Source organism: Enterobacter sp. PL1 (genome assembly GCF_945957325.1).
GTDB classification, from domain to species: Bacteria; Pseudomonadota; Gammaproteobacteria; order Enterobacterales; family Enterobacteriaceae; genus Enterobacter; species Enterobacter roggenkampii.
The window spans coordinates 57,672-114,570 of record NZ_CAMFKT010000016.1 but is presented as its reverse complement, the minus strand read 5'-3'; the positions used below and the strand labels follow the sequence as shown (position 1 = coordinate 114,570).

Annotated in this window: 52 protein-coding genes and 3 tRNA genes (2 of these 55 only partly in view); 16 read left to right on the top strand and 39 right to left on the bottom strand. The window is 56.9% G+C overall.

The annotated features are described in order from the left end of the window. On the top strand, positions 1-216 hold the 3' portion of the coding sequence (locus N6P30_RS15725) for a DUF4440 domain-containing protein (protein ID WP_021241912.1). The gene continues 165 nt to the left of window position 1, outside the view; only the last 216 of its 381 coding nucleotides appear in the window; the start codon falls outside the window, past its left edge; it ends in the stop codon at positions 214-216. Positions 217-268: 52 nt separating this feature from the next. On the opposite strand, the gene rpoS is transcribed toward N6P30_RS15725, so the two are convergent. The 13 genes from rpoS to cysG form a co-directional block, all read right to left on the bottom strand. Next, a complete protein-coding gene (gene rpoS / locus N6P30_RS15720) occupies positions 269-1,261 on the bottom strand; it encodes an RNA polymerase sigma factor RpoS (protein WP_008499600.1) in 993 nt (330 codons plus the stop codon). Positions 1,262-1,320: 59 nt separating this feature from the next. Continuing rightward, a complete protein-coding gene (gene nlpD / locus N6P30_RS15715; protein ID WP_023294444.1) occupies positions 1,321-2,445 on the bottom strand; it encodes a murein hydrolase activator NlpD in 1,125 nt (374 codons plus the stop codon). A gap of 116 nt (positions 2,446-2,561) precedes the next feature. Next, positions 2,562-3,188 carry a protein-L-isoaspartate(D-aspartate) O-methyltransferase gene (locus tag N6P30_RS15710; RefSeq protein ID WP_008499604.1) on the bottom strand — a complete coding sequence of 209 codons (627 nt, stop codon included), beginning with the start codon at positions 3,186-3,188 and terminating at the stop codon, positions 2,562-2,564. Continuing rightward, positions 3,182-3,943 (bottom strand): 5'/3'-nucleotidase SurE, encoded by a 762-nt coding sequence (gene surE / locus N6P30_RS15705; protein WP_021241911.1) that lies wholly within the window; start codon positions 3,941-3,943, stop codon positions 3,182-3,184. The genes N6P30_RS15710 and surE overlap by 7 nt, the downstream gene beginning before the upstream one ends. Beyond that, entirely contained in the window at positions 3,924-4,973 is a 1,050-nt protein-coding gene (gene truD / locus N6P30_RS15700; protein ID WP_023294445.1) for a tRNA pseudouridine(13) synthase TruD, read from the bottom strand. The genes surE and truD overlap by 20 nt, the downstream gene beginning before the upstream one ends. Further along, entirely contained in the window at positions 4,970-5,449 is a 480-nt protein-coding gene (gene ispF / locus N6P30_RS15695) for a 2-C-methyl-D-erythritol 2,4-cyclodiphosphate synthase (protein WP_008499607.1), read from the bottom strand. The genes truD and ispF overlap by 4 nt, the downstream gene beginning before the upstream one ends. Beyond that, positions 5,449-6,159 (bottom strand): 2-C-methyl-D-erythritol 4-phosphate cytidylyltransferase, encoded by a 711-nt coding sequence (gene ispD, locus N6P30_RS15690; RefSeq protein ID WP_023294446.1) that lies wholly within the window; start codon positions 6,157-6,159, stop codon positions 5,449-5,451. Before ispD ends, ispF begins: the two co-directional genes overlap by 1 nt. A 19-nt stretch (positions 6,160-6,178) precedes the next feature. Next, entirely contained in the window at positions 6,179-6,490 is a 312-nt protein-coding gene (gene ftsB / locus N6P30_RS15685; protein ID WP_008499609.1) for a cell division protein FtsB, read from the bottom strand. 166 nt (positions 6,491-6,656) lie between these two features. After that, positions 6,657-6,983 (bottom strand): DUF3561 family protein, encoded by a 327-nt coding sequence (locus N6P30_RS15680; protein WP_008499610.1) that lies wholly within the window; start codon positions 6,981-6,983, stop codon positions 6,657-6,659. Between the two features lie 58 nt (positions 6,984-7,041). Then, positions 7,042-7,647: an adenylyl-sulfate kinase gene (gene cysC, locus N6P30_RS15675; RefSeq protein WP_021241908.1), complete on the bottom strand. Its 606-nt coding sequence runs from the start codon at positions 7,645-7,647 to the stop codon at positions 7,042-7,044. Next, positions 7,647-9,071 carry a sulfate adenylyltransferase subunit CysN gene (gene cysN, locus N6P30_RS15670; RefSeq protein WP_023294447.1) on the bottom strand — a complete coding sequence of 475 codons (1,425 nt, stop codon included), beginning with the start codon at positions 9,069-9,071 and terminating at the stop codon, positions 7,647-7,649. The genes cysC and cysN overlap by 1 nt, the downstream gene beginning before the upstream one ends. 9 nt (positions 9,072-9,080) lie before the next feature. Further along, entirely contained in the window at positions 9,081-9,989 is a 909-nt protein-coding gene (cysD, locus tag N6P30_RS15665; RefSeq protein WP_008499613.1) for a sulfate adenylyltransferase subunit CysD, read from the bottom strand. Positions 9,990-9,998: 9 nt separating this feature from the next. Next, entirely contained in the window at positions 9,999-11,357 is a 1,359-nt protein-coding gene (cysG, locus tag N6P30_RS15660) for a siroheme synthase CysG (protein WP_023294448.1), read from the bottom strand. A 237-nt stretch (positions 11,358-11,594) separates the two neighbouring features. On the opposite strand from cysG, the gene N6P30_RS15655 reads away from it, so the two are divergent. Then, the gene (locus tag N6P30_RS15655) at positions 11,595-12,638 is read left to right on the top strand and encodes an aminopeptidase (protein ID WP_008499615.1); all 1,044 of its coding nucleotides are present in this window, start codon (positions 11,595-11,597) and stop codon (positions 12,636-12,638) included. A gap of 98 nt (positions 12,639-12,736) precedes the next feature. On the opposite strand, the gene cysH is transcribed toward N6P30_RS15655, so the two are convergent. The 3 genes from cysH to cysJ are packed head-to-tail and all read right to left on the bottom strand — an operon-like array spanning position 12,737 to position 17,004. After that, positions 12,737-13,471, bottom strand: coding sequence for a phosphoadenosine phosphosulfate reductase (gene cysH / locus N6P30_RS15650; protein WP_008499616.1), 735 nt, complete (start codon positions 13,469-13,471; stop codon positions 12,737-12,739). 15 nt (positions 13,472-13,486) lie between these two features. Then, positions 13,487-15,199, bottom strand: a complete 1,713-nt coding sequence (gene cysI, locus N6P30_RS15645; RefSeq protein ID WP_008499617.1) for an assimilatory sulfite reductase (NADPH) hemoprotein subunit — start codon at positions 15,197-15,199, stop codon at positions 13,487-13,489. Continuing rightward, the gene (gene cysJ, locus N6P30_RS15640) at positions 15,199-17,004 is read right to left on the bottom strand and encodes an NADPH-dependent assimilatory sulfite reductase flavoprotein subunit (protein ID WP_023294449.1); all 1,806 of its coding nucleotides are present in this window, start codon (positions 17,002-17,004) and stop codon (positions 15,199-15,201) included. Before cysJ ends, cysI begins: the two co-directional genes overlap by 1 nt. A gap of 306 nt (positions 17,005-17,310) precedes the next feature. Between cysJ and queD the strand changes: the two genes are divergently transcribed. Continuing rightward, positions 17,311-17,673, top strand: a complete 363-nt coding sequence (gene queD / locus N6P30_RS15635; protein ID WP_023294450.1) for a 6-carboxytetrahydropterin synthase QueD — start codon at positions 17,311-17,313, stop codon at positions 17,671-17,673. A gap of 88 nt (positions 17,674-17,761) precedes the next feature. Here the strand turns inward: queD and queE are convergent, their stop codons facing one another. From queE to N6P30_RS15620, 3 genes are all read right to left on the bottom strand, one after another. Beyond that, positions 17,762-18,433 (bottom strand): 7-carboxy-7-deazaguanine synthase QueE, encoded by a 672-nt coding sequence (gene queE, locus N6P30_RS15630; protein ID WP_021241905.1) that lies wholly within the window; start codon positions 18,431-18,433, stop codon positions 17,762-17,764. A 72-nt stretch (positions 18,434-18,505) separates the two neighbouring features. After that, positions 18,506-19,195: an N-acetylmannosamine-6-phosphate 2-epimerase gene (locus N6P30_RS15625; RefSeq protein WP_023294451.1), complete on the bottom strand. Its 690-nt coding sequence runs from the start codon at positions 19,193-19,195 to the stop codon at positions 18,506-18,508. Then, positions 19,195-20,754: a PTS transporter subunit EIIC gene (locus tag N6P30_RS15620; RefSeq protein WP_023294452.1), complete on the bottom strand. Its 1,560-nt coding sequence runs from the start codon at positions 20,752-20,754 to the stop codon at positions 19,195-19,197. The genes N6P30_RS15625 and N6P30_RS15620 overlap by 1 nt, the downstream gene beginning before the upstream one ends. 165 nt (positions 20,755-20,919) lie before the next feature. Here N6P30_RS15620 and N6P30_RS15615 point away from each other — a divergent pair, with 165 nt between their 5' ends. After that, positions 20,920-21,744 (top strand): MurR/RpiR family transcriptional regulator, encoded by an 825-nt coding sequence (locus N6P30_RS15615; protein ID WP_008499624.1) that lies wholly within the window; start codon positions 20,920-20,922, stop codon positions 21,742-21,744. Positions 21,745-22,102: 358 nt separating this feature from the next. Beyond that, positions 22,103-23,212, top strand: coding sequence for an SDR family oxidoreductase (locus N6P30_RS15610; protein WP_023294453.1), 1,110 nt, complete (start codon positions 22,103-22,105; stop codon positions 23,210-23,212). Between the two features lie 53 nt (positions 23,213-23,265). On the opposite strand, the gene eno is transcribed toward N6P30_RS15610, so the two are convergent. The 5 genes from eno to rlmD all read right to left on the bottom strand — a co-directional run bounded on the left by eno (position 23,266) and on the right by rlmD (position 30,946). Beyond that, entirely contained in the window at positions 23,266-24,564 is a 1,299-nt protein-coding gene (gene eno, locus N6P30_RS15605; protein ID WP_003862715.1) for a phosphopyruvate hydratase, read from the bottom strand. 82 nt (positions 24,565-24,646) lie between these two features. Then, positions 24,647-26,284, bottom strand: coding sequence for a glutamine hydrolyzing CTP synthase (gene pyrG, locus N6P30_RS15600; RefSeq protein WP_008499626.1), 1,638 nt, complete (start codon positions 26,282-26,284; stop codon positions 24,647-24,649). A 223-nt stretch (positions 26,285-26,507) separates the two neighbouring features. Continuing rightward, on the bottom strand, positions 26,508-27,299 hold the full coding sequence (gene mazG / locus N6P30_RS15595) for a nucleoside triphosphate pyrophosphohydrolase (protein WP_008499627.1): 792 nt from the start codon (positions 27,297-27,299) through the stop codon (positions 26,508-26,510). Between the two features lie 65 nt (positions 27,300-27,364). Beyond that, positions 27,365-29,596, bottom strand: coding sequence for a GTP diphosphokinase (relA, locus tag N6P30_RS15590; RefSeq protein WP_008499628.1), 2,232 nt, complete (start codon positions 29,594-29,596; stop codon positions 27,365-27,367). A gap of 51 nt (positions 29,597-29,647) precedes the next feature. Continuing rightward, complete coding sequence (gene rlmD, locus N6P30_RS15585) at positions 29,648-30,946, bottom strand: 23S rRNA (uracil(1939)-C(5))-methyltransferase RlmD (RefSeq protein WP_023294454.1); 1,299 nt, start codon at positions 30,944-30,946, stop codon at positions 29,648-29,650. A gap of 57 nt (positions 30,947-31,003) precedes the next feature. Between rlmD and barA the strand changes: the two genes are divergently transcribed. Next, the gene (barA, locus tag N6P30_RS15580) at positions 31,004-33,763 is read left to right on the top strand and encodes a two-component sensor histidine kinase BarA (protein ID WP_058673269.1); all 2,760 of its coding nucleotides are present in this window, start codon (positions 31,004-31,006) and stop codon (positions 33,761-33,763) included. 89 nt (positions 33,764-33,852) lie between these two features. On the opposite strand, the gene N6P30_RS15575 is transcribed toward barA, so the two are convergent. The 8 genes from N6P30_RS15575 to syd all read right to left on the bottom strand — a co-directional run bounded on the left by N6P30_RS15575 (position 33,853) and on the right by syd (position 42,207). After that, complete coding sequence (locus tag N6P30_RS15575; protein WP_023294456.1) at positions 33,853-34,992, bottom strand: glycerate kinase; 1,140 nt, start codon at positions 34,990-34,992, stop codon at positions 33,853-33,855. A gap of 77 nt (positions 34,993-35,069) precedes the next feature. Beyond that, a complete protein-coding gene (gudD, locus tag N6P30_RS15570) occupies positions 35,070-36,407 on the bottom strand; it encodes a glucarate dehydratase (RefSeq protein WP_023294457.1) in 1,338 nt (445 codons plus the stop codon). Positions 36,408-36,422: 15 nt separating this feature from the next. Beyond that, on the bottom strand, positions 36,423-37,763 hold the full coding sequence (locus N6P30_RS15565) for an enolase C-terminal domain-like protein (protein WP_023294458.1): 1,341 nt from the start codon (positions 37,761-37,763) through the stop codon (positions 36,423-36,425). Continuing rightward, positions 37,763-39,118, bottom strand: a complete 1,356-nt coding sequence (gene gudP, locus N6P30_RS15560; protein ID WP_008499635.1) for a galactarate/glucarate/glycerate transporter GudP — start codon at positions 39,116-39,118, stop codon at positions 37,763-37,765. The genes N6P30_RS15565 and gudP overlap by 1 nt, the downstream gene beginning before the upstream one ends. Before the next feature lie 334 nt (positions 39,119-39,452). Continuing rightward, positions 39,453-39,902 (bottom strand): flavodoxin, encoded by a 450-nt coding sequence (locus N6P30_RS15555; protein WP_023294459.1) that lies wholly within the window; start codon positions 39,900-39,902, stop codon positions 39,453-39,455. A gap of 24 nt (positions 39,903-39,926) precedes the next feature. Continuing rightward, entirely contained in the window at positions 39,927-40,703 is a 777-nt protein-coding gene (truC, locus tag N6P30_RS15550) for a tRNA pseudouridine(65) synthase TruC (RefSeq protein WP_023294460.1), read from the bottom strand. Further along, on the bottom strand, positions 40,700-41,029 hold the full coding sequence (locus tag N6P30_RS15545; protein ID WP_023294461.1) for a YqcC family protein: 330 nt from the start codon (positions 41,027-41,029) through the stop codon (positions 40,700-40,702). The genes truC and N6P30_RS15545 overlap by 4 nt, the downstream gene beginning before the upstream one ends. A 632-nt stretch (positions 41,030-41,661) precedes the next feature. Further along, positions 41,662-42,207 carry a SecY-interacting protein gene (syd, locus tag N6P30_RS15540; protein WP_008499639.1) on the bottom strand — a complete coding sequence of 182 codons (546 nt, stop codon included), beginning with the start codon at positions 42,205-42,207 and terminating at the stop codon, positions 41,662-41,664. A gap of 69 nt (positions 42,208-42,276) precedes the next feature. On the opposite strand from syd, the gene queF reads away from it, so the two are divergent. From queF to xni, 5 genes are all read left to right on the top strand, one after another. Further along, positions 42,277-43,119, top strand: a complete 843-nt coding sequence (gene queF, locus N6P30_RS15535; protein ID WP_023294462.1) for an NADPH-dependent 7-cyano-7-deazaguanine reductase QueF — start codon at positions 42,277-42,279, stop codon at positions 43,117-43,119. 116 nt (positions 43,120-43,235) lie between these two features. Next, positions 43,236-44,600, top strand: coding sequence for a nucleotide 5'-monophosphate nucleosidase PpnN (ppnN, locus tag N6P30_RS15530; RefSeq protein WP_008499641.1), 1,365 nt, complete (start codon positions 43,236-43,238; stop codon positions 44,598-44,600). A gap of 515 nt (positions 44,601-45,115) precedes the next feature. Further along, on the top strand, positions 45,116-46,411 hold the full coding sequence (locus N6P30_RS15525; protein WP_008499642.1) for an HAAAP family serine/threonine permease: 1,296 nt from the start codon (positions 45,116-45,118) through the stop codon (positions 46,409-46,411). A 65-nt stretch (positions 46,412-46,476) separates the two neighbouring features. After that, positions 46,477-47,844 (top strand): L-serine ammonia-lyase II, encoded by a 1,368-nt coding sequence (gene sdaB / locus N6P30_RS15520; protein WP_023294463.1) that lies wholly within the window; start codon positions 46,477-46,479, stop codon positions 47,842-47,844. A gap of 112 nt (positions 47,845-47,956) precedes the next feature. Then, positions 47,957-48,712, top strand: coding sequence for a flap endonuclease Xni (gene xni / locus N6P30_RS15515; RefSeq protein WP_021241892.1), 756 nt, complete (start codon positions 47,957-47,959; stop codon positions 48,710-48,712). Positions 48,713-48,775: 63 nt separating this feature from the next. Here xni and rlmM read toward each other — a convergent pair whose 3' ends face one another. The 4 genes from rlmM to N6P30_RS15495 all read right to left on the bottom strand — a co-directional run bounded on the left by rlmM (position 48,776) and on the right by N6P30_RS15495 (position 51,798). Continuing rightward, positions 48,776-49,876: a 23S rRNA (cytidine(2498)-2'-O)-methyltransferase RlmM gene (gene rlmM / locus N6P30_RS15510; RefSeq protein WP_021241891.1), complete on the bottom strand. Its 1,101-nt coding sequence runs from the start codon at positions 49,874-49,876 to the stop codon at positions 48,776-48,778. Next, positions 49,869-50,264 carry a DUF423 domain-containing protein gene (locus tag N6P30_RS15505; protein WP_008499646.1) on the bottom strand — a complete coding sequence of 132 codons (396 nt, stop codon included), beginning with the start codon at positions 50,262-50,264 and terminating at the stop codon, positions 49,869-49,871. Before N6P30_RS15505 ends, rlmM begins: the two co-directional genes overlap by 8 nt. Before the next feature lie 39 nt (positions 50,265-50,303). Then, the gene (gene gcvA, locus N6P30_RS15500; protein ID WP_008499647.1) at positions 50,304-51,221 is read right to left on the bottom strand and encodes a glycine cleavage system transcriptional regulator GcvA; all 918 of its coding nucleotides are present in this window, start codon (positions 51,219-51,221) and stop codon (positions 50,304-50,306) included. Positions 51,222-51,570: 349 nt separating this feature from the next. Then, a complete protein-coding gene (locus N6P30_RS15495) occupies positions 51,571-51,798 on the bottom strand; it encodes a YgdI/YgdR family lipoprotein (RefSeq protein WP_008499648.1) in 228 nt (75 codons plus the stop codon). Positions 51,799-51,990: 192 nt separating this feature from the next. Between N6P30_RS15495 and csdA the strand changes: the two genes are divergently transcribed. Beyond that, the gene (gene csdA / locus N6P30_RS15490; RefSeq protein ID WP_023294464.1) at positions 51,991-53,196 is read left to right on the top strand and encodes a cysteine desulfurase CsdA; all 1,206 of its coding nucleotides are present in this window, start codon (positions 51,991-51,993) and stop codon (positions 53,194-53,196) included. Beyond that, positions 53,196-53,642, top strand: a complete 447-nt coding sequence (gene csdE, locus N6P30_RS15485; protein WP_023294465.1) for a cysteine desulfurase sulfur acceptor subunit CsdE — start codon at positions 53,196-53,198, stop codon at positions 53,640-53,642. Before csdA ends, csdE begins: the two co-directional genes overlap by 1 nt. Here csdE and tcdA read toward each other — a convergent pair. Continuing rightward, a complete protein-coding gene (gene tcdA / locus N6P30_RS15480; RefSeq protein WP_008499651.1) occupies positions 53,633-54,439 on the bottom strand; it encodes a tRNA cyclic N6-threonylcarbamoyladenosine(37) synthase TcdA in 807 nt (268 codons plus the stop codon). The two genes, csdE and tcdA, sit on opposite strands and share 10 nt — an antisense overlap. A gap of 75 nt (positions 54,440-54,514) precedes the next feature. Then, positions 54,515-55,612 carry a murein transglycosylase A gene (mltA, locus tag N6P30_RS15475; protein WP_021241890.1) on the bottom strand — a complete coding sequence of 366 codons (1,098 nt, stop codon included), beginning with the start codon at positions 55,610-55,612 and terminating at the stop codon, positions 54,515-54,517. A gap of 208 nt (positions 55,613-55,820) precedes the next feature. Here mltA and N6P30_RS15470 point away from each other — a divergent pair. The 3 genes from N6P30_RS15470 (at position 55,821) to N6P30_RS15460 (ending at position 56,139) form a co-directional block, all read left to right on the top strand. Next, positions 55,821-55,897: transfer RNA gene (locus N6P30_RS15470), tRNA-Met, on the top strand. A gap of 44 nt (positions 55,898-55,941) precedes the next feature. Next, positions 55,942-56,018, top strand: a tRNA-Met gene (locus tag N6P30_RS15465). Positions 56,019-56,062: 44 nt separating this feature from the next. Further along, positions 56,063-56,139 (top strand) — tRNA-Met (locus N6P30_RS15460). Positions 56,140-56,226: 87 nt separating this feature from the next. Here N6P30_RS15460 and amiC read toward each other — a convergent pair. Continuing rightward, a protein-coding gene (gene amiC, locus N6P30_RS15455; RefSeq protein WP_021242006.1) for an N-acetylmuramoyl-L-alanine amidase AmiC crosses the window boundary here: on the bottom strand, positions 56,227-56,899 show its 3' portion. It continues 581 nt past the right edge of the window; only the last 673 of its 1,254 coding nucleotides appear in the window; its start codon lies off the right edge, out of view; it ends in the stop codon at positions 56,227-56,229.

The window sequence follows — 56,899 nt, the reverse complement described above, 5'->3', positions numbered from 1 at the left end:
CTGGAAAAACAGCGCGGAAGCCGTCCCGGGCTGAAAATCGTCATTGACGAGTTAACCACGATCCAGAGCGGCGAACGGGGTGCAGTGCTTCACTACCGGGAGACGCAAACCCGGCCAGACCTGCCCGTTAACGTGCGCTGGTCAACCGCGGTGCTTAATCAGGAAGGTGACAAAATAACCTGGCGTCTGCTGCACGAGACGGCGACGCAGCCGTAACACAAAAGAAAAAGGCCCGTCTCACGACGGGCCTTTTTTGACGAAAGGTTGCTTATTCGCGGAACAGCGCTTCGATATTCAGACCTTGCCCCTGCAGGATTTCACGCAGGCGACGCAGACCTTCAACCTGAATCTGACGAACACGTTCACGGGTCAGGCCAATTTCGCGGCCGACGTCTTCCAGTGTCGCAGCTTCATACCCCAGTAAACCGAAACGACGCGCCAGCACTTCACGCTGTTTGGCGTTCAATTCGAACAGCCATTTGACGATGCTCTGTTTCATGTCATCGTCCTGCGTGGTGTCTTCCGGACCGTTATCTTTTTCATCGGCCAGGATGTCCAGCAGCGCTTTTTCGGAGTCGCCACCCAGCGGGGTGTCAACGGAGGTAATGCGCTCGTTGAGACGCAGCATACGGCTTACGTCATCAACCGGTTTATCGAGTTGTTCGGCAATTTCTTCTGCACTTGGCTCGTGGTCCAGCTTATGGGACAACTCGCGCGCGGTACGCAGATACACGTTCAACTCTTTGACGATGTGAATCGGCAGGCGAATCGTACGGGTCTGGTTCATAATAGCCCGTTCGATGGTCTGACGAATCCACCAGGTCGCGTAGGTTGAGAAACGGAACCCGCGTTCCGGGTCAAACTTCTCAACTGCGCGGATGAGACCTAAGTTGCCCTCTTCAATCAGATCCAGCAGAGCCAGACCACGATTGCCGTAACGGCGGGCAATTTTCACGACCAGTCGCAGGTTACTTTCAATCATGCGACGACGCGAGGCCACATCACCACGCAAAGCACGACGTGCGAAATAGACTTCTTCTTCGGCCGTTAGCAGTGGGGAGTAACCAATCTCCCCAAGGTAAAGCTGAGTCGCGTCCAGTACACGCTGTGTGGCGCCCTGCGATAACAGCTCTTCTTCAGCCAAATCGTTATCACTGGGTTCCTCTTCTACTAAGGCTTTTTCGTCAAAAGCCTCTACTCCGTTCTCATCAAATTCCGCGTCTTCATTTAAATCATGAACTTTCAGCGTATTCTGACTCATAAGGTGGCTCCTACCCGTGATCCCTGAACGAGACACCCTGGCTGGCATGCCCCGTCAAATTATCGCTGCGGCAAGTACTGCAGCGGGTTTACGGATTTCCCCTTGTAACGAATTTCAAAATGCAAGCGTGTAGAACTGGTTCCGGTGCTACCCATGGTAGCGATTTTTTGCCCCGCCTTAACTTCTTGTTGTTCCCGGACCAGCATTGTGTCGTTATGGGCGTAGGCACTCAGGTAATCATCGTTGTGTTTGATGATGATAAGATTACCGTAACCGCGCAGAGCGTTACCGGCATACACAACGCGTCCATCTGCGGTCGCGATGATAGCCTGTCCTTTACTCCCTGCGATATCGATCCCTTTATTTCCCCCTTCGGAGGAAGAGAAGTTCTCGATAACCTTGCCGTCAGTCGGCCAGCGCCATGCAGAAATCGGCGAACTGGAGGTCATACTGCTGGCAGTCGGTTCAGTAGAGCTAACCACAGGTGCCGTAACCGGTGCTGTGACAGCAGTCGCAGTCCCTTTATTATTCGGCAACATTTTGTTAGCAGTCTGATCACCTGAATCCTCAGAATACGTAATTACAGGTTGTGAAGCAACCACCGTGGTGGATTTTTGTGCAGGCTTAACGCTGTTATTTTGAGCCGTCACATCGGCCGCTGAAACCGTGTTGCCAGGCGTAAGCGGCGTACCCGTCGCGTTGCCCACCTGGAGCGTTTGCCCGACTTCCAGAGCATATGGGGCCTGGACGTTGTTGCGCTGCGCGAGGTCACGGAAATCGTTCCCGGTGATCCACGCAATGTAGAACAGCGTATCGCCGCGTTTCACGGCATAGGTGCTGCCACCGGTGTAGCTGCCTTTCGGAATGTTCCCATACTGGCGGTTATAGACTATGCGGCCGTTTTGGGTCTGAACAGGCTGTTCAACTGGCTGAACCTGCATTGGCTGTGTAACAGGATGTTGCACAGGCTGAATTTGTGGTGTTTGCTGCGGCGCAGCTGTCCCCATTTTAGGTGGCGGCGTGATTAACATTCCGCTGGACGTGTTACCGGAGCCGCTGTTTCCGCCGACGGAACTGACGGGCGCAGGGGCGTTGTTAGAACTTGTACAGCCTGCCAGCCAGAGCGAAACCAGTGATAATGCCGCAACACGGCTGATGGTGAATTTTGGGCTTCCCGCGCTCATTTATCCCCCAGGAATGTGTTAACTACCAGTGACTTAAAATTTACCGTGATGGCACGAATCTTTCGCGCCACACCATACGCTGAATTTGCCTTAATAACCCTGGATAATTCCGAGTCTCAGGCCAACTCCCCCTTCACCAGAGGCACAAAGCGCACGGCTTCCACGGTGTCGATAATAAACTCGCCGCCGCGCCGACGAACGCGCTTCAACAGCTGCTGCTCGTCCCCGACAGGCAAAACCAGAATGCCCCCCTCATCCAGCTGCGACAACAGGGCAGCTGGAATTTCAGGCGGGGCCGCCGTCACGATGATCGCGTCAAACGGGGCGCGAGCCTTCCAACCCTGCCATCCATCACCGTGTCGTGTCGAAACATTATGTAAATCAAGTTGTTTCAGGCGACGACGCGCCTGCCACTGTAAACCTTTAATCCGCTCAACGGAGCATACGTGATGAACGAGATGCGCCAGGATCGCGGTCTGATACCCCGACCCGGTGCCAATCTCCAGCACGCGGGAGTCGGGCGTCAGCTCCAGCAGCTCCGTCATGCGAGCCACCATGTAAGGCTGCGAAATCGTCTGGCCCTGCCCGATGGGCAGCGCCACGTTTTCCCACGCTTTGTGTTCAAACGCCTCGTCTACAAATTTCTCACGCGGAACCAGGGCGAGCGCTTCAAGCACGTGCTCGTCGCGGATCCCCTGCGCGCGTAGTTGTTCCAGAAGAGTTTGTACACGTTTGTTTACCATTGCGCGTTCACTCCTGCGCGATCCAGCCAGCCCGACACCACATCATGCGCGCTATACGCGGTTAAATCTACGTGCAGCGGGGTAACCGAAACATAGCCTTCCTCCACGGCGGCAAAGTCGGTATCCGGACCCGCATCGCACTTATCGCCGGGAGGGCCGATCCAGTAAAGCGTGTTGCCGCGCGGATCCTGCTGCGGGATCACCTGATCGGCAGGATGTCGACTCCCACAACGGGTGACGCGGATGCCTTTAATTTCATCGAGAGGAAGATCCGGCACGTTGATGTTGAGGATGCGTCCGGTACGCAACGGCTCGCGGCCGAGCGCCCGCAGGATCGAACAGGTCACCGCGGCGGCGGTGTCGTAGTGCGTGTAGCCGTTCAACGAGACCGCCAGCGCCGGGAATCCCAGATGGCGGCCTTCCATTGCGGCCGCCACGGTGCCGGAGTAAATCACGTCATCGCCGAGGTTAGGCCCGGCGTTAATGCCGGAGACGACGATATCCGGACGCGGCCGCATCAGCGCGTTCACGCCCAGAAAAACACAGTCGGTTGGCGTGCCCATCTGTACGGCAATATCGCCATTTTCAAAGGTAAAGGTGCGAAGCGACGACTCCAGCGTCAGCGAGTTAGACGCTCCACTGCGGTTACGATCGGGCGCCACAACCTGCACATCCGCAAACTCACGGAGGTGTTTCGCCAGGGTCTGAATGCCTGGCGCGTGGATCCCGTCATCGTTACTCAGCAATATTCGCATAATCACCCGAGGTGTTGATAAGTTCCCTGACAACACTGGTGGCAAAGCTGCCTGCCGGCAGCCAGAAGCGTAACTCGACGGTCACGTCATCCCACCAGTTCCAGCTTAACTGCTGCGGATAGAGCAGCATCGCGCGGCGTGCCGCGTCGACTTTTTCCCGCACCAGCAAGGACTGCAATTCTGGCGCATCCGCCACGGCTGACTGCTCGGCGGCCAGGGCCTCCCCCTGGGTTCCCCAGTCGCCCGTACCGGGCAACGCGGCGGTGATCAGCAGCCCTTTTGCGTCCACGCGCGACTGGACATCGGCCATCTCTTCGGCCGTTGCCACAAACCAGCTTCCGCGTCCCGCTAATTGTAGCGCATCGCCAACAACAACTTGATTCGCGTCCGGTTTTTTCAGCCTTTCGCTCACAATCTGATTAAACAACGCACTGCGGGCCGCCGACAACCAAAAACTGCGTTTATTCCTGTCACGCACCGGCGCGTCGCTTTGCGCCCAGCGCAGTGCGCCCTGCAGGTTGCTGCCGCCGATGCCAAAGCGCTGCGCGCCAAAGTAGTTCGGTACGCCGCGGTCGCTGATGGCATTCAGGCGTTTTTCAACGTCTTCACGGTCAGTCACGTCGCGCAGCACCAGCGTAAACGCGTTGCCTTTTAACGCGCCCAGACGCAGTTTGCGCTTGTGGCGGGCATATTCCAGTACCTTACAGCCCTCAAGCTCAAATTTGCTTAAATCAGGCATCGCATTGCCGGGAACGCGCGCGCAGAGCCACTGTTCCGTGACGGCGTGTTTATCTTTCTGCCCGGCAAAGCTCACCTCGCGGGCATGAATTTTGAGGAATTTTGCCAGCGCGTCGGCCACAAAGCGGGTATTGCAGCCATTTTTCAGAATACGCACCAGGATATGTTCGCCTTCGCCATCCGGCTCAAAGCCCAGATCCTCCACCACGAGGAAATCTTCAGGGCTGGCTTTCAGCACCCCGTTCCCCTGCGGCTTACCGTGCAGGTATGTCAGGTTGTCGAAGTCTGTCATTTGCTCGCCTTCACCAGCAGCGCCACGGCTTCACAGGCAATCCCTTCGCCGCGACCGGTAAAGCCCAGCTTCTCGGTCGTCGTCGCTTTCACGTTCACGTCGTCCATATGGCAGCCCAGATCTTCTGCAATAAATACGCGCATCTGCGGAATGTGCGGCAGCATTTTTGGGGCCTGAGCGATAATCGTCACGTCGACGTTGCCAAGGGTGTAGCCTTTCGCCTGGATGCGGCGCCACGCTTCGCGCAGCAGTTCACGGCTGTCCGCCCCTTTAAACGCCGGGTCGGTGTCCGGGAACAGCTTGCCGATATCACCCAGTGCGGCCGCGCCCAGCAGCGCGTCGGTCAGCGCATGCAGCGCCACGTCGCCATCAGAATGCGCCAGCAGCCCTTTTTCATAAGGAATGCGCACGCCGCCAATGATAATTGGGCCTTCGCCGCCAAAGGCGTGTACATCAAAACCGTGTCCAATTCGCATTATGCCTTCTCCTGATGGGTCAAACGGGTAAGATAAAATTCCGCGAGCTGTAAATCTTCCGGACGCGTCACTTTAATATTATCAGCACGTCCTTCAACAAGCTCAGGGTGGAAACCGCAGTACTCCAGCGCAGAGGCTTCGTCCGTGATGGTCGCACCTTCGTTAAGCGCGCGCGTTAAGCAGTCGTGGAGCAGTTCGCGGGGGAAAAATTGCGGCGTCAGCGCGTGCCAGAGATCGACGCGATCGACGGTGTGGGCGATAGCCCGTTTGCCCGGCTCGGCACGCTTCATGGTGTCGCGCACGGGAGCGGCCAGAATGCCGCCCACTTTGCTGGTTTCGCTCAATGCCAGCAGGCGAGCGAGATCGTCCTGATGCAGGCACGGACGGGCCGCGTCATGGACCAGCACCCACGGCGCATTACCGGCCGCCTGAATGCCTGCCAGCACGGAATCGGCGCGCTCGGCACCGCCATCGACAACGGTAATCTGTGGATGATTTGCCAGCGGGAGCTGCGCGAAGCGCGCATCGCCGGGGCTGATAGCGATGATCGCTCGCGTCACCCGCGGGTGCGCCAGCAGCGCCGCCACGGCGTGCTCGAGGATCGTTTTATCGCCAATAGAGAGGTATTGCTTGGGACATTCTGTCTGCATGCGCCGGCCAAAACCTGCGGCCGGCACCACGGCGCATACGTCCGAAAAAGTTACTGCCATGTCGTAATCCTGGGCCTGATTATCGATTGTTTTGTGCTGAGCCCTGATTGCGTTTAGACGCATCCGGAACCAGACGATAAAAGGTTTCGCCCGGCTTAGTCATACTGAGTTCATTGCGTGCGCGTTCCTCAATCGCCTCTTGCCCGCCATTGAGGTCATCAATTTCAGCGAAGAGTTGATCGTTTCGCGCCTTAAGTTTGGCGTTTGTTGCCTGCTGAGCTGCGACGTCATCGCTCACCCGGCTATAGTCGTGCAGTCCGTTCTTACCGAACCACAGCGAATATTGCAGCCAGATTAGCAAAGCCAGCAACAGCAGCGTTAGTTTACCCATCCTGCCCCCTGAAAAACGGCATCATCATCCCAAGACTTCCCCAGAGCACTACGCCGGGGTAACAGAGATGCCGCAACATCGCGGGCAAATGTACCACATTTTTTCCGCAGAATCGTCCTGCTCAATATCGTTACACAGTTGGTTACGGTTTGAATTATGGCTGAAGTTAGCCCATGAGCCACAAAAATAACAGACCAAACATCAGCACCACCGTCACAATCGTGACCACGGTACTGTACAGGAGCTTGCCGTTGAGCAGCGAGTGAAGCGCAATGCCGACGACAACCGCCACGGGCATCAGCGCCAGAAAGAAAGGCCAGGTGTAGAGAAAGAAGAACAGCGTGTTGCCGCCGTAGATAAGAAACGGGATACCCAGCGCCAGTAACCATGAGACGAAGCCAATGATGGCCCCAGGAAATGACCAGGTCGTTTCGTCGTCGGTCGCAAGCGGCTCCGACCCGGTGGTGGTGATGTAATGTTCACTGTTGCGCATAGCTAGTCCTGTGACCGTGACTCATCGTTCGGGAAGACAGCTCCCGAACGATACCGTCTCAGGATCTGATAATATCGTCCCGTCTGAGCAGGTCTAATAATTGGCTTACTAAATTTGTTACCAATTGTTGACCCTCCAGGTGAATTTCTGGCGATTCAGGCGCTTCGTAGACCGCGTCAATGCCGGTGAAGTTGCGCAGTTCTCCGGCACGCGCTTTTTTGTACAGCCCTTTCGGGTCGCGCGCTTCGCAAACCTCCAGCGGCGTATCCACAAACACTTCGATAAAGCGATCCTGACCGACCCGTTCGCGCACCATCTGGCGCTCGGCGCGGTGTGGAGAGATAAATGCGGTCAGCACCACCAGCCCGGCGTCGGCCATCAGGCTGGCGACCTCCCCGACCCGACGGATGTTCTCTTTGCGGTCGTCGTCGCTGAACCCTAAATCGCTGCACAGGCCATGGCGCACGTTGTCGCCATCCAGCAGGTACGTGCTTACGCCCTGCTGATGCAATGCCTCTTCCAGCGCGCCCGCCACCGTCGATTTACCCGAGCCGGACAGCCCGGTAAACCACAGCACAACTCCACGGTGACCGTGGAGCTGTTCGCGCTGGGCGACGGTGACCGGATGAGGATGCCAGACGACGTTCTCATCATGGGCAGCCATTACTTGCCTCCCAGCAGATCGCGCGCGCCCCAGTGCGGGAAGTGCTTACGCACCAGCGCGTTCAGCTCCAGCTCAAAGGCGCTGAATTCTGAAGCTGCGGACGCCTGTTCGTTTGGCTCACGGACCATCCCCGCGCCGACGGTGACGTTCGTCAGGCGGTCAATAAAGATAAGCCCGCCCGTCACCGGATTTTGCTGATACGGATCCAGCACCAGCGGTTCGTCAAAGGTCAGATCGACCAGACCAATACCGTTCAGCGGCAGCTCGGTGACCTCGCGCTGGGTCAGGTTGTTGATGTCCACCTGGAACTGAATACCGTCCACGCGGGCGCGGGTCTTCTTGCCGGCGATTTTGATGTCGTAGCTCTGGCCCGGCGTCAGCGGTTGCTCCGCCATCCACACCACATCCACGGAAGCCCCCTGCACGGCGGCCAGCGTTTCCCGGGCATCCACCAGAAGATCGCCCCGGCTGATATCAATCTCGTCTTTCAGCACCAGCGTAACCGCTTCACCGGCGCCTGCGTCCTGCAGGTCACCGTCGAAGGTGACGATGCGTGCGATGGTCGATTCCACGCCGGATGGCAGCACCTTGACGCGCTGACCCACCTTCACGGAGCCTGACGCGAGAGTGCCGGAGAAACCGCGGAAATCGAGGTTAGGCCGGTTCACATACTGCACCGGGAAGCGCATCGGCTGGGTGTCGACCACGCGCTGAATTTCAACCGTCTCCAGCACCTCCAGCAGCGTCGGGCCGCTGTACCACGGCATGTTCGCGCTCTGGGAGGCGACGTTATCCCCTTCCAGCGCCGAGAGCGGCACAAAGCGGATATCCAGGTTGCCCGGCAGCTGTTCGGCAAAGGTCAGATAGCTCTGGCGGATCTCCTCGAACTTCTCTTCGCTGAAGTTCACCAGATCCATCTTGTTGACCGCCACCACCAGGTGTTTGATCCCCAGCAGCGTGGAGATAAAGCTGTGGCGACGGGTCTGATCCAGCACGCCTTTACGGGCGTCGATCAGCAGGATCGCCAGGTCACAGGTCGATGCGCCGGTCGCCATGTTACGGGTGTACTGCTCGTGCCCCGGGGTGTCGGCAATAATAAATTTGCGCTTCTCGGTAGAGAAATAGCGGTAGGCCACGTCAATCGTGATGCCCTGCTCGCGCTCCGCCTGCAGGCCGTCAACCAGCAGCGCCAGATCCAGCTTTTCGCCCTGGGTACCGTGACGCTTACTGTCGTTATGCAGGGAGGAGAGCTGATCTTCATAAATCTGGCGCGTATCGTGCAGCAGGCGGCCAATCAGGGTACTTTTCCCGTCATCCACGCTGCCGCAGGTCAGAAAACGCAGCAGGCTTTTGTGTTGTTGCGCGTGCAGATACGCTTCCACGCCGCCTTCGTTGGCAATTTGTTGAGCAATAGTGGTATTCATGGCGGCTCCTTAGAAATAACCCTGACGTTTCTTCAGCTCCATGGAGCCTGCCTGGTCGCGGTCAATCACGCGCCCCTGTCGCTCGCTGGTGGTCGACACCAGCATCTCTTCGATGATCTCCGGCAGCGTCTGGGCGTTGGATTCCACCGCGCCGGTCAGCGGCCAGCAGCCGAGGGTGCGGAAACGCACCATCTGTTTTTTGATCACTTCACCCGGCTGCAGGTCGATGCGATCGTCGTCGATCATCATCAGCATGCCGTCACGCTCCAGCACCGGGCGCTCGGCGGCCAGGTACAGCGGAACGATCTCGATGTTTTCCAGATAGATGTACTGCCAGATATCCAGCTCGGTCCAGTTGGAGAGCGGGAAGACGCGGATGCTTTCGCCTTTGTTAATCTGGCCGTTGTAGTTGTGCCACAGCTCCGGGCGCTGGTTTTTGGGGTCCCAGCGGTGGAAGCGATCGCGGAAGGAGTAGATACGCTCTTTGGCGCGGGACTTCTCTTCGTCACGGCGCGCGCCGCCGAAGGCCGCGTCAAAACCGTATTTATTCAGCGCCTGCTTCAGCCCTTCGGTCTTCATGATATCGGTGTGTTTGGCGCTGCCGTGCACGAACGGGTTAATGCCCATCGCCACCCCTTCCGGGTTTTTATGCACCAGCAGCTCGCAGCCGTAGGCTTTCGCGGTACGATCGCGGAACTCGTACATCTCGCGGAATTTCCAGCCGGTGTCCACGTGCAGCAGCGGGAACGGCAGCGTGCCCGGATAAAACGCTTTACGCGCCAGATGCAGCATGACGCTGGAATCTTTGCCGATGGAGTACATCATCACCGGGTTAGAAAACTCGGCGGCCACTTCGCGGATAATATGGATACTTTCCGCTTCGAGCTGCCGCAGGTGTGTAAGACGTTTTTGGTCCATAACCGTTCCTTAAGCCAAATTTACAACAGAAGAACCAAAGCCTTCTGTATCGGTTGTGTGCTGAAACCAGGCGAGCGTGCTGTGCAGCTGCACCACTTCCCCCACCACGATCAGGGCAGGCATCGGGGCGTCTTTCGCCAGGGTTGCAAGGTCTTGAAGTGTGCCGACAGCAACATGCTGATCGACGCGCGTGCCGCGAGAAATGACGGCGACGGGGGTCGTCGCCTCGCGACCGTGCTGAATAAGCTGTTCGCTGATGTCCGCCGCCTTCATCGTGCCCATGTATATCGCCAGCGTCTGGCGGCTCTGGGCGAGATGCGACCAGTCGAACGGCGTGCTGTCCGCCTTGTAGTGGCCGGTCACAAAGGTGACGCTCTGGGCGTAATCGCGGTGGGTCAACGGGATACCGGCGTAGGCCGTTACCGCAGAAGCCGCCGTGATGCCGGGCACCACCTGGAACGGAACGCCCGCTTCGGCTGCCGCCTGCAGCTCTTCGCCGCCGCGACCGAAAATGAACGGATCGCCCCCCTTCAGGCGCACCACGGTTTTGCCCGCTTTCGCGGCGTCAATTAGCATCTGGTTGGTGTCGTGCTGCGGCACCGAGTGCTCACCCGCCCGTTTGCCGACGCAGATTTGCTCCGCGTCGCGACGGATCAGCTCGCGCACGCCGTCGGTGACCAGATGGTCGTAGAACACCACGTCCGCATCCTGCAGCACCTGCAGGCCGCGCAGCGTCAGGAGCCCGGCATCGCCCGGCCCCGCGCCCACCAGAATGATCTCCCCGCCCGTACTGCCGGGGCTATCCAGTTCGTCCTCGAGGATTTTCTGCGCCGCTGTCTCATTACCGGCATGCATCAGGCTGGCAAAGCGGCCGCGAAACACGCGTTCCCAGAAGCGACGGCGTTCCGTCACGCTGGTCAGGCGGGTTTTCAGATGGTTGCGCCAGTAGCTGGCTTTCTCCGCCATGCGCCCGAGGCTGGTCGGCAGCAGCGCTTCGATTTTTTCCCGCAGCACGCGCGCCAGCACCGGTGCGGTACCGCCGGAGGAGATCGCCACCAGCAGCGGCGAACGGTCAACGATCGACGGGAAAATAAACGAGCATAAAGGCTGGTCGTCCACCACGTTCACCAGGCGGTAACGGGCCTGAGCGGCGTCGGAGATCCGCTGGTTCAGTTCACGATCGTCGGTCGCCGCAATTACCAGCACGACGCTGTCGATTTGTGACTCGTCGAAATCCGCCTCTTCAACGACTTTCACCTGGGCCCCTGCGCGCTGCAGAAACGCGATTTTGCGATCGGCGATTTCACCCGTGCCAACCACCAGCACCGGTTTCTCTTTAATCGCAGCAAATAAGGGCAGATAGTCCACAGGCAACAACTCACTAACAACGAGGAATAGAGGGACTATAGGGGGCGGCTTAGACCGAATGAAATTACGAATTGGAATGAGTAGTTACTCAATGGAATAACGCTGTGAAAAAGCTAATACCAAAAAGTGCTTAACGCGCGAAATTTCGGGCATTTAAGAACGATTCAAATTGTGTATGGACGATCACAGTTTCATACTAGGCGGGTTATTATTTTGCTCTGTTTTTAAGGACTCACTATGTTTTCCGCAACGCGCCACCGTATTGCTGCCCTGGCGCTCGGCGTTTGCTTTATTCTTCCTGCCCAGGCAAAAAACCAACCTTATGGTGAAATCGCCACTATGCAGGCGCGGCATATTGCCACCGTTTTCCCTGGCCGCATGACCGGATCGCCTGCGGAAATGCTCTCCGCGGACTATCTTCGTCAGCAGTTTGCCGACATGGGTTACCAGAGCGATATCCGATCGTTTCACAGCCGCTACGTCTATACCTCACGCAATAAAACGAAAAACTGGCATAACGTGACCGGCAGTACGGTGATTGCGGCCCACGAAGGCAGCGCAAAAGAGCAAATTATCATTATGGCGCACCTTGATACCTACGCCCCGATGAGTGACGCCGATACGGATAACAATCTTGGCGGGCTGACGCTGCAGGGCATGGACGACAATGCCGCAGGCCTGGGCGTGATGCTCGAACTGGCCGAGCGGATGAAAGATATTCCCACCCAATATGGCATTCGTTTTGTTGCCACCAGCGGTGAGGAAGAGGGCAAACTCGGCGCTGAGAATCTCCTTAAGCGTATGAGCGCTGAGGAGAAGAAAAATACGCTGCTGGTGATCAACCTCGACAACCTGATCGTCGGCGACAAGCTCTATTTCAACAGCGGGCAGAGTACGCCGGGTACCGTGCGGAAACTGACGCGCGACCGGGCGCTGGCGATAGCCCGCAGCCATGGGGTTTATGCCACCAGCAACCCCGGCGGTAACCCGGATTATCCGCGAGGCACAGGCTGCTGCAACGACGGGGAAGTGTTCGATAAGGCGGGCATTCCGGTGCTGTACGTGGAAGCGACGAACTGGGCGCTGGGCAAAAAAGATGGCTACCAGCAGCGGGCTAAATCGAAGGCCTTCCCGGACGGGACGAGCTGGCACAACGTGATGCTGGACAATCAGCAGCACATCGATCGCGCGCTGCCGCAGCGGATTGAGCACCGCAGTCGTGATGTGGTGAAGGTGATGCTGCCGCTGGTGAAGGAGCTGGCGAAAGCGGGGAAAGCCTGAGGCCGTTAAGCCCGGTGGCGGCTACGCCTTACCGGGCCTACATATGGAACGAGCCTTAGTAGGCCCGGTAAGCGCAGCGCCACCGGGCAAAAAGGTTATCACCCTTCGTGCAACCCGCACTCGCGCTTCAGCCCGAAGAATCGCGTCTCTTCTTCCGCCATGCCCGGTTCCCACTTACGCGTGGTGTGGGTATCGCCCACCGACAGATAGCCCTGGTCCCACAGCGGATGGTATTTCAGCCCGTGCTTTTGCAGGTACTGATACACCGTCCGGTTATCCCAGTCGATAATCGGCAGCACTTTAAACACCCCGCGCTGCACCGCCAGCACCGGTAAGGTTGCCCGGCTGCCGGACTGCTCGCGGCGCAGGCCCGCAAACCACGTCTGCGCATTAAGCTCTTTCAGCGCCCGGTTCATCGGCTCAACTTTGTTGATCTCATTGTATTTCTCAATGCCCTCAACGCCCTGCTCCCACAGCTTGCCGTAGCGCGCCTCCTGCCAGGCCGCGCTTTCCGTCGCGCGGTAGACCTTGAGGTTCAGCCTGAGCTTGTCCGTCAGCTCGTCAATAAACTGGTAGGTCTCCGGGAACAGATAGCCGGTATCGGTGAGGATCACCGGAATGTCCGGACGGATCTGATTCACCAGATGCAGACTGACCGCCGCCTGAATACCAAAGCTCGACGAGAGCACATACTCTCCCGGCAGGTTTTCCAGCGCCCACGCCACGCGCCCTTCGGCGTCCAGCTTTTCAAGGTGGGCATTGGTTTCTGCCAGCGCCAGAATGCGTTCGACTTTTGGCAGGTCATTAAGGGCGTTTAGATCGAGTACGGACATAATTACCTCTCGTGTTTACTCCCAGAAATCCCTGGCGGGATCGAGCACCGGGCGAATGATGCCCGCACGCACCGTAAAGTCGCCGAAGCCTTCACCCGCTTCGCGCTCTTTCGCCCAGCGCCCGACAAGCTCGTCGATGGAATCAAGAATTTCCGGCTCGGTGATGTTCTCGCGGAACATACGCGGAATGCGCGTGCCGATACGGTTACCGCCCAGGTGCAGGTTGTAGCGACCCGGCGCTTTCCCCACCAGCCCCAGTTCGGCCAGCATCGCGCGACCGCAGCCGTTCGGGCAGCCCGTCACGCGCATAACAATATGCTCGTCCGGAATGCCGTGTTTTTCCAGAATCGCTTCTACCTTGTCAGTGAATGACGGCAGGAAACGTTCCGCTTCCGCCATCGCCAGCGGACAGGTCGGGAACGACACGCAGGCCATTGAGTTTTCACGCTGCGGCTTCACCGCATCCATCAACCCATGTTCGCGCGCCAGCTTCTCGATCTTCGCCTTCTGGCTTTCCGGCACGCCGGCAATGATCAGGTTCTGGTTAGCGGTGATGCGGAACTCGCCCTTATGGATCTTCGCAATTTCCAGCAGACCGGTTTTCAGCGGACGCCCCGGATAATCCAGAATACGGCCGTTTTCGATAAACAGCGTCAGGTGCCATTTATTGTCGATACCCTTCACCCAGCCAATGCGATCGCCGCGACCGGTGAATTCGTAAGGGCGGATCGGCTCAAACTTGATGCCCGCGCGACGCTCCACTTCCGCTTTGAACGTCTCCACGCCCACGCGCTCCAGGGTATATTTGGTTTTCGCGTTTTTACGGTCGGTACGGTTACCCCAGTCGCGCTGGGTCGTCACCACCGCTTCCGCCACGGCCAGCGTGTGCTCCAGCGGCAGGAAGCCGAACTCGCTCGCGGTACGGGCGTAGGTTTTCTTGTTACCGTGTTCGATGGACAGGCCGCCGCCCACCAGCAGGTTAAAGCCGACCAGCTTGCCGTTTTCGGCAATCGCCACGAAGTTCATGTCGTTGGCGTGCAGGTCGATATCGTTCTGCGGCGGGATCACTACCGTGGTTTTAAACTTACGCGGCAGGTAGGTCTGGCCGAGGATCGGTTCTTCGTCCGTAGTCGCGACTTTTTCCTGATCGAGCCAGATCTCCGCATAGGCGCGCGTGCGCGGCAGCAGGTGCTCGGAGATCTTCTTCGCCCACTCGTACGCTTCGGCGTGCAGCTCGGACTCATACGGGTTCGAGGTGCAGAGCACGTTACGGTTCATGTCGTTGGCGGTCGCCAGCGCGTCCAGCCCAACGGAGTGCAGCATCTGGTGCACCGGCTTGACGTTCTTCTTCAGAATGCCGTGGAACTGGAAGGTCTGACGGTTGGTCAGACGGATGCTGCCGTAGATCGTGTTTTCACCGGCAAACTTGTCGATCGCCTGCCACTGTTTGGTGGTAATCACCCCACCCGGCAGACGGCAGCGCAGCAGCATCGCGTGACGCGGCTCCAGCTTCTGCTCTGCACGCTCGGCGCGGATGTCGCGGTCGTCCTGCTGGTACATGCCGTGGAAACGGATCAGCAGGAAGTTGTCGCCTTTGAAACCGCCGGTGAGACCGTCATTCAGATCTTCAGCAATGGTGCCACGCAGATAGTTGCTTTCCAGCTTCATGCGCTCGGCGTCTGTCAGTTTACCTTCGACCACCAGTGGCCCTGGATGTTTTTCGCTCATTAGTAGACATCTCGCTGATAACGGCGCTCAACGCGCAGCTCACTTAAAAATTCATCCGCCGCTTCGGCATCCATACCGCCGAATTCGGCAATCACTTCCAGCAAAGTCTGCTCAACGTCTTTCGCCATGCGATTGGCGTCGCCGCAGACATAAATGTGGGCACCGTCATTGATCCAGCGCCACAGCTCTGCGCCCTGTTCGCGCAGTTTGTCTTGTACGTATACTTTTTCTTTCTGGTCGCGGGACCAGGCCAGATCGATGCGGGTCAGTACGCCTTCTTTCACATAGCGCTGCCACTCCACCTGGTAGAGGAAATCTTCCGTAAAGTGCGGGTTGCCGAAGAACAGCCAGTTTTTACCCGGTGCGCCATCCGCCGCACGCTGCTGCATGAAGGCGCGGAACGGCGCAATGCCGGTGCCCGGGCCAATCATGATGACCGGCGTTTCCGGGTTTGCAGGCAGGCGGAAGTTGTCGTTGTGCTCGATAAAGACGCGCACTTCGCCCTCTTCTTCCACGCGGTCTGCCAGGAAGCCCGATGCCCCACCCGTACGGGCGCGACCTTCGATGTCGTAGCGCACCACGCCGACGGTAATATGCACTTCGCTCTCCACCTCGGCCTGAGACGAGGCAATGGAATACAGGCGTGGGGTCAGCGGACGCAGCAGGCCGATCAGCGCATCGGCATCCAGCTGAGCCGGAGAGAAGCGCACCATATCGACAATCGGCGTCGTCGCGGCGTAATGCTGCAGCTTCGCCTTGTCGCCCACCAGCGGCATCAGGGATTCGCTGCGCGTTAAGGTGGCATAATTTTCGACGATATTCGGGGTATTCACCGTCAGCTCAAAATGCCACTGCAACGCTTCAGAAAGCGGCTGCGTTTTGCCGTCAACGGTGACGGGCTCGTCGCCTTTCAGCCACAGCAGCTCAACCAGCTCTTTCACCAGCGCCGGATCGTTCTGATACCAGACGCCCAGCGCATCGCCAGGCTGATAGCGCAGGCCCGAGTCGCCGAGATCGATTTCGATATGGCGAACGTCTTTTTCGGAATCGCGGCCGGTAATTTTCTGGTTCACCGACAGGCTCGCCGCCAGCGGCGCCTCTTTGGTGTACGGGCTGGTGTGGATGTCGTTAACAGCACCCGTCGCGGTGAACGCGGCCTGGGCTGACGTCTCTTTCGGCACGCGCGCTTTTAGCACGTCGACGATGCGGGCACGCCATTCAGCGGCGGCGGTCTGGTATTCGACATCTGCGTCAACGCGGTCCAGCAGGCGCTCTGCGCCCAGCTCCGCCAGCCTGCTGTCGAAGTCTTTGCCGGACTGGCAGAAGAATTCATAGGAGGTATCGCCCAGGCCAAAGACGGCAAACGCCGTGCCATCCAGCTTCGGCGCTTTTTTCGAGAACAGGAACTTATGCAGCGCCACCGCTTCTTCTGCGGGTTCACCTTCACCCTGCGTAGAAGCCACCACTACCAGCAGTTTTTCTGACGCGATTTGCTTAAATTTATAATCCCCGGCGTTGACCAGGTTCACGTTCAGCCTGGCGGCCAGCAGGTCGTCACGCAGCGCTTCGGCCACGCGGCGGGCGTTACCCGTCTGCGAGGCGGAAATCAGAGTAATGGCCGGAATTTCTACGGCCGTGGCCGGTGCACCCGCCACAGCGCCAGGCTGCTGATTGAGCATTCCCCAGAAATAACCGGAGACCCAGGCAAGCTGAGTGGGAGAAAAATCAGAGGTGGCAGCCTGAAGGCGCGCCAGTTGCTCCGGGTTCAGGGGAAGCAAATTTGAAGGTGGGGCCTGTGTTGTCATGCGTCGTTATGTTCCAGTAGCCAAGCGGACTTTAAGCGAATAAATCCAAACTGAAGATAAGGTTAACGGCGAGGATAATAACAATTAAAGAAGGGATGGAAATAATAAATAACCAAATGGACTAACCTGTTTTGGTTGTCATGCTTAGCGATAAAACCGATTAAATAATTATTTGAAATATAAGAACAAATAGCGATAAACCCCCCGTATACGAGGCGGTTGCCGCTCAGAGCCGTTTTAGTTAATGCTAAAAATTGTGCTTTCCGGTACTATGCGGCGGTTTTTTCCGCATTACTGAGAGCGATCATGTCCACCACACTGTTTAAAGATTTCACCTTCGAAGCCGCCCACCACCTTCCGCATGTCCCTGAAGGGCATAAATGTGGCCGTCTGCACGGGCATTCGTTCATGGTGCGTCTTGAGATCACCGGTGAAGTTGATCCGCATACCGGTTGGATCATGGATTTTGCCGAGCTGAAGGCGGCGTTTAAGCCGACCTACGATCGTCTGGATCACTACTACCTGAATGAGATCCCGGGCCTTGAAAACCCGACCAGCGAGGTGCTGGCAAAATGGATTTGGGATCAGATGAAACCGCGGGTACCGCTGCTGAGCGCGGTGATGATCAAAGAGACCTGCACCGCGGGCTGCATCTATCGCGGCGAGTGATGCTTGCCGGGTGGCGGCTTCGCCTTACCCGGCCTACAATCGCCTGGAACCGTAGGCCCGGTAAGCGCTCGCGCCACCGGGCTTTTTTTCAGGCGATATTCAGATACTTGTGCGTCTGCATCGACAGGCGCCAGTTGCGCGCAATACAGGTTTCAATGCACAGGCGCGTTGCATCGTCTTTCTGGCTGATAGGCTGCAGGGCAATGACCCGCTGCTTTTCGTCCGTCAGCGTGGCCAGCAGTTCATCCAGCGCTTCGATATCACGCACGCGTCCTACCGGGTGCTTAATCTCATCCGCGCGCTCCAGCGCCTGAGACAGCACGTCATACCCGCCGCGCATATTCACTTTTGGCGATACCGTCACCCAGGTGGTGTGCGAGCAGCGCACTTCATGGGTGCCGCTGGTTTCGATCTGGCAGCTGTAGCCGTTCTTTTCGAGCAGCTCGGTCAGCGGCGTCAGATCGTGGATGCAGGGTTCACCGCCGGTGATCACCACGTGACGCGCCGTCCAGCCCTGACGACCAATGATGGCGAGCAGATCTTCGGCACTGCCCGCGCCCCACTTATCGCTCTCTTTGGTTTTCGCCAGAATGCTAAACAGCGACACTTCCCGATCTGCGAGCTTATCCCACGTATGTTTGGTATCACACCAGGCACAGCCAACCGGGCATCCCTGTAAACGAATGAAAATAGCGGGAACGCCGGTAAAGTAACCCTCGCCTTGCAGGGTCTGGAACATCTCGTTAATCGGGTACTGCATAGTCATCTCAGTAAAGGGGATAAACGATAAGTATCGCAGATCCCCGCCGGATGGTCATGCTCCATCGGTGCTTTACGCGCCAATCGCCGCCATAAACCGTTCCGTGATTTGCTGCGGACGGGTGATCGCGCCGCCGACCACCACCGTATGCGCGCCCAGCGCCAGACACCTGGCCGCACGCTCGGGGGTATCCACGTTGCCTTCGGCAACCACGGGCACCGTCACGGCGGCCAGCACCGCCTTCAGGAACGCGCAGTCGTTTTCCTGAAGTGAATGGCCCGCCGTTTCCGCCGTGTAGCCGTAAAGCGTGGTGCCGACGCAGTCAAAGCCCAGCGCCTGCGCCGTCACGGCTTCCTCCACGGAGGAGATATCCGCCATCAGCAGCACCGCGGGATAACGTGCGCGGATGCGTGAGACCAGCGTTTCCAGAGATTCTCCGCCGGGACGTGGCCGCGCCGTCGCATCAAGCGCAATGATGTCCGGCGAGACGCTCATGAGCTCATCCACTTCTTTCATTGTCGCGGTGATAAACACCTCGCTTTCGGGATAATCCCGTTTGATGATGCCGATGACGGGCAAAGACACCTGCTGCCTGATGGCCTCGATATCCACCACGCTGTTCGCGCGAATGGCGGCAGCCCCGCCCTGTGCCGCAGCCAGCGCCATGCGCGACATAATAAACGGGCTGTGCAGCGGTTCATTTTCCAGCGCCTGACAGGAGACGACCAGTTTTCCCTTCAGGGTATCCAGTACAGTTTTCATTACGATAAGATCTCTTCCACTTCGTTTTTGATAATCGTGACGTGCGGGCCATAAATGACCTGAACGCCGTTGCCGCGCACGATAACGCCGCGCGCCCCGGTGGCTTTCAGTGCCGACTCATTCACTTTGCTGCCGTCTTTAACCGTGACGCGAAGACGCGTGGCGCAGCAGTCCACCTCGTCCAGATTCTCTTTTCCGCCTAATCCGGCGATCACCGCGGCTGCGCGTTCGTTTTGCGGCAAACTGACCTCATCAGCCATCGCCTCCTTTTCCCGACCTGGCGTCGCGAAATCAAAGCGGTTAATCAGATAGCGGAAGGTAAAGTAGTAAAGGAAGAACCACGGTACGCCGACCAGCGGAACGAACATCCAGTTGGTTTTGGCTTCTCCCTGCAAAATGCCGAACAGCACGAAGTCGATGAAACCGCCGGAGAAGGTTTGCCCGATGGTGATATGCAGCATGTGCGCGAGCATGAATGCCAGCCCGTCAAACAGCGCATGGATGACGTAGAGCACCGGCGCAATAAACAGGAACGAGAATTCGATAGGCTCGGTAATCCCGGTCAGGAACGAGGTTAACGCCGCAGAAAGCAGCAGCCCGGCAACGCGTTTTTTGTTCTCGGGTTTTGCCGTGTGGTACATCGCCAGGCACGCCCCGAGCAGGCCAAACATCATCGTAATAAAGCGCCCGGACATGAAGCGTGACGTGCCCTCATAGAAATGTTGCGTGTTCGGGTCAGCCAGCTGAGCGAAGAAGATCCGCTGCGTGCCTTCCACGAGGTGTCCGTTGACGATTTCACTCCCGCCAAGCGCGGTGGTCCAGAAAGGCAGATAGAAGATGTGGTGCAGACCGAACGGACCCAGCATGCGTAAAATGAAGCCGTACAGCAAAGTGCCCAGATAGCCGGTCGCATCCACCAGCCCGCCGAGACCAAAAATCAGCTTCTGGAAATGCGGCCAGACCACGGTCATGAGCGCACCGACGAGTATCGCCGCCAGCGAGCTGATGATAGGAACAAAGCGCGAGCCGCCAAAAAAGCCCAGGAACTGCGGAAGTGCAATCTTGTTAAACCGATGATGGAGCGCGCAGGTTACCAGCCCAATCACCACGCCGCCAAAGACGCCGGTTTCCAGCGTCTGAATACCCAGCGTCATGCCCTGCCCCACCGCACCCGGGTTCTCATGCGCCAGTTTGCCGGTGAGGATCAGCAGCGCGTTGATGGTGGCATTCATCACCAGAAACGCGAGAAGCGCCGCCAGCCCCGCCGTGCCCTTATCGCTTTTTGCCAGCCCGACGGCGACCCCAACCGCAAACAGCACCGAGAGGTTCGCAAACACGATGGATCCTGCGCTGCTCATGATGGTGAAAATGGCCTGCAGCCAGCTCACGTCTAAAAACGGATAGGCCGCCAGCGTGTTGGGATTGGATAGCGCGCCGCCTATCCCCAGCAGCAGACCCGCCGCAGGCAGCACGGCAATCGGCAACATAAAGGATTTGCCAAAGCGCTGCGCTTTTTCAAACCATCCCCCTGAAGAAGCCCCACTGAATATTTGCATCATTTTTTCATCCCCCCATTAATAGATGAAAATTTTTACCATATTAATTTTAGATAGTGAAAATTATCATCAAAAACCAGGACAACGATCATACTTTTTCGAAATGACTGGCATCCTTCCCCCGCTTTCCGCCACACTAGTCGCAGAGAAACGCATTAAGGATCGAGCATGTCAGACCATGAAAACCTGCTGCTGAAGCTACGCCAGGAGGCTTCCGGGTACAGCCCAACACAACAAAAACTCGGTGAGTTTGTTCTCAGCGATCCTGCCCGGGTGCTCTACCTGACGATCACCGAACTGGCGCGCGAGAGCCACACCAGCGAGGCCAGCGTGACGCGTCTTTGCCGCACGCTGGGCTGCAAGGGCTATAACGAATTTAAAATGGCGCTTGCGCTGGATATTCAGCAGGGCCAGCCCGCGCGCCAGGCGGGGGATGAGATTGATAACGTCGTGGATGAGTCGGTGCAGGCTTTGCAGGACACCGCCAGGCTCCTTGACCGCACGCTGCTTGAAAAGGCCGCGCTGGCGCTGCATCAGGCGCAGTCGGTGCAGATTTATGGCGTTGCGGCCAGCGCGATCCTCGGGGAGTATCTGCACTATAAGCTGTTGCGGCTGGGCAAACCCGCACAGCTGTTTAGCGATATGCACCGCGCGGCCATGAATGCGACAACGCTTTCGTCAGAAACTCTGGTGGTGGCAATCTCCAGTTCCGGCTCAACGCGGGATCTACTCCATGTGGTGAAGCTTGCCCGCAAGCGCGGCGTTAAGGTTCTGGCACTCAGCAATACGCCTCGCAGCCCGCTGGCGTCCCTGAGCGACATGCAGCTGGTGGCCGCCAAGCCAGAGGGGCCGCTTAGCGCGGGCGCGCTCAATGCCAAAGTTGGGGTCATGCTGCTGGTCGAACTGCTGACCACGTCCATGATTGCGCTGGATGGCCGTTACGGCGACGTTAGCCAGCAAACGGCCAGCGCCACGCTTCCTCTGTTACTCTAAAAACCCTTCGCAGGCTAAATAAAAATAGCCTGCGCTTAATGTCGCCTGATTTAAGTTAAGTGGTGTTTAAATCATTTATCCGGTAAATGTTTGGTGTAACAAAGTATTATATTTATTACATTTCGAATTAAGTTCACCATCCGATAAGCACCACAAAATGACTTTAAAATCATAATGTTGAAATATTCATTTTAATAAATTGAATTTTCACCCTGCCTGTAATGTCCAATATCTCCACCTGAATTCCTTTCCTTAAAATAAGCTTAAGATGCTGTCTATTTCGGCGTTTTATTATTTAAATGCCGTTTACTTTTGCACGCCTACAATCCGCCTCATCAATCATAATGAGACGGTATTAATGAAGATGTTAATGATTACAGGCGTGACGGGGTTTCTGGGCGGTGCAGTACTGGAAAAAATTCTGACCAGCGATCAATCCGTAAAACTGCTTTTGCTCGCGCGTGCCAGCGATCCGCAGAGCGGGCTGGAGCGCGTGCTGGAGAACATGCGCAAGTTCAACGTTCCTGAGAACAAACTGGCCACTCTGAGCGTGGACAATATCCTCATTGGCGATCTCAGCCAGCCTGAAGCCTTCCTGAACGATCCGCGTCTGGACCAGGTCACGCATGTCGTGAACTGTGCAGCTGTTGCCTCATTTGGTAACAACCCGCTCATCTGGAAGGTCAACGTGGAAGGAACGCTGGCACTGGCGCGCCGCATGGAGCAGGTTTCAACGCTACAACGCTTCCTCCACGTGGGCACGGCAATGTCATGTACGCCGGAGCAGGATTCCCTGGTCGCCGAAAGCGCCGAATTCAGAGAGAATGCTGAACACCTGGTGGAATACACGTTTTCGAAGTCAACCATCGAACAGCTGATGCGCCAGGAATGTCCGAACCTGCCGCTGCTCATCGCGCGTCCATCCATCGTTGTCGGCCATACCCGCCACGGCTGCACGCCCTCGAGCAGTATTTTCTGGGTCTTCAGCATGGGCCTGATGCTGCAGAAGTTTATGTGCTCGATGGAGGACCGGATCGACGTTGTCCCGGTGGATTATTGTGCCGACGCGCTGTTAATGCTGCTCAACAGCAACGCGCGTCCGGGGGAAGTGGTACACATTTCGGCCGGAGAAGAGAACAGCGTTCGCTTTGCGGATATTGATAATGCGATGGCGCAGGCGCAGGAGAAAGCCCCCGTCGGGGATAAGTACGCACAGGTCAGCTACGAAACGCTGGTCAGAATGCGCCGTGAACTGAAAACGATTTTTGGCCCGTGCAACGAACGTCTGATGCTGAGAGCCATGCGGTTATACGGTGCGTTTGCCACGCTTAACGTGCGATTCAGCAACGATAAGCTGCTGAGCATGGGGATGCCGAAGCCACCCCGGTTTACGGATTACATTGCCCGCTGCGTGCAAACCACCCGGGGGCTGACCATTCCGGAGCAAATGGCGGTCGATTTTAAATAGCCAAAAAAAATGCCAGTCATTCGACTGGCATTTTCATGTTAAGGCTTAAGCGATTATGCCTGGCCTTTGATCTCTTTACGACCGTTGTATGGTGCTTTTTCGCCCAGCGCTTCTTCGATACGAATCAGCTGGTTGTATTTAGCAACACGGTCAGAACGGCTCATAGAACCCGTTTTGATCTGGCCAGCAGCGGTACCCACAGCCAGGTCAGCAATGGTCGCGTCTTCAGTTTCGCCAGAACGGTGAGAGATAACCGCGGTGTAGCCAGCGTCTTTCGCCATTTTGATCGCAGCCAGCGTTTCGGTCAGGGAACCGATCTGGTTGAATTTGATCAGGATGGAGTTAACGATGCCTTTCTCGATACCTTCTTTCAGGATCTTGGTGTTGGTTACGAACAGGTCGTCACCCACCAGCTGGATTTTGTCGCCCAGTACTTTAGTCTGGTATGCGAAGCCAGCCCAGTCAGACTCGTCCAGACCGTCTTCGATAGACACGATTGGGTACTGTTTGGTCAGGTCTTCCAGGAAGTGAGTGAACTCTTCGGAGGTGAACGCTTTGTTGCCTTCGCCAGCCAGAACGTATTTACCGTCTTTGTAGAATTCAGATGCTGCACAGTCCATCGCCAGGGTGATGTCTTTGCCCAGCTCGTAGCCCGCTGCTTTTACCGCTTCTGCGATAACAGCCAGTGCTTCTGCGTTAGAACCCAGGTTTGGCGCATAGCCACCTTCGTCACCCACAGCCGTGTTCATACCTTTAGCTTTCAGAACTTTAGCCAGGTTGTGGAACACTTCAGAACCCATACGTACTGCTTCTTTCAGGGATTTCGCGCCAACTGGCTGAATCATGAATTCCTGAATATCAACGTTGTTGTCTGCGTGCTCACCACCGTTGATGATGTTCATCATTGGTACAGGCATGGAGTATTTGCCTGGGGTGCCGTTCAGTTCAGCGATGTGCTCGAACAGTGGCATACCTTTAGCCGCCGCAGCCGCTTTGGCGTTCGCCAGGGAAACGGCCAGGATTGCGTTCGCACCGAAGTTAGATTTGTTTTCAGTACCGTCCAGATCGATCATGATCTTGTCGATGCCAGCCTGATCTTTGGCATCTTTGCCAACGATAGCCTGAGCAATAGGACCGTTAACAGCGCCAACCGCTTTCAGTACGCCTTTGCCCATGAAACGGGATTTGTCGCCATCACGCAGTTCCAGCGCTTCGCGGGAACCGGTAGAAGCACCTGATGGAGCAGCTGCCATACCGACGAAACCACCTTCCAGATGAACTTCGGCTTCAACGGTCGGGTTACCACGGGAGTCGATGATTTCACGACCGATGACTTTAACGATTTTGGACATTAGATTTTCCTCAGTACAAGTTAAACTAAAACTCCAGACAAACAACGCGTACCAAAGGTACGCGTTGCCGTTCTAACTTTTTTTACTTCGCCTGACGCTTCTGGTAGTCGCTGGCGGCCTTCACGAAGCCTGCAAACAGCGGATGCCCGTCACGTGGCGTTGAAGTAAATTCCGGGTGGAACTGGCAGGCGACAAACCACGGATGGTTTGGCACTTCGATGATCTCGACTAACTGATCATCCCCGGAGCGGCCCGCAACACGCAGACCCGCAGCTTCAATTTGTTTCAACAGCATGTTGTTGACTTCATAGCGGTGACGATGGCGCTCGGTGATGACCGGCTCGCCGTACAGCTTGCGAACCACGCTATCGTCAGTCAGCTGGCAGGCCTGTGCGCCGAGACGCATAGTGCCACCCAGATCGCTCTTCTCGGTACGGACTTCGACGTTACCGTCTTCATCACGCCATTCAGTGATAAGCGCCACAACAGGGTACTTACAGTCTGGCACAAATTCCGTAGAGTTCGCGTTTTCCATTCCCGCTACGTTGCGCGCAAATTCGATCAGCGCAACCTGCATACCCAGACAGATGCCGAGGTATGGAATATTGTTTTCACGCGCATAACGCGCGGTGGCGATCTTGCCTTCTACACCACGGTAGCCGAAGCCGCCAGGGATAAGGATAGCATCCAGATCTTTCAGGATTTCAACGCCACGCGTTTCAACATCCTGCGAATCAATCAGCTTGATGTTCACGGAGACACGATTCTTCAGACCACCGTGTTTCAGCGCTTCGATCACGGACTTATAGGCATCCGGCAGCTCGATGTACTTGCCGACCATACCGATAGTCACTTCGCCTGCCGGGTTGGCTTCTTCGTAAATAACCTGTTCCCATTCAGACAGGTTAGCTTCCGGACAGTTCAAGCTGAATCGTTTACAAATATAATCGTCCAGACCCTGTGATTTCAACAGGCCCGGGATTTTATAAATGGAATCGACATCTTTCATTGAAATAACGGCTTTTTCAGGCACGTTACAGAACAATGCAATTTTCGCACGTTCGTTCGCCGGAATGGCGCGATCGGAACGGCAAACCAGGATGTCAGGCTGAATACCGATAGAGAGCAGCTCTTTAACAGAGTGCTGGGTCGGTTTGGTTTTCACTTCACCTGCCGCCGCCATGTAAGGCACCAGCGTCAGGTGCATGAACAGCGCGTGTTCACGACCAATGTCTACCGCCAGCTGACGAATCGCTTCGAGGAATGGCAGGGATTCGATATCACCCACGGTACCGCCGATTTCAACCAGCACAACGTCATGCCCTTCGCCACCGGCAAGGACACGCTCTTTGATGGCGTTGGTGATGTGTGGGATAACCTGCACGGTCGCGCCCAGATAGTCACCACGGCGCTCTTTACGCAGAACGTCAGAATAGATGCGGCCAGTCGTGAAGTTATTACGACGGGTCATTTTGGTACGAATGAAACGCTCGTAGTGGCCAAGATCCAGATCGGTTTCAGCGCCGTCTTCAGTAACGAACACTTCCCCGTGTTGGGTTGGGCTCATGGTGCCAGGATCGACGTTGATGTACGGATCCAGTTTCATCATGGTCACATTGAGGCCACGGGCTTCAAGAATGGCTGCGAGGGAGGCTGCGGCAATGCCTTTACCCAGAGAGGATACGACCCCGCCGGTCACAAAAATATAGTTCGTTGTCATGCTGAACCTGAGAAGTTAGGGTGAAACGATGGAATAACCAGGACGGGAAAGTAGTATACCCGAACACGGCGAGCGCCACAAACTTTCATTCTCCGTCTCCATTCCAGGCCATGACAAACATAAGGAGTGAGAAAATAGCCCCTTTTGGGTAAATGTTTTTGACGCAAATCAAGCGCTTGTCATTTAAAAAATCACACAAATTGCGCTTGATCGCAAAATTTCGTTAGAGATCAGATTCCTGGCGCTTTACTTCCTGCCAGACTTCTTCCATCGCGTCGAGGTCAATACCGCTCATTTCCAGGCCTCGCGAGGCGACAATCCGCTCCACTTCGCGAAAGCGGCGTTCGAACTTAAGGTTGGCTTTTTGCAGCGCCGTTTCCGCTTTTACACCCAGGTGGCGAGAAAGGTTGACGGTCGCAAACAGCAGATCGCCCATCTCTTCCTCAAGCTTTGCTTCATCCACCACCGCCTGCTGCGCTTCGTGCATCACCTCGTCAATCTCTTCGTGCACTTTATCCAGCACCGGGCCGAGTGAGGTCCAGTCAAACCCCACGGCGGAGCAGCGTTTCTGGATTTTGTGCGCGCGCATCAGCGCGGGCAGGCTCAGCGGAATGTCGTCCAGCGCGGAGTGCTGGGATTTTTCAGCCCGCTCGGCGCTCTTGATCTGCTCCCAGCGGGCCAGGACTTCGGTGCTGGTTCCTGCGGTAGCGTCACCGAAAATATGGGGATGACGGCGCTCAAGCTTGTCGCTGATGGCAGCGCAGATATCGTCAAAGTTAAAGCGCCCCTCTTCCTGCGCCATCTGCGCGTAGAACACCACCTGGAACAGCAGATCGCCCAGCTCGCCGCGCAGGTCGTCAAAATCTTCACGGGAAATGGCGTCCAGCACCTCGTAGGTCTCTTCAAGGGTGTACGGGGCGATGGTGGCGAAAGTCTGCTCTTTGTCCCACGGGCAGCCGTTTTCCGGGTCGCGCAGGCGTTTCATGATGCCGAGCAGGCGGTCGATTTGAGTCATAATACTGTCCTGATGAAAAATGCCGGGTGGCGGCGTTGCCTTACCCGGCCTACGGAAGAGGATGTTTAGCCGCCGTGCAGACGACGCGCGTCAATCACATCCGGCACCTGGTTCAGTTTGCCAAGCACGCGGCCCAGCACCTGCAGGTTATAGATTTCGATGGTCATATCGATGGTGGCAAGCTGCTCGCGGGTATCGCTGCGGCTGGCGACGCCCAGCACGTTGACCTTCTCGTTGGCGAGAATGGTCGTGATGTCGCGCAGCAGGCCGCTGCGGTCGTTGGCAGTGACGCGCACCACCAGCGAGTAGCCGGCGGAGTAGCTCTCGCCCCAGACCGCTTCCACGATGCGCTCCGGCGCATGGGACTGCAGCTCGGCAAGCTGGTCGCAGTCGGAACGGTGAATCGAAATTCCGCGCCCCTGGGTGATAAAGCCAACGATATCGTCGCCTGGGATTGGCTGACAGCAGCGGGCAATGTGGTGCATCAGGTTACCGACACCTTCGACCACCACGCGGCCGTTGTCTTTGCTGCGCTGCTGCGGCGCGTAGGTTTTCTGCTGCAGCTGCTTCAGCGCCGCCGCGTCCTGCTCTTCCGCGCTTGGCTTATTGAACTGCGCCTGCAGGAAGTTCACCATCTGGTTCAGACGAATATCACCGCCGCCAATCGCCGCTAACAGCTCATCAAGCTCGTTGAAGTTGTAGCGCGGCAGCAGGAATTTCTCCGCCTCTTTCAGGCTGATACCGATATGCTCCAGCTCGTCGTCAAGGATCTGGCGGCCGGCAAGGATATTCTTGTCTCGATCCTGTTTGCGGAACCAGGCGTGAATCTTCGAGCGCCCGCGGCTGGTGGTGACATACCCCAGGTTCGGGTTAAGCCAGTCCCGGCTCGGGTTCGGCTGCTTCTGGGTAATGATTTCAATCTGGTCGCCCATCTGCAGCTGATAGGTGAACGGTACGATACGCCCGCCAATTTTCGCCCCGATGCAGCGGTGCCCCACATCGCTATGGATGTGGTAGGCAAAATCGAGCGGCGTAGAGCCGGCCGGCAGGTCGACAACGTCCCCTTTCGGGGTAAAGACGTAGACGCGATCGTCAAAGACCTGGCTGCGCACTTCGTCGAGCATCTCGCCGGAATCGGCCATCTCTTCCTGCCACGCAATCAGCTTACGCAGCCAGGCAATGCGGTCTTCGTGGCCTGAACGCGCCCCGCCGGACGTGCCTTCTTTGTATTTCCAGTGCGCGGCAACGCCCAGCTCGGCGTCCTCGTGCATCTGTTTGGTGCGGATCTGAATCTCGACCGTTTTACCGCCAGGGCCAAGCACCACGGTATGGATTGACTGATAGCCGTTCGGTTTGGGGTTGGCGACATAGTCGTCAAACTCATCGGGCAGATGACGGAAGTGCGTGTGCACTATCCCCAGCGCGGCGTAGCAGTCCTGCAGACGCTCCGCCACGATACGCACGGCGCGCACGTCAAACAGCTCGTCAAAGGCGAGGTGTTTCTTCTGCATTTTGCGCCAGATGCTGTAGATGTGCTTTGGTCGACCGTAGACTTCGGCGCGCACGTTCTCTTCTTTCATCGCCTGGCGCAGGCCGCCGACAAACTCCTCGATATAGTGCTCGCGGTCGATGCGGCGCTCGTGCAGGAGTTTGGCAATCCGTTTGTATTCCGCCGGGTGCAGATAGCGGAAGCAGTAATCTTCCAGCTCCCACTTCAGCTGACCAATCCCCAGCCGGTTCGCCAGCGGCGCATAGATGTTCGTACACTCTTTGGCAGCCAGCACGCGCTCGTCTTCCGGCGCATCCTTCACCTCTCGCAGGTGGGCAATACGCTCGGCCAGCTTGATGACCACGCAGCGGAAATCATCCACCATGGCCAGCAGCATCCGGCGAACGTTATCGACCTGCTCTGAGGAGACGGAATCCGTATGCGCGGCTTTGAGCTGACGAATGGCTGCCATATCGCGCACGCCGTGGATCAGCGCAACGACGGATTTTCCGACGCTGTCGCGCAGCACGTCTTCGCTGACCACGTCCGCATCCGCGAGGGGGAAGAGCAGCGCAGCCTGCAGCGTTTCGATGTCCATGTTCAGCATGGACAGGATTTCAACCATCTCCACGCCGCGCCACAGGAGAAGATCGGCGTCGGGATGCCCCTGCGTGGTGCGCAGACAATAGGCCCAGGTTTCGGTTAAGCGTTCACACGACTGCTGGCTGGAAATTCCCAGACTTGCGATCCATTTTTGTGGGTCAAACTCCCCAGCTTTATTGAGATGTGCACTTCTTACCGCAACCATTGTCCTCTCCTTTAGGGACCAGGGCCTGTCGAAGTCGACAAGCCAAACAAATTAGATGTGCTCGAACAACACCATCGATTCCAGATGCCCAGTGTGCGGGAACATGTCCAGCATTGCCAGACGCTGAATCTGGTAACCCGCGCTGAGCAGTGCCTCGCTGTCCCGGGCAAGCGTTGCCGGGTTACAGGAAACATAGACCACACGCTTTGGCGCGAGTTTAATAATATGTGCCATCACGCCCGGGGCACCGGCACGTGCCGGGTCGAGCAAAATTTTATCGAAGCCCTGCTTTGCCCACGGTTGTTGGGTGACATCGTCCTCAAGATTTTGATGAAAGAATGTCACATTTTGCAAGCCGTTCTGCCGCGCGTTCTCCTGCCCTTTCGCCACCAGCGCCTCAACGCCTTCCACACCGACGACGCTGGCCGCTTCTCGCGCCAGCGGCAGCGTGAAGTTGCCCATTCCGCAGAACAGATCGAGCACCCGGTCGCTTTTCTGAACGTCCAGCCACGCCAGCGCTTTCGCTACCATCTGCTGGTTAACGCCATCATTCACCTGAATGAAATCCCGCGGGCTGAACGTTAAGCGTAGCCCGTTTGACGCATACCAGGGCGCCTCACCGGTAACCTGTTCAAGTATCTCGCTTTGTGGTGCAAGGAAAAGCGCCAGGTCGTGGGAATGCGAAAAGCGTTCCAGTTTTTCGCGATCTTTCTTCGACAACGGCGCGGTATGGCGCAGCACCATCAGCGGGCCATTGTTTGCCATGACCAGTTCGACGTGCCCAAGATGGCGTACGCCGTCCAGCCCGGAGAGGCAGATGCGCACTTCCGGAAGCAATGCCTCAAGATGGGGCACCAAAATGGGGCACTGCTTCACGTCAACGATGTCGCTGGAGCCGGCCTTGCGAAACCCCATCTCCAGCCGCTCCGTTTTTGGCTGATAGCTGAGGCTCAGGCGCGCGCGACGACGATAGCCCCAGGGCTCATCGGCAACAATTTCGTTAACGTCATGTTTGAGCAGACGCGCCAGCGCGCGGCTTTTGCTTTTTTGCTGTAATTCTGTGCTCGCATGCTGTTGCTGGCAGCCGCCGCACACGCCAAAATGGGGGCAGCGGGGTGCCACACGCTCCGGGCTATCGCTGAGGCGACGCTTAACCTGCCCGCGCGCAAACTGGCGCTTATCTTCCGTCAGCGTAATTTCTGCTCGTTCTGCTGGCAGTAAACCTGTTATAAACAGAGCCTTACCATTGTGGCGTGCCACTCCCTGGCCAAACGGATCGAGGTCCGTGGCCTCAACAGTGATGATTTGACGCGTCGTCACGCGTCGCTTTGCAGAGTAGAATTGCGCCATCGCCGAGATTTTTCTCACATAACCATAATTATCTTAATTGTCCCATAACGGAACGCCATGACCAACTACAGCCTGCGCGCGCGCATGATGATTTTGATCCTCGCCCCCACCGTTCTCATCGGTTTGCTGCTGAGTATCTTCTTTGTGGTGCACCGCTATAACGATTTGCAGCGACAGCTGGAAGATGCAGGCGCTAGTATTATCGAACCGCTTGCCGTCTCCAGCGAGTACGGCATGAACCTGCAAAACCGCGAATCCATTGGGCAGTTAATCAGCGTACTCCACCGCCGCCACTCGGACATCGTACGCGCCATTTCCGTTTACGACGAACATAACCGCCTGTTTGTGACCTCAAACTTTCATCTCGATCCTGCGGCCCTGAAAATCCCGGACGGTACGCCGTTCCCGCGCCACCTCACCGTATTGCGGCGCGGCGATATCATGATCCTGCGCACGCCGATCGTGTCGGAAAGCTATTCCCCCGATGAGTCTGCACAGTCCGACGCCAAATCCAGCAATAATATGCTGGGATATGTGGCGCTGGAGCTGGATCTCAAGTCGGTCCGGCTACAGCAGTACAAAGAGATTTTCATTTCCGGCGTGATGATGCTGTTCTGCATCGGCATTGCGCTGATCTTCGGCTGGCGCCTGATGCGCGACGTGACGGGTCCCATCCGCAACATGGTTAACACGGTTGACCGCATACGCCGGGGACAGCTCGACAGCCGTGTGGAAGGGTTTATGCTGGGCGAGCTGGACATGCTGAAAAACGGCATCAACTCGATGGCGATGTCGCTGGCGGCGTATCACGAAGAGATGCAGCACAACGTTGACCAGGCGACGTCCGACCTGCGCGAAACGCTGGAGCAGATGGAGATCCAGAACGTTGAGCTGGATCTGGCGAAAAAGCGCGCTCAGGAAGCGGCGCGTATTAAATCGGAATTCCTTGCCAATATGTCGCACGAGCTGCGCACGCCGCTCAATGGCGTGATCGGCTTTACCCGTCTGACCCTGAAAAGCGAGCTCAACCCCACTCAGCGGGATCACCTGCATACCATTGAACGCTCGGCCAACAACCTGCTGGCGATCATTAACGACGTGCTGGACTTCTCCAAGCTGGAAGCGGGCAAGCTGATCCTCGAGAGTATCCCCTTCCCGCTGCGCAGCACGCTGGATGAAGTGGTGACGCTGCTCGCGCACTCGTCGCACGACAAAGGCCTGGAGCTGACGCTTAACATTAAAAACGACGTGCCGGATAACGTTATTGGCGATCCGCTGCGCCTGCAGCAGGTCATAACCAACCTTGTCGGGAATGCCATTAAGTTCACCGAAAGCGGTAATATCGACATCCTGGTAGAGAAACGCTCGATCAGCAGCAATAAGGTCCAGATTGAAGTCCAGATCCGCGATACCGGCATCGGCATTCCGGAGCGCGACCAGTCGCGTCTGTTCCAGGCGTTCCGTCAGGCGGACGCCAGCATCTCCCGCCGTCATGGCGGTACCGGTCTGGGGCTGGTGATCACCCAGCGCCTGGTGAACGAGATGGGCGGCGATATCTCTTTCCACAGCCAGCCAAACCGCGGTTCAACCTTCTGGTTCCACATTAATCTGGACCTTAATCCGAACGTGCTGACCGATGGCCCGGTGACGGACTGCCTGAAAGGCAAGCGTCTGGCCTACGTTGAACCTAACGCTGCGGCGGCGCAGTGTACGCTCGACATCTTAAGCGCCACGCCGCTGGAGGTGGTCTACAGCCCCACCTTCTCGGCGCTTGCCGTAGAGCATTACGATATTCTGCTGATGGGCATTCCGGTCACCTTCACCGGCGAGTTGACCATGCAGCAGGAGCGCCTGGCGAAAGCCGCGTCGATGACCGACTACCTGCTGCTGGCGCTGCCGTGCCATGGGCAGCTCAACGCGGAAGAACTGAAAAACGACGGCGCGGCCGCGTGCCTTTTGAAACCACTGACCGCAACCCGTTTGCTGCCAGCCCTCACGGAATATTGCCGTCTTAGCCAGCATGCCCTTCCGCTGATTAACGATGAGCAAAAATTGCCGATGAGCGTGATGGCAGTGGATGATAATCCGGCCAACCTGAAGCTCATTGGCGCATTGCTTGAGGACCAGGTTCAGCATGTGGAGCTGTGCACCAGCGGCGCGCAGGCGGTTGAACAGGCTAAGCAGATGCAGTTCGATTTAATCCTGATGGATATTCAGATGCCGGGCATGGACGGCATCCGGGCCTGCGAGCTGATCCACCAGTTGCCGCATCAGCAGCAAACGCCGGTTATTGCTGTCACCGCGCACGCGATGGCGGGCCAGAAGGAGAAGCTGCTGAGCGCCGGGATGAATGACTATCTGGCAAAGCCCATCGATGAAGAGAAACTTCATAGCCTGCTGTTGCGCTACAAGCCGGGTCATATTGGCGGAACGTACACGGTTTCCAGCGAGCAGGCTGAGATAAGCGTTAATCAGAACGCCACCTTTGACTGGCAGCTCGCGCTGCGCCAGGCGGCAGGTAAACCCGATTTGGCCCGCGACATGCTGCAAATGCTGGTCGCGTTTCTGCCAGAAATTCGCAACAAGGTGGAAGAGCAACTGGTGGGTGAAAACCCGGAAGATCTGCTGGACGCAATCCACAAGCTGCACGGCAGCTGCGGGTACAGCGGCGTACCGCGGCTGAAAAACCTCTGTCAGCTTCTGGAGCAGCAGCTGCGTGCGGGCACGCCGGAATCGGAGCTTGAACCGGAGTTCCTGGAGCTGCTGGATGAAATGGATAACGTGACGCGCGAAGCGATGAAGGTGTTGGGGAGCTGAGGTAAAAGCCCGGTGGCGCTCCGCTTGCCGGGCCTACAGGTGCACTAACGTAGGCCGGGTAAGGCGAAGCCGCCACCCGGCAATCACAGTTAAAATGCCTGCCCCACTTTCAGCACCGCCGCGATATTCCTTGCGGCCATCCTGACGTTCTCGCCGGCATTTTCCAGCGCGTCTTCCAGCGTGCAGATGGTGTAGATCACGCTAAACACGGCATCAATGCCGTGATCGTGTACCACGCCAACGTCCGCCGTCAGGCTGCCTGCAATGCCAATAACGGGTTTGTTAAAGCGTTTTGCCACCTTCGCCACCCCCACCGGGACTTTGCCGTGGATCGTCTGGCTGTCAATGCGGCCTTCCCCCGTGATCACCAGATCCGCATCGGCCACCTGGTCGGCCAGGTGTAGCGCATCGGTCACGATCTCAATACCCTGGCGCAGCTGCGCGCCGCAAAAGGCGTACAGCGCCGCGCCCATGCCCCCCGCCGCGCCGCCGCCAGCAAGGTTCAGCACGTCGATATCCAGGTCCCGGGCAATCACGCTTGCATAGTGCGCAAGCGCGTTGTCCAGGGTGACGATCATCTCGGGTGTGGCGCCCTTCTGCGGGCCGAATACCGCTGACGCGCCATCCTTCCCGGTAAGCGGATTGGTTACATCGCAGGCCACCTCAATCCGGCATTCCGCCAGACGCTTGTCCAGCCCGCTCAGGTCGATACGCGCGAGTTTTCCCAGCTCGCCCCCGCCCTGCCCAAGAGGCTGTTCATTGTCGTCCAGCAGCTTCGCCCCCAGCGCCTGCACCATCCCTGCGCCGCCGTCGTTGGTAGCGCTGCCGCCAATGCCAATAATAATATGCTTAACGCCCACATCCAGCGCGTGACGAATCAGTTCGCCCGTGCCCCAGGAGGTGGTTTTCAGCGGATTACGCTGCGAAGGCGCAACCCGCTCCAGGCCGCTTGCCGCCGCCATTTCAATAAAGGCGCTCTGCTTATCTCCGGACAAGCCATAGAACCCCTCCACGCGCTCGCCCAGCGGGCCGGTCACCGGAACATGCACAATGCTTCCCTGCGTTGCCGCGATCATCGCCTCAACCGTCCCTTCGCCACCGTCCGCGACCGGCAGCTTCACGTAAACCGCCTCGGGAAAGATCTCGCGAAAACCACGCTCTATCGCTGTCGCAACCTCAAGCGCACTCAAACTTTCCTTATACGAGTCCGGTGCGATAACAATTTTCATAAGCCATCCTTACGCATAGTCGTTACGTTAAGCATACACCACGTAAAAGACCGCTCATGGGAGCGGTCCCAATGCGTTTATCGTACCATGCACGGGCGTTTATTGTCGAATGTCCAGTCAGGGATGAGATACTGCATCGCCATCGCATCGTCGCGCGCGCCCAGACCGTGTTTCTGATACAGCTCATGGGCCTTCATGACCTGATCCATATCCAGCTCAACCCCCAGCCCCGGCGTGGAAGGCACCTGCACCATGCCACCTTTGATCTCAAACGGCTGCTTAGTGAGACGCTGATTACCTTCCTGCCAGATCCAGTGGGTGTCGATAGCAGTGATCGTGCCCGGCGCAGCGGCGGCGACATGCGTGAACATCGCCAGCGAGATATCGAAGTGGTTGTTGGAGTGCGAACCCCAGGTCAGGCCAAACTCATGGCACATCTGCGCCACGCGAACCGACCCCTGCATCGTCCAGAAGTGCGGGTCGGCCAGCGGAATATCGACTGACTGGAGGGATAAGGTGTGTCCCATCTGACGCCAGTCGGTCGCAATCATATTGGTCGCGGTCGGCAGCCCCGTAGCGCGACGGAATTCCGCCATCACTTCACGGCCAGAGAAGCCTTGCTCAGCCCCGCACGGGTCCTCCGCGTAGGCCAGCACGCCTTTCAGCTGCTTGCCGATAGCAATCGCTTCATTGAGAGACCAGGCCCCGTTGGGATCGAGCGTCACGCGCGCCTGCGGGAAACGTTTTGCCAGCGCGGTGACGGCTTCCGCCTCTTCTTCCCCGGCCAGCACGCCGCCCTTCAGTTTGAAATCGTTGAAGCCATATTTTTCGTATGCCGCTTCCGCCAGGCGCACCACCGCATCCGGGGTCATTGCCTCGTCGTGGCGAAGCCGGTACCAGTCGCATTGTTCATCCGGCTGGCTCTGATACGGCAGTGGCGTCAGCTTGCGGTCGCCGACAAAGAACAGATAGCCCAGCATTTCCACTTCGCTACGCTGCTGCCCCTCGCCCAGCAGCGACGCAACGTTAACGCCCAGATGCTGGCCCAGCAGATCCAGCATCGCGGCTTCAATGCCGGTCACCACGTGGATAGTGGTGCGCAGATCGAAGGTCTGCAGACCCCGGCCCCCGGCATCGCGATCGGCAAAGGTGTTACGCACGGTGTTGAGGACGTTTTTGTACTCACCCAGCGTTTTGCCCACCACCAGCGGAATGGCGTCCTCCAGCGTGTTGCGGATCTTCTCCCCGCCCGGAATTTCACCCACGCCGGTATGGCCGGCATTGTCTTTGATGATGACAATGTTGCGCGTGAAGAACGGCGCGTGCGCGCCGCTCAGGTTCATCAGCATGCTGTCATGGCCCGCAACCGGAATGATTTGCATGGAAGTGACGACAGGGGTCGTAAAAGTACTCATCGTGTAATCCTTTTTTCAGTGACGTCCAAAAACAGGGCGCTTACGGTCAAATGTCCAGCCGGGAATAAGGTACTGCATCGGGCCCGCATCGTTTCGCGCGCCGCCCGGCAATTTTTTATACGCCTCATGGGCTTTATGGATCCGATCCCAGTCCAGCTCCACGCCCAGGCCCGGCGCATCCGGTACGGCAATCTTGCCATTGATGATTTCCAGCGGATTTTTCGTCAGGCGGGCTTCGCCTTCCTGCCAAATCCAGTGCGTGTCGATGGCGGTCGGGTTACCCGGCGCAGCGGCGCCAACGTGGGTAAACATCGCCAGCGAAATATCAAAGTGATTGTTAGAATGACAGCCCCAGGTGAGTCCCCAGTCATCGCACAGCTGCGCCACGCGGACCGCGCCTGAGAGCGTCCAGAAGTGCGGGTCCGCCAGCGGTATGTCCACGGCGTTGAGCATCACCGCATGGCCCATTTCGCGCCAGTTGGTAGCGATCATATTGGTCGCCACCGGCAGTCCGGTGGCCCGACGGAACTCGGCCATCACTTCGCGGCCCGAGAAGCCCTGTTCCGCGCCGCAGGGGTCTTCCGCATAGGTCAGGACATCCCCCAGCCCTTTGCACAGGCTAATGGCTTCATCCAGCAGCCATGCGCCGTTGGGATCGACGGTGATCCGCGCATCCGGGAAGCGCTTTTTCAGCGCCCGGGCCGTTTCAATCTCCCGCTCGCCGGGCAGCACGCCGCCCTTCAGCTTGAAATCCTTAAAGCCGTAGCGATCCTGCGCCGCCTCGGCCAGCCGCACCACCGCGTCGCTGGAGAGCGCTTCCTGGTGGCGCAGGCGATACCAGTCGTGTTCGCCCGTGGATCGAGCCAGATAGGGGAGATCGGTTTTATTGCGATCGCCAATGTAGAACAGATAGCCCAGCACGGTGACCGCATCGCGCTGTTTGCCGGGCCCCAGCAGTTCGCAGACCGGGACACTGAGCGCCTTCCCCAGTAAATCAAGCAGAGCCGCTTCCAGTGCGGCGACCGCATTGACGCGCAGTTCAAACGTCCAGGCACCTTTACCGAACGTCTCAAAGTCTGCCGACTGGTTGCCCTTATGCACCCGCTGAACCAGCCTGTTCAGACGGGCAATCTCCTGCCCCACGACCTGCGGAATGGCATCGACCAGCGTCTGGTAAATCACCTCTCCGCCAGGGGCCTCGCCCACGCCGGTATTCCCTGCGCTGTCTTTTAGCACGACGATATTACGGGTAAACCAGGCGTTATGCGCGCCGCCAATATTGAGCAGCATGCTGTCCTGCCCGGCCACCGGGATGACCTTCATCTCGGTGACGATAGGGCTCGATTGCGTTGTCATCAGCCACGCTCCGCAACAGGTTTAAGTTCGACGCGTTTGATATCCCCCACCAGCACCAGGTAACTCAGGACCGCCACCAGCGCATGCACACCCACGTAGATTAGCGCACCGTTGAAAGAGCCGGTGGTACCGACGATGTAGCCGATAGCGATGGGCGTCACAATCCCGGAGATGTTGCCGAACATGTTGAACAGACCGCCGCTCAGGCCGCTGATCTCTTTCGGGGCCGTATCCGCCATTACCGCCCAGCCCAGCGCGCCAATGCCTTTGCCGAAGAAGGCCATCGCCATAAAGCCGATAATCATCCACTCGGCATTGACGTAGTTACAGAACACCATGGTCATGGAGAGCAGCATGCCGAGCACGATGGGCGTTTTACGCGCGATGTTCAGTGAACCCGTGCGGCGCATCAGCCAGTCGGAAATCACCCCGCCGAGCACGCCCCCCACGAAGCCACAGATGGCCGGGACCGAGGCAACAAACCCCGCTTTCAGAATCGACATGCCGCGTGCCTGCACGAGGTACACCGGGAACCAGGTGATGAAAAAGTAGGTCAAGGCGTTGATACAGTACTGGCCCAGATAGATCCCGATCATCATGCGCGAGCCGACAAGCTGCCTGATCTGCGCCCATTTCTGGCTGAACGGGACTTTCGCCGTCGAGGATTTCTGATCCATGTTGATCAGCGCGCCGCCTTCAGCGATGTACTCCAGCTCTTTTTTGTTTACGCCAGGGTGCAGGTTGGGTTCGTGGATCACTTTGAGCCAGATAAAGCTGATGACGATCCCGAGTCCGCCCATAAAGAAGAACACGTGCGACCAGCCCACCTCATGGGTTAGCCAGCCCATAATGGGCGCAAAGATCACCGTCGCGAAGTACTGTGCGGAGTTGAAAATCGCCACCGCCGTTCCCCTCTCCTGCGCCGGGAACCAGGCCGCCACAATGCGGCTGTTGCCCGGGAAGGAAGGCGCTTCCGCTAAGCCCACCAGGAAGCGCAGCGTGAAGAGCGCCACGATAATGCCGAAGCCGCTGAAGATATCGACGAAGCCCTGCAGCAGAGTAAAGGCAGACCAGATGAAGATGGACCAGAAGTAGACCCGTTTCGAGCCAAAGCGGTCGAGCAGCCAGCCGCCAGGAATTTGCCCGATGACGTAGGCCCACGAGAAGGCGGAGAAAACGTAACCCATGCCCACGGGATCAAGGCCGATATCTTTTGCCATTTCCGAGCCGGCAATCGACAGCGTGGCGCGGTCACCATAGTTAAAGGACGTGACGATAAACAGCATCACCACTATCCAGTAGCGGGCATTGGTGCGCTTTTCAGCGCTGCTCGCTGCGTGGCTTAATGAACTCATTGTTGCACTCCTGAAACATAGCTTTCGCCTGGTTCATTCTGTACAGCACCGGTAGGGTAAGCAGAATGAGATTGGTTTTTGTCGTTTTGGTACGGCCTGAAGCCGTTTTATCGTGACCGGAAAAGTATATGAAGGAGTGCCTCTTCACCTCACCGTGCAAAAACACAGTATTAAAGGGCGTGAGGGAGGTTGTTTAGGGCATAAGCCCAGAGGAGTGGAAGGTGGTTCACGGAAATGGCGTTTGGTGCGGAGTGTAATGCCGGGTGGCGGCTACGCCTGACCCGGCCTGGAAAACCCGTAGGCCCGCGCAAGCGAAGCGCCGCCGGGCAGAGTGTTATTTGAGAAGTGAGGCCCAGTTCTCCACCCACGGGTTTGATTCGCTTTCTGGCTCCGGGTGCTCGCCCGCATCAATCAGCAGCATCTCGCCGACGCGCTGGGCGCTCTGCTCCTGCAACAGCGCATCGAACTGCTTGCCGCCGCCGCAGAAGTTTGCGTAAGAGCTATCGCCGAGGGCGATGATGCCGTAGTGAACATCTGGCTGATAGCCAAGCTGGTCTTTAATGCCCTGGAACAGCGGCACGATGCTGTCCGGCAGATCGCCCTGCCCGGTGGTTGAGGTCACCACCAGAATGTATTTGTCTTTATACTTTTCCCAGTCTGCCAGCTCCGGATCTTCATAGACCGTGGCTTTATGGCCCTGGCTTGCCAGAATCGCCTCCGCCTCTTCCGCGACCAGCAACGAGTTGCCGTACATTGTGCCGACAAAAATGCCTACTTCAGCCATGCTATTTTCCCATAGTGAATGCGCTTACTCTTCATCCTGAACGTTGCCCGATACAAACTCAACCCTTTCATTTTCGGGGAGTTGTCCGAGCCAGCCAAACTGTGACAGCGCCTGCATCCAGACGTCGTCCAGCCCCGCACGAATAGTCAGCGGCTCGCCGGTAAACGGGTGCGTCAGGCTGAGCTCGCTTGCGTGTAACATCAGACGATGGCAGCCAAAGTGTTCGGCCGCGCTGCGGTTCTGGCGCAAATCACCGTGTTTGCTGTCGCCAATAATCGGGTGGCGCAGATGCGCCAGATGGCGTCGCAGCTGGTGCTTGCGCCCGGTTTTCGGCAGAAGCTCGACCAGGCTGTAGCGTGTGGTCGGAAATTTGCTGGTGGCCACCGGCATTTCCGTGGTTGCCATGCCGCGATAATCCGTCACGGCCGGCTGCGGGCCTTTGTCATCCCGGGCAAATTTATCGCCGATTTTGTCCAGCTCCTCCACCAGCGGATAATCCAGGGTGGCGGACTCGGTCAGCCAGCCACGCACGATCGCGTGGTAGCGCTTCTGGATCTGGTGCTGTTCGAACTGCTGGGCCAGCAGACGGCCAGCTTCGCTGGAAAGCCCCATCAGCAGCACGCCGGAGGTCGGCCTGTCGAGGCGATGGGCGGTAAACACATGCTGACCAATCTGGTCACGAACGGTCTGCATCACCACCACTTTCTCGTCGCGATCCAGCCAGCTGCGGTGCACCAGCCAGCCTGACGGTTTATTCACCGCCACCAGCCACTCGTCCTGATAGAGGATCTCAAGCGTCATGCATCTTCACCGGCAAACAGGGCATCCAGCTTTTCCAGTTCGACCAGCATGACGTCGCGCGCAGGGTGGGTCGCGTCGAGCGCCATTTCATAATAGGGAGAGACAGCAAACGCCTGCGGCAAGGGGTGCCCCCCCTCAAGCAGGGCGTGCATGCGCGGAATTAACACCCACTGCAGCCACTCGAAAGGCGCCAGCGTATCCAGGCAGAAAGGCTGGGTGCTGGCGAACGCTTCTGGCTGCGGCGCGGTCTCCTGCCACAGCTGATGTTGGCGCAAAAGGGCTTCGATGGCGTGCAACTGAGCACGAACGCTATCGTGTTGCGTCATAGTAACCTCAACTGAAAATGTGAACGGCGCGCAGCATAGCATTGCGAAAGGCAGAAATAAAAAAAGGGAGCACTGTAAAAACAGTGCTCCCGGTTCGTTCCGCAGCATTCCAGCTACAATTCGTGCTCCCTGCTCATCCGTGACAACTTTTCCTGAAGCCCGAAGGCCTGGTCATCCGTCTACCTTTCGCATCCTGCACACATCTTCCTGACGTGTTTGTTTCATCCTGAAACGTCCTGGCCTTCCTGACCCACCGACCATCCTGACCGGCTCTCGTTCTCCTTCCTGGAGGTGTCCCTTACGCATCCTGCGTTATCCACTTCGCTTCATCCAGAAGCCTTCCTGCTGCGCCATCCTGACGAGTCCTGTGTGAGAAACGCCATCATCCTGATGTTCGTTTCTCGTGTCGGCTTCCTGTCGACGGAGATAGAATCCGCTATTCCGCTTCGTCTTACAACCCACTCAGCCAGCGTTGTAAGACGCGGGGACTCCCTAATAATAATAGGAGGAACAACTAATTCGTTGAAAAATAGAGTGATATTAATCTGAATTTAATGAGGTAATACTGAATGTTCCAGCGATCTCTCACAAACCTTGTAAGAGATCTCTCACACGCGCTGTAGCAGCATGGATTACAGAAGGGGCTCAAGTCGGGTGAGGAAATCCGCAAGAGAAGGGGCGAGAGTCTCGCGATTGCGGGTACCGATAGTCTCTTTAATCACTTCGCCTGACAGGTTACAGACGGAGATAACGTCCAGTTCGCTGTCCAGCGTGGCGATAAAGAGCGTCGGAGAAAGCTTAAGGCGTTTTTGCGTGACCAGATGACCAATCAGGTTTTCCTGAACACGCTGCAGATCGTCTTCGCTCCAGGTCTGCAACAGCGTCAGCGTCATGTCCGCAAAGCGCGCGGGCATATCCCCTGCAAACTGCGTGGCATAAAACGCATGAACCGCTGGTTGTACCACAATGTCCATTGCCCGTTCAACCGCATTTACATTCTGCTCGCCGTTATTCGGCTTCGGCTGCCAGATCACGTAATCCTCAAGCGAAGAGATAATGCACGGCGAAGGGACGCCATATAAATCAGCACTTTGCGGCCACGTGCCCTGCTTTTCATGCCATGCGTCGCAGTAGCGGGTCGTGAAGGTAGTGAGGGCATTTGCAGTTTCGATGTCCACCGATTTCTCTCTTCTTGTCAGACAGGATAAACTCAGGCCATAAGTGTACCTGTAAAGTGGCTATGAAACATGTCTTACGAAAATCATCAGGCGTTAACCGGCTTAACGCTGGGTAAATCGACCGATTACCGCGATACCTACGATGCAAGCCTGCTGCAGGGCGTGCCGCGTAGCCTGAACCGCGACCCTCTGGGACTGCACGCGGACGCGCTGCCGTTCGTGGGTGGCGATATCTGGACGCTGTACGAACTCTCGTGGCTCAACGCGCGCGGCCTGCCGCAGGTGGCGGTGGGACACGTTGAGCTGGACTATGCCAGCGTGAATCTCGTCGAGTCCAAAAGCTTTAAGCTCTATCTCAACAGTTTTAACCAGACAAAGTTCAACAGCTGGGACGACGTTCAGCGCACCCTGGAACGTGATTTAAGCGCCTGCGCGCAGGGAAAGGTGAGCGTTTCACTGTATCGCCTGCACGAGCTGGAAGGCCAGCCAGTCGCCCACTTCAACGGGACCTGCATCGACGATCAGGATATCGAGGTGGAGAATTATGAATTCAGCGCCGATTACCTCGAAAACGCAGCGAGCGGCAAGGTGGTTGAAGAGACGCTGGTGAGCCATCTGCTGAAATCCAACTGCCTGATTACCCACCAGCCGGACTGGGGCTCGGTGCAGATCCAGTATCGCGGGCCAAAAATCGACCGGGAAAAGCTGCTGCGCTACCTGGTGTCGTTCCGCCATCACAATGAATTCCACGAGCAGTGCGTGGAGCGCATCTTTAGCGATATCCAACGCTTCTGCCAGCCGGAAAAATTGAGCGTTTACGCGCGCTACACCCGCCGCGGCGGTCTGGACATTAACCCGTGGCGCACCAATACCGATTTTGTCCCGGCGACGGGCCGGCTGGTGCGTCAGTAATATAAATATTTTCACAATATGCGCGGTATCTTCCGCGCTTTAGGTTGTGAAACGTCACGCGGCAGGGCTATTGTAATCAACAGGGAAAGACGATAATCGTCCCGTAAGGAGCTCACTTGATTACACATATTAGCCCGCTTGGCTCAATGGATATGTTGTCGCAGCTGGAAGTGGACATGCTTAAACGCACGGCCAGCAGCGATCTTTATCAACTGTTTCGTAACTGTTCACTTGCCGTTCTGAACTCCGGAAGCCTGACAGACAACAGTAAAGAACTGCTGTCCCGCTTCGAAAGCTTTGATATCAACGTGCTGCGCCGCGAGCGCGGCGTGAAGCTTGAAGTCATCAACCCGCCGGAAGAGGCATTCGTCGACGGACGCATCATCCGTTCACTTCAGGCTAACCTGTTTGCCGTGCTGCGTGACATCCTGTTTGTTAACGGGCAGATCCACAACGCAGGCCGTTTCCAGCATCTCGACCTGGAAAGCTCGGTCCATATCACCAACCTGGTGTTCTCTATTTTGCGCAACGCCCGTGCCCTGCACGTGGGTGAAGCGCCGAACATGGTCGTCTGCTGGGGCGGTCACTCCATTAACGAAACCGAATACCTTTATGCGCGTCGGGTGGGCACCCAGCTTGGCCTGCGCGAGCTGAATATCTGTACCGGATGTGGTCCGGGTGCGATGGAAGCGCCAATGAAAGGTGCCGCAGTGGGTCACGCGCAGCAGCGCTACAAAGAGGGACGGTTTATCGGCATGACCGAGCCGTCCATCATCGCCGCTGAGCCACCTAACCCGCTGGTTAACGAGCTGATTATCATGCCGGATATCGAAAAACGTCTTGAGGCGTTTGTTCGTATCGCCCACGGCATCATCATCTTCCCGGGCGGCGTGGGGACAGCGGAAGAGCTGCTCTATCTGCTGGGTATTCTGATGAACCCGGCCAACAAAGATCAGGTTCTGCCGCTGATCCTGACCGGACCAAAAGAGAGCGCCGACTACTTCCGCGTGCTGGACGAGTTTATCGTACACACGCTGGGTGAAGCCGCGCGTCGTCACTATCGCATCATCATCGACGATGCTGCGGAAGTGGCGCGCCAGATGAAAAAAGCGATGCCGCTGGTGAAGGAGAACCGCCGCGATACCGGTGATGCCTACAGCTTTAACTGGTCAATCCGCATTGCGCCGGACCTGCAGATCCCGTTCGAGCCTTCACACGAGAACATGGCGAACCTGAAACTCTACCCGGACCAGCCGGTGGAAGTCCTGGCCGCCGATCTGCGTCGCGCCTTCTCCGGGATTGTGGCGGGCAACGTCAAAGAGGTCGGTATCCGCGCCATTGAGCAGTACGGTCCGTACAAGATCCACGGCGATCCGGAGATGATGCGCCGCATGGATGACATGCTGCAGGGCTTTGTCGCCCAGCACCGCATGAAGCTGCCGGGCTCCGCCTATATTCCTTGCTACGAAATCTGCACATAACGCTTAGCGGCATCTCATCAAAGCCGGGTCGCCCTGTCGCGCGTTCCGGCTTTTTTTATTCCTGATATAATTCATAGGCATCACTTATATCTTTTACAAAATCGCCACAAACGCAAACGATTACCTGTTTTTTTCAACCGTAAATTATCAGCCTTAATCCAAATTACCTGCCAGAAAATACTAAAAACCCATTTCTTTACAGCGAAAGACACCTATATCAAGGGCCAGTCTTTCAGCGCACATGTCGTTGGTGGTAGCCTTCGCGCGCGTAAATTCTCTTTGATGTTTTTTTAACAGATAAATGGTCTAAAGATGCCCATATCATAAGTGGATTATTGCATTTGGGATCGCGATCACTGATAGATTCATAACGAGAATGTATCTTTCCGCCCGCCAATAGTTACGGGCGAAAATTATTAAAAAACCGTCACTGAACGAATTTCATATTACCGTCAGGCACTTTTTCATCGGATTTGACTAAAAACCTGACAATTTGCTTCCTCCAGGAGATACAGATGGAAACCACTCAAACCAGCACCGTTGCTTCGATTGAATCCCGAAGTGGTTGGCGCAAAACGGATACCATGTGGATGCTTGGCCTTTACGGCACGGCAATCGGCGCTGGTGTACTGTTCCTTCCTATCAACGCAGGCGTCGGCGGTCTGATTCCGCTGATCATTATGGCTATCATTGCTTTCCCGATGACCTTCTTTGCACACCGCGGTCTGACCCGCTTCGTGCTGTCCGGTAAAAACCCGGGCGAAGACATCACTGAAGTGGTTGAAGAGCATTTCGGCGTGGGCGCAGGTAAACTGATTACCCTGCTCTACTTCTTCGCGATTTACCCTATCCTGCTGGTCTACAGCGTGGCGATCACCAACACCGTTGAAAGCTTCATGCTGCACCAGCTGCACATGACGCCGCCACCGCGTGCCATCCTGTCTCTGATCCTGATTGTCGGCATGATGACCATCGTGCGCTTCGGTGAGCAGATGATTGTGAAAGCGATGAGCGTACTGGTGTTCCCGTTTGTAGCCGCACTGATGCTGCTGGCCTGCTACCTGATCCCACAGTGGAACGGCGCAGCGCTGGAAACCCTGTCCCTGAGCAGCGCGTCTGCGACCGGTAACGGCTTGCTGATGACCCTGTGGCTGGCGATCCCGGTAATGGTCTTCTCCTTCAACCACTCCCCAATCATCTCCTCTTTCGCCGTGGCGAAACGTGAAGAGTACGGTAATGGCGCAGAGAAGAAGTGCTCCAGCATCCTGGCACGCGCTCACATCATGATGGTGCTGACCGTTATGTTCTTCGTCTTCAGCTGCGTACTGAGCCTCTCCCCGGCGGACCTGGCGGCAGCGAAAGAGCAGAACATCTCAATTCTGTCTTACCTGGCGAACCACTTTAACGCACCGCTGATTGCGTGGATGGCACCGATCATCGCGATGATCGCCATCACCAAATCCTTCCTGGGCCACTACCTCGGCGCACGTGAAGGCTTCAACGGTATGGTGATCAAATCTCTGCGCGGTAAAGGCAAGAGCATTGAAATCAACAAGCTGAACAAAATCACTGCACTGTTCATGCTGCTCACCACCTGGGCGGTAGCGACGCTGAACCCAAGCATCCTGGGCATGATTGAAACCCTGGGCGGCCCGGTCATCGCGATGATTCTGTTCCTGATGCCGATGTACGCGATTCAGAAAGTCCCGGCTATGCGTAAGTACAGCGGTCATGTCAGCAACGTCTTTGTGGTTATCATGGGGCTTATCGCTATCTCTGCGATCTTCTACTCCCTGTACACCATGTTCTGATTCTCACCCGCGCCGTCCCCGGACGGCGCACTCCCTCCTCTCTGACTGAAAGCAATGGACGCATCATGATTAGCGTATTCGATATCTTCAAAATCGGTATTGGTCCTTCCAGCTCTCACACCGTCGGACCGATGAAAGCCGGTAAGCAGTTCACGGATGACTTGATTGCACGCGGCATCCTGCACGACATCACCCGCGTGGTTGTCGATGTATACGGCTCACTTTCCCTGACCGGGAAAGGCCACCACACCGATATCGCCATTATCATGGGCCTGGCGGGAAACCTGCCGGACACCGTTGATATTGATGCGATCCCTGGCTTTATCCAGGACGTGAACACCCACGGGCGCCTGCTGCTGGCGAACGGCGAGCATGAGGTTGAATTCCCGGTTGACCACTGCATGAATTTCCATGCGGACAACCTGTCGCTACACGAAAACGGCATGCGCATTACCGCGCTGGCCGGCGACAAAGCGGTATACAGCCAGACTTACTACTCTATCGGCGGCGGTTTTATCGTCGACGAAGACCACTTTGGTCAAACCAGTACCTCTTCTGTCGAGGTGCCGTATCCGTACAAAACGGCGGCAGACCTCCAGCGCCACTGCCAGGAGACGGGACTTTCCCTCTCCGGTCTGATGATGAAAAACGAGCTGGCGCTGCACAGCAAAGAGGAGCTGGAACAGCACTTCGCTAACGTCTGGGAAGTGATGCGCGGCGGTATTGAGCGCGGGATCACCACCGAAGGCGTTCTGCCGGGCAAGCTTCGCGTACCGCGTCGTGCGGCAGCGCTGCGCCGTATGCTTGTAAGCACCGACAAAACGACTACGGACCCGATGGCCGTGGTGGACTGGATCAACATGTTCGCCCTGGCGGTAAACGAAGAAAACGCCGCAGGGGGCCGTGTGGTCACCGCGCCGACCAACGGTGCCTGCGGCATCGTTCCGGCGGTACTGGCGTACTACGACAAGTTTATCCGTGAAGTGAATGCGAACTCGCTGGCGCGCTACCTGCTGGTGGCCAGTGCGATTGGTTCGCTGTATAAGATGAACGCCTCCATTTCCGGTGCGGAAGTGGGCTGTCAGGGTGAAGTCGGCGTGGCGTGCTCCATGGCGGCGGCAGGTCTGGCGGAGCTGTTGGGCGCAAGCCCGGCGCAGGTGTGCATCGCTGCGGAAATCGGCATGGAACACAACCTGGGGCTGACCTGCGATCCGGTTGCCGGACAGGTACAGGTTCCGTGCATCGAGCGTAACGCGATTGCCTCCGTGAAGGCGGTGAACGCGGCGCGTATGGCGCTGCGCCGCACCAGCGAACCGCGCGTCTGCCTCGATAAGGTTATCGAGACCATGTACGAAACCGGTAAAGATATGAACGCCAAATACCGCGAAACCTCTCGCGGTGGCCTGGCGATGAAGATCGTAACCTGCGATTAAGCCTCTCAGGAAGCCTCGTTTTGCGAGGCTTCTTCCTGTTTTCCCCACCATTCATAGTTTCACGCTGCTGACAGTGTTACCCTTCACGCATTAGATAGAAGGGAGATTATCTGTGGCCGTTCATTTACTTATCGTCGATGCACTTAACCTGATTCGCCGTATCCATGCGGTACAGGGGACGCCTTGTAAAGACACCTGCCTGCACGCGCTGGAACAGCTTATCCGCCACAGTGAACCCACCCATGCGGTCGCGGTTTTTGATGACGAAGCCCGCAACACGGGCTGGCGGCACCAGCGTCTGCCCGACTACAAAGCCGGACGCGCACCGATGCCGGACGATCTTCACGCCGAATTACCCATGCTGCGCGCCGCATTTGAACAGCGGGGCGTCCCCTGCTGGGGCGCACAGGGAAATGAAGCCGACGATCTCGCGGCCACCCTGGCCGTAAAGGTGGCGAGTGCCGGGCATCAGGCCACGATCGTTTCAACGGACAAAGGCTACTGCCAGCTGCTCTCCCCGACTATTCGCATTCGCGACTATTTTCAAAAACGCTGGCTGGACGCGCCGTTCATTGCCAGCGAGTTTGGCGTATCGCCTGAGCAATTGCCGGATTACTGGGGTCTGGCAGGCATCAGCAGCTCTAAAGTTCCGGGCGTGGCCGGTATTGGGCCGAAGAGCGCCGCGCAGTTGCTAACCGATTTTCAGAGTCTGGAGGGCATTTACGCCCGTCTGGACGAGGTGCCCGAAAAATGGCGCAAGAAGCTGGAGGCGCATAAAGAGATGGCGTTTATCTGCCGGGAAATCGCAACGCTACAGACGGATTTACAGCTGGACGGGAATTTACAGCAGTTGCGCTTAGAACGTTAAAACGACTACAGGGTTTTTGTAGGCCCGGTAAGCGCAGCGCCGCCGGGCAAAACAAAGTACGTGCTATCGCTCGTCGCGACGCCCGCCTACGGCCGCCCACCAGCGACGAATATGCACCGTCACCTCTTCGCGGTCGTGATACAGCTGACGCGCCTGGATCTCCACGTTAATCCCGTGTTCGTCCAGTTGCTCCTGAATGTAGGCCAGGTTCTGCGACACCTCCTCATAGCGCTTTTTCATCGGCAGCTTGAGGTTGAAAATGGTCTCGCGACACCAGCCGTTAACCAGCCAGGAGGCCATCAGCGCGGCCACTTTCGCCGGTTTCTCAACCATGTCGCACACCATCCATGAGATGTTGTTGCGGTTCGGGCGATAGCGGAAACCGTCTTCACGCAGCCAGGTGACCTGTCCGGTGTCCATCAGGCTTTGCGCCATTGGGCCGTTATCAACGGACGATACCCACATGTTGCGTTTCACCAGCTGATAGGTCCAGCCGCCCGGGCACGCGCCGAGATCGACAGCGTACATGCCGTTTGCCAGACGCTCATCCCACTCATCCGCCGGGATAAAGACGTGGAACGCCTCTTCCAGCTTCAGCGTAGAACGGCTTGGCGCATCGGCCGGGAAGCGCAAACGCGGGATGCCCATAAAGAAAGGAGAGTTGTTGGTAGTGTACGAGTAGCCCGTATAGCAGCAGCCCGGTGCAATAAAGAAGATATGCACCACCGGACGCTTCGGCGTTTCGTAGTTCGTCAGCACGCCCGCATCACGCAGCGCCGCGCGCAGCGGAACGGTGAACTTACGGCAGAACTTCATCAGCTCTTTACTTTCGTTGGTATCCGCCACTTCAACGCGCAGATCGCCGCCCTTCTCCACCACGCCCTGCAGCATGCCAACGATTGGCGTGATGCGGTCTTCCGGGGGAAGGTCTTTGAGCAGCTCACCCGCGACAAACATCTGGCGCGCAAAAATCAGCGAGCTGAACGGCAGCTCGCGCGCCAGCTTATCCGCATCTTCAGGCTGATAGCATTCGAATACCACATAGCCCGCGTTTTCTTTTACGCGGGCGAAGCCGAAGATTTCGCGCTTCGCCGCTTTATCGGTAATTTCCGCGGCGCACTCTTTCTCAAACCCCGGGCGACAATATAAAACAACCTTATTCATGAACAACGCCCTTGCGTTTCAGACGGATAGCTCCGATAAACATTAATACCCAACCCGCCAGGAAGCTGACGCCACCGACAGGTGTAACAAACGCCCACAGGCGTAAATGCGAAAGTGCCAGACAGTAAAGGCTGCCGCTGAAAAGCACCGTACCCAGCGCCAGAAAGACGCTGCTCCAGTAAAACCAGATGCTGATACGGCGCTGCATCGCCACCGCCAGCCCAAAGATTGCCAGCGTATGGAACGCCTGATATTCAAGGCCGGTCTGGATCCAGCCCATCTCTACAGCGCCCAACGACTTGCTTAAGACATGTGCGCCAAAGGCGCCCAGTGCAACAAAAATAAAGCCACTCACCGCGGCAAAAATCAGCATGAATCGACTGGTCATGTTTAAGTCCTGAATTGATGCGTGCCCGGCACACAAACGTTATTGTTCATACCTGAAGCGGAATTTTTCTTGCTCGCTTGCCGCTTTCGCCAGTATCCACTGCCGGAAGGCGGCTATTTTACCCAGTTCTGCCTGACTGTCATGACAAACCAGATAAAACGCATTCTTGCTGACCAGTACATCATTAAAAGGGCAGACCAGGCGACCTGCCTCTATTTCGGACTGCGCCATGACGTTGTTCGCCAACGCCACGCCCTGCCCGTGAATGGCAGCCTGTAACACCATCGCACTGTGGCTAAAGATGGGTCCCTGCTGCACGTTTATATGTGTAAGACCTAATTGACGGGTATAAGTTTGCCAGTCGCGTCGAGAGGCATCATGCAAAAGCGTATGCTGCGCCAGGTCAGCGGGAGACTTCAGCGCTTTGTCGCCCGTTAATAGCAGAGGGGAACAGACCGGCAGGAGATATTCTGCGTATAATTTCTCAACACGCAAGCCCGGCCAGTTACCGCGCCCATAAAAAATCGCGACATCCACGTCATCGGCCAGCTTGTCTTCCTGACGATCCACGGCCTGGATTCGAACGTCTATCCCCGGATAAGCTGAGTTAAAGCTTGAGAGTCTTGGCACCAGCCACTGAATGGCAAAACTGGGCAATAAACTAACAGTCAGAGCACCTTTTGCACTGCGGGCCTGTAGCTTACGCGTGGCTTCAGTAAGCTGCGAAAAAATCTCTTTAATATCCTGAAAATAGCTCTGCCCCTCTTCGGTCAACAGCAACGAGCGGTTGCGTCGACGAAACAGCTTAAGGCCCAGAAAATCCTCCAGAGACTTGATTTGGTGACTTACTGCGGCCTGTGTCACAAAAAGCTCATCGGCTGCGCGGGTGAAGCTCAGGTGACGTGCTGCTGCATCAAAAACACGTAATGCGTTGAGGGGGGGCAATCGCTTTGACATGGTTATATGGCTTAGATGTTAAAGGAATTTAACAAATAGGAAACAACGTTTAACCTATTAGTTTTTTTTATCTGAGCCATTATAATTTGTCCGTTGAGGAACTACCAGCAAATACCTATAGTGGCGGCACTTCCTGAGCCGGAACGAAGAGCTTTTTTCGGAATGCGTGTTCTGAAGGGCTTTTGGCTTACGGTTGTGATGTTGTGTTGTTGTGTTTGCAATTGGTCTGCGATTCAGACCACGGTAGCAACGCTACCAATTTTTCACTTCCTGTACATTTACCCTGTCTGTCCATAGTGATTAATGTAGCACCGCCAACTTGCGGTGCTTTTTTTTCGCCTGCGATCGGTTAATGCTCGATCTCTTTCATCTCTTTCACGTCCGTGCGGTTGATCTGCTGCTTGTTCCCGTTAGCATCTTTGTACGAAATCATCCCGGTATCGTTATCGGTTGTCGGTTTCCCTTCCGAAACGATGGAACGACCATCGTTGGTGTGCATCACGTAGTTGTTACCGGAACAGGCGCTCAGGGCAAAAGTAAACGCACAGGCAGAGATGATTGCAGCTGTCTTATTCATGATTATTCTCCTTTAGCAATTAATGCTATTCAAACCTCGATTTATAACAGGCTAAAACATCCGCCTAACACTATTTAGCATAACCTGCTTTTTTGGGGTCATGAGGATAAGCAGACAATTCTGATAGATATCAACCTCCTTGCCCTGCCGCGGAAATTGCGCGACGATCGTGATATTGAAATGAGGAATCCCATGAACGCTTTCAGTCCTGCGCAGTTCCGCGCACAGTTTCCGGCGCTGGCCGATGCTGGTATTTATCTGGACAGTGCCGCCACCGCCCTTAAGCCACAGGCGGTCATTGACGCCACGCAGCAGTTTTACAGCCTGAGCGCCGGGAACGTGCATCGCAGCCAGTTTGCCGAGGCGCAGCGATTAACCGCGCGCTACGAAGCCGCACGCGATCGCGTGGCGCACCTGATCAATTCCGAAAGCGGGAAAAATATCGTCTGGACGCGCGGCACCACCGAGGCCATCAATATGGTGGCCCAGTGCTACGCGCGCCCGCTGCTTCAGCCGGGCGATGAGATCGTCGTCAGCGAGGCGGAACATCACGCCAACCTGGTGCCGTGGCTGATGGTGGCCGAACAAACGGGTGCACGCGTGGTGAAGCTTCCGCTGGGCGCAGACCTTCTGCCCGATGTGGCCCGTCTCCCCGAGTTGATTACCCCCCGTAGCCGCATTCTGGCGCTTGGACAGATGTCTAACGTTACCGGTGGTTGCCCGGACCTGGCTCAGGCGATTCGCATCGCGCATGCCAACGGGATGGTGGTGATGGTCGACGGTGCGCAGGGCGTGGTGCATTTCCCCGCCGACGTGCAGGCGCTGGATATCGACTTCTATGCCTTCTCAGGACATAAGCTCTACGGGCCAACCGGTATTGGGGTGTTGTACGGCAAGCCGGAACTTCTGGCAAAAATGACGCCCTGGCTCGGGGGCGGCAAGATGATCGCTGAAGTGTCGTTCGAGGGCTTCAAAACGCAGGATGTCCCCTATCGCCTTGAAGCCGGTACGCCGAACGTGGCCGGCGTGATTGGCCTAAGCGCGGCGCTGGAGTGGCTGGCAGAAACAGACAGTGTTCAGGCTGAAAGCTGGAGCCGGGGGCTGGCGACGCTGGCAGAGGAAGAACTGAAAAAGCGCCCGGGTTTCCGCTCGTTCCGCGTTCAGGATTCAAGCCTGCTCGCCTTTGATTTTGTGGGCGTGCATCACAGCGACATGGTGACGCTGCTGGCCGGGTATGGCATCGCCCTGCGCGCCGGGCAGCACTGCGCGCAGCCGCTGCTGGCGGCGCTCGGCGTGAGCGGCACGCTGCGCGCCTCGTTCGCGCCCTATAACACACAAAGCGATGTTGACGCGCTGGTTTCCGCCGTTGACCGCGCGCTTGAAATACTGGTGGATTAATGACTCACGCTGCTTTAGCCGGACATCCGTTTGGCACCGTCATCACTGAAGAGACGTTAAAACAGACCTTTGCCCCGCTTTCACAGTGGGAAGAAAAATATCGCCAGCTGATTCTTCTCGGTAAGCAGTTACCGACCCTCTCTGACGATCTCAAGGCGCAGGCGAAAGAGATTGCAGGCTGTGAAAATCGCGTCTGGCTGGGCGTGAGCGTTTCCGGTGAGAAGCTGCACTTCTTCGGCGACAGCGAAGGCCGCATCGTCCGGGGCCTGTTGGCCGTATTGTTGACGGCAGTGGAAGGGAAAAGCGCGGCGGAACTGCTGGCGCATTCGCCGCTGGCGTTATTTGATGAGCTGGGGCTGCGCGCGCAGCTCAGCGCCTCGCGCGGTCAGGGGTTGATCGCGCTCAACGACGCGGTACTGGACGCCGCACGTCAGGCTCAGGCCTGACGTTCCGCCTTCGCCATCATCTTCTTCAGGGCGTGAGACACCGCCACAAAGCCGAAGGAAGCGGTCACCATGGTGGCCGCGCCAAAGCCTGAGGCGCAATCCATTCTCTTTGGCCCTTCCGCCGTGCTTTTCATCGCACACACGGAGCCATCGGCCTGCGGGTAGACCAGCGCTTCGGTCGAGAACACGCAGTCTACGCCCAGCTTGCCCTTGCTGTTCTTCACGACGTTAAAGTCGCTTTTCAGGCGTTCACGCAGCTTGGCGGCAAGAGGATCCTGAATGGTTTTCGCCAGATCGGCCACCTGGATCTGCGTAGGATCGATTTGCCCGCCCGCGCCGCCGGTCGTCACCAGGGGAACCTTGTAACGACGACAGTAGGCGATCAGCGCCGCTTTTGGACGCACGCTGTCGATGGCGTCAATCACATAGCTGTAGCCTTTGCTCATGTATTCAGCGACGTTATCAGCCGTCACAAAATCATCAATCACCGTGACCCGACATTCCGGGTTAATCAGGCGGATACGTTCCGCCATGACCTCAGATTTTGCCAGGCCGACGCTATCACGCAGGGCGTGGATTTGACGGTTGGTGTTGGTGACGCACACGTCATCCATATCAATCAGCGTGATTGCGCCAATACCGGTTCTCGCCAGCGCTTCTGCGGCCCACGACCCCACACCACCAATGCCCACGACGCAGACGTGCGCATCCGCAAACAGCTGCAGGGCTTTTTCACCATAGAGACGTGCCGTGCCGCCAAAACGCTGGCGCCAGGCATCGCTGATTACCACAGACATAACACCTCAGATGTAAAAAGGGTGAGGTTCTCCTCACCCTGAACAGTAATCCGTATTGCGCTCAGAATACCACAATCAGCCGCTGAATACGTTTCCGGCACCCGGTGCCGCCTTAAGCACCCACACGCGTCCGTAGTGGTTATACCAGCCTGCGCGGTGGCCTGCATCCGGGCCAATGCCCTGATAGATATCGAAGTGCTGGCCTTTGATCGCGCCGCCAACGTCCAGCGCCACCATCAGACGCAGCTCATACTGGCCGTTGAACTTGCCGTTGTTGTCCAGCAGCGGGACCTCAGCCAGCAGCGTGGTGCCCGCAGGAATAATCGAACGATCCGATGCCACCGACGCACGGCCAATCAGCGGTACCGCACTCGCCCCTTTCACCGGCGCGAAGTTTTGCGGTTTAAAGAAGACAAACGACGGGTTCTGCTCCAGCAGCTCACGCACCTCGGCTTCGCTGTGCTTTTCGCCCCACTCGCGGATCGCCTGCATCGACATGTCTTCTTTCTTCACTTCGCCGCGGTCGATCAGCACCTTGCCAATACTGCGATAGGCGTGGCCGTTTTTACCGGAATAGCTGAAGAAGTTAAGCGGCGAGCCGTCGCCAAAATCAATATAGCCGCTGCCCTGAACGTCCATGATGAAGTTGTCCATCAGGGAGTTGCTGTAAGCAAGAACGTAGTTTTCGCTCAGCGCACCGGCGTAGATCTCGGCGCGCGACGGCAGACGGCCGCGTTTTGGCGGCATACGGTAGATAGGGTACTGGAACTCGCCCTGACGCGTGTGTCGCGCCTGGATAACCGGGGTGTAGTAGCCGGTAAACTGAACGTTGCCGTAGTTATCGGCCCCTTCCATCTGCCAGGCGTCGATACCAAACTGGCGCATGTTGCGCGTATCGCCGCCCGCGCGCAGCCAGTCCTGCACCGCGCTATAAACGTTGTTCTGTGCGCTGTACAGACGCGGTGACGCGTTGCGGATCTGGTAGACCTGCTCGGAGAAATCACCGGCATTGATCGGTGCGCCGACCGCATCAGGCTGATTAACTAAAGAGAAAGGCTGGGATAACTTCCCGTCTTTATACTGTTGACCGCGATCGGTCGGTTTGGAAGAACAGGCCGCAAGAATCGCTACCATTGCGCCCGCCATCAGATACTTCGCCCAACGTCCTTTCATTCTGTCTCGTCTTTAAGTTGCCCATTTCCGCGTGATGAAGATAACAAACCGCCAGGGCTAATGAAATGCGATCGCATGCCCTTTGGCAAATTTAGCGCAAAAAATAGTCCAAACAGCGCCATGTCGTTCAATTTGCATACAAAATCATGATAAATGTGAAAAAGGGGTTGCATCACAAGTCTATCCGAGTATAGTGCGCATCCACGGACGCGGGGTGGAGCAGCCTGGTAGCTCGTCGGGCTCATAACCCGAAGGTCGTCGGTTCAAATCCGGCCCCCGCAACCAATTAAAATTTGATGAAGTATCTTCTACGACTGTAGAAAGACGGACGCGGGGTGGAGCAGCCTGGTAGCTCGTCGGGCTCATAACCCGAAGGTCGTCGGTTCAAATCCGGCCCCCGCAACCAATCAAATTTGAAGAAGTAAGTTTCTGCGAGAGTAGAAAGACGGACGCGGGGTGGAGCAGCCTGGTAGCTCGTCGGGCTCATAACCCGAAGGTCGTCGGTTCAAATCCGGCCCCCGCAACCAACACTTCTAAAACAATAAACACCCTTAAGGGTGTTTTTTTGTATCTGTCGTTTGTGAATTTGCCGGGCATAAACCCGGCCAAAAGATCTACCCGCGCCGCGCCAGCGTCGCCCCGTCAGAGAAATACGCACGAATCCCTGCCAGAATCGACTCCGCCACTTCCTGCTGGAATTTTGCCGTCTTGAGCTTACGCTCCTCTTCCACGTTACTGATAAACGCGGTTTCAACCAGGATGGACGGGATATCCGGCGCCTTGAGTACCGCAAATCCGGCCTGTTCAACGCTGTTCTTGTGCAGCTTATTGATGTTGCCCAGCTTGCCCAGCACCGCTTTACCAAACTTCAGGCTGTCGTTAATGGTCAGTGACTGCACCATATCGAACATGGTGTGGTCAACGTAGCGATCGCCGCTTTTGCTCACGCCACCGATCAGGTCCGAGGCGTTCTGGGTATCCGCAAGATATCTTGCTGCGGTACTGGTCGCGCCTTTGGTTGAGAGCGCAAACACCGACGAGCCGCTTGGCTGGCGGCTGGTAAACGCATCCGCATGGATCGAGACGAACAAATCTGCGCGCTGCTTCTGCGCTTTCGCCACCCTGACCTTCAGCGGAATAAAGACGTCTTCATTACGCGTCATATAGGCGCGCATGTTGCCTTCTTTATCAATCAACGCCTTCAGACGACGGGCAATTTGCAGAACCACGTCTTTTTCACGCGTGCGGTATTTCCCCACCGCACCGGAGTCTTCGCCGCCGTGGCCT

Excerpts from the sequence above, each read along its gene's own strand:
- gudD (WP_023294457.1), bottom strand. The coding sequence starts at position 36,407 with ATGAGTACTTTTACGACCCCTGTCGTCACTTCCATGCAAATCATTCCG.
- N6P30_RS15625 (WP_023294451.1), bottom strand. The coding sequence starts at position 19,195 with ATGAAAACTGTACTGGATACCCTGAAGGGAAAACTGGTCGTCTCCTGT.
- relA (WP_008499628.1), bottom strand. The coding sequence starts at position 29,596 with ATGGTTGCGGTAAGAAGTGCACATCTCAATAAAGCTGGGGAGTTTGAC.
- nlpD (WP_023294444.1), bottom strand. The coding sequence starts at position 2,445 with ATGAGCGCGGGAAGCCCAAAATTCACCATCAGCCGTGTTGCGGCATTA.
- csdA (WP_023294464.1), top strand. The coding sequence starts at position 51,991 with ATGAACGCTTTCAGTCCTGCGCAGTTCCGCGCACAGTTTCCGGCGCTG.
- cysC (WP_021241908.1), bottom strand. The coding sequence starts at position 7,647 with ATGGCTGCCCATGATGAGAACGTCGTCTGGCATCCTCATCCGGTCACC.
- N6P30_RS15655 (WP_008499615.1), top strand. The coding sequence starts at position 11,595 with ATGTTTTCCGCAACGCGCCACCGTATTGCTGCCCTGGCGCTCGGCGTT.
- gcvA (WP_008499647.1), bottom strand. The coding sequence starts at position 51,221 with ATGTCAAAGCGATTGCCCCCCCTCAACGCATTACGTGTTTTTGATGCA.
- gudP (WP_008499635.1), bottom strand. The coding sequence starts at position 39,118 with ATGAGTTCATTAAGCCACGCAGCGAGCAGCGCTGAAAAGCGCACCAAT.
- cysJ (WP_023294449.1), bottom strand. The coding sequence starts at position 17,004 with ATGACAACACAGGCCCCACCTTCAAATTTGCTTCCCCTGAACCCGGAG.
- surE (WP_021241911.1), bottom strand. The coding sequence starts at position 3,943 with ATGCGAATATTGCTGAGTAACGATGACGGGATCCACGCGCCAGGCATT.
- tcdA (WP_008499651.1), bottom strand. The coding sequence starts at position 54,439 with ATGTCTGTGGTAATCAGCGATGCCTGGCGCCAGCGTTTTGGCGGCACG.
- N6P30_RS15495 (WP_008499648.1), bottom strand. The coding sequence starts at position 51,798 with ATGAATAAGACAGCTGCAATCATCTCTGCCTGTGCGTTTACTTTTGCC.
- pyrG (WP_008499626.1), bottom strand. The coding sequence starts at position 26,284 with ATGACAACGAACTATATTTTTGTGACCGGCGGGGTCGTATCCTCTCTG.
- rlmD (WP_023294454.1), bottom strand. The coding sequence starts at position 30,946 with ATGGCGCAATTCTACTCTGCAAAGCGACGCGTGACGACGCGTCAAATC.
- eno (WP_003862715.1), bottom strand. The coding sequence starts at position 24,564 with ATGTCCAAAATCGTTAAAGTCATCGGTCGTGAAATCATCGACTCCCGT.
- cysH (WP_008499616.1), bottom strand. The coding sequence starts at position 13,471 with ATGTCCGTACTCGATCTAAACGCCCTTAATGACCTGCCAAAAGTCGAA.
- cysI (WP_008499617.1), bottom strand. The coding sequence starts at position 15,199 with ATGAGCGAAAAACATCCAGGGCCACTGGTGGTCGAAGGTAAACTGACA.
- sdaB (WP_023294463.1), top strand. The coding sequence starts at position 46,477 with ATGATTAGCGTATTCGATATCTTCAAAATCGGTATTGGTCCTTCCAGC.
- queE (WP_021241905.1), bottom strand. The coding sequence starts at position 18,433 with ATGCAGTACCCGATTAACGAGATGTTCCAGACCCTGCAAGGCGAGGGT.
- N6P30_RS15610 (WP_023294453.1), top strand. The coding sequence starts at position 22,103 with ATGAAGATGTTAATGATTACAGGCGTGACGGGGTTTCTGGGCGGTGCA.
- N6P30_RS15505 (WP_008499646.1), bottom strand. The coding sequence starts at position 50,264 with ATGACCAGTCGATTCATGCTGATTTTTGCCGCGGTGAGTGGCTTTATT.
- truC (WP_023294460.1), bottom strand. The coding sequence starts at position 40,703 with ATGACGCTTGAGATCCTCTATCAGGACGAGTGGCTGGTGGCGGTGAAT.
- rlmM (WP_021241891.1), bottom strand. The coding sequence starts at position 49,876 with ATGAATAAGGTTGTTTTATATTGTCGCCCGGGGTTTGAGAAAGAGTGC.
- ispF (WP_008499607.1), bottom strand. The coding sequence starts at position 5,449 with ATGCGAATTGGACACGGTTTTGATGTACACGCCTTTGGCGGCGAAGGC.
- N6P30_RS15565 (WP_023294458.1), bottom strand. The coding sequence starts at position 37,763 with ATGACAACGCAATCGAGCCCTATCGTCACCGAGATGAAGGTCATCCCG.
- mltA (WP_021241890.1), bottom strand. The coding sequence starts at position 55,612 with ATGAAAGGACGTTGGGCGAAGTATCTGATGGCGGGCGCAATGGTAGCG.
- cysD (WP_008499613.1), bottom strand. The coding sequence starts at position 9,989 with ATGGACCAAAAACGTCTTACACACCTGCGGCAGCTCGAAGCGGAAAGT.
- N6P30_RS15615 (WP_008499624.1), top strand. The coding sequence starts at position 20,920 with ATGTCAGACCATGAAAACCTGCTGCTGAAGCTACGCCAGGAGGCTTCC.
- N6P30_RS15545 (WP_023294461.1), bottom strand. The coding sequence starts at position 41,029 with ATGACGCAACACGATAGCGTTCGTGCTCAGTTGCACGCCATCGAAGCC.
- barA (WP_058673269.1), top strand. The coding sequence starts at position 31,004 with ATGACCAACTACAGCCTGCGCGCGCGCATGATGATTTTGATCCTCGCC.
- csdE (WP_023294465.1), top strand. The coding sequence starts at position 53,196 with ATGACTCACGCTGCTTTAGCCGGACATCCGTTTGGCACCGTCATCACT.
- cysN (WP_023294447.1), bottom strand. The coding sequence starts at position 9,071 with ATGAATACCACTATTGCTCAACAAATTGCCAACGAAGGCGGCGTGGAA.
- N6P30_RS15555 (WP_023294459.1), bottom strand. The coding sequence starts at position 39,902 with ATGGCTGAAGTAGGCATTTTTGTCGGCACAATGTACGGCAACTCGTTG.
- rpoS (WP_008499600.1), bottom strand. The coding sequence starts at position 1,261 with ATGAGTCAGAATACGCTGAAAGTTCATGATTTAAATGAAGACGCGGAA.
- ftsB (WP_008499609.1), bottom strand. The coding sequence starts at position 6,490 with ATGGGTAAACTAACGCTGCTGTTGCTGGCTTTGCTAATCTGGCTGCAA.
- N6P30_RS15680 (WP_008499610.1), bottom strand. The coding sequence starts at position 6,983 with ATGCGCAACAGTGAACATTACATCACCACCACCGGGTCGGAGCCGCTT.
- mazG (WP_008499627.1), bottom strand. The coding sequence starts at position 27,299 with ATGACTCAAATCGACCGCCTGCTCGGCATCATGAAACGCCTGCGCGAC.
- N6P30_RS15575 (WP_023294456.1), bottom strand. The coding sequence starts at position 34,992 with ATGAAAATTGTTATCGCACCGGACTCGTATAAGGAAAGTTTGAGTGCG.
- truD (WP_023294445.1), bottom strand. The coding sequence starts at position 4,973 with ATGACAGACTTCGACAACCTGACATACCTGCACGGTAAGCCGCAGGGG.
- N6P30_RS15710 (WP_008499604.1), bottom strand. The coding sequence starts at position 3,188 with ATGGTAAACAAACGTGTACAAACTCTTCTGGAACAACTACGCGCGCAG.
- ispD (WP_023294446.1), bottom strand. The coding sequence starts at position 6,159 with ATGGCAGTAACTTTTTCGGACGTATGCGCCGTGGTGCCGGCCGCAGGT.
- N6P30_RS15525 (WP_008499642.1), top strand. The coding sequence starts at position 45,116 with ATGGAAACCACTCAAACCAGCACCGTTGCTTCGATTGAATCCCGAAGT.
- N6P30_RS15620 (WP_023294452.1), bottom strand. The coding sequence starts at position 20,754 with ATGATGCAAATATTCAGTGGGGCTTCTTCAGGGGGATGGTTTGAAAAA.
- queF (WP_023294462.1), top strand. The coding sequence starts at position 42,277 with ATGTCTTACGAAAATCATCAGGCGTTAACCGGCTTAACGCTGGGTAAA.
- queD (WP_023294450.1), top strand. The coding sequence starts at position 17,311 with ATGTCCACCACACTGTTTAAAGATTTCACCTTCGAAGCCGCCCACCAC.